Raw genomic sequence first — 42,092 nt, 5'->3', positions numbered from 1 at the left:
GCCCCCACCCGGCGCTGACCCTCAAGTCCTTCCGTCCCGGGCTCCCCCGGGCCCGCACCGGGCACCGCTGTCCTTCCCGAGAATGAGAAAACGGCGCTCGTCACTGGCCGCGTTGGCAACGGCGGCAGCAGAACGGATGCCATCAGCGAGATTCAGATGCAGCAACCGTCGTGCAACGACGTGCCGACCCTGCCGTCCGATGCCGGAAGGTGTGCTGACTCTCCGGCCCTCCCTCAGTCTCCGTCAACAGCAACCGACCTTGAATTGGAGTTTCCGAATGCATGCTTCACCGTCCGCGCAGGGCACAGAACGCACCATCGACGACACCACCTGCCCGAATCTGCTGGGCGCGCTGGAGCTTGTCGGGCGACGTTGGACGGGAGGAATTCTGGCGGCCGCCGCACATGGTGCCCGCCGCCACGGAGAGTTCCGGACGATGGTCGGTGGTATCTCCGACCGCCTGCTGACCCAGCGTCTGAAGGAGTTGGCCGCCGAGGGGCTGATCGAGCGCACGGTGATGCCGACCACGCCCGTGCAGATCCGCTACAGCCTGACCCCGGATGGCCAAGCACTGCTGAACGCGCTCCAACCCCTGGTCCAGTGGATGGCCCGCCGCTCCGTCCCGGCGGGCACGGCGCAAACGCCCGCCCACCACCCCGGCTGACCGCAGGGCGGTAGCGGCACGTGCGCATTGCCGCCATGGAGCCGGGTGAGAACCCGGCGCCCCGTCCTGTCATCCGGATGTACGGGCCTTGACCCCGGATCCTGAACACGGGTTATGCGGCTTTGGCCAGCGTAGTTGATGCTGTTCGGAATGCTCGCTCGTAGGCGATCGGGCTGCGATGTCCGAGGCTGGCCGCTTCACGCCGTAGCGGCGCTGGTGGTCGGCAACGAACTGGAAGCGGTTCACCAGCGCGTCTCCCCGGCGAAATACTTGGCCGCCTTCCGCAGGATCTCACGCTCTTCTTCCAGCTCGCGGACCTTCTTGCGCAAAGCGGCTACACCTGGGCGTTCGCCACCCTCGCACTTGCCGCTCTCGCCGCCTCCGCGGTCTCCCTCCTGATTCCCCGCATCGGGCAGACCGACGACCATGCGTCCGGCGAGAGCCCCGCAGGGAGCGTCACCACCGGCGACGCGACCCCCGCATAGGCGCGCGAAGGCCGACCAGGGCGTCGGATCCAATCGGTCGCCAGCCGGCGAGGTGAACGTCGGGACTCACTGCGTGAGCGGCCCCCATGGGCGACGAGCGAGACAGGTTCGTCGTTCGTCGCCGTCGATCTTCGCCACGAACGATCGCTACAAATATTCCTCACATTTAAGGCAGAAAATTCGCTTATTTTTTTGACGCATCGTTCCACATAGGGTTCACTGGCTGACGTGGCCGGGTCGCGACCGACCGGTAGTGCGGCGCTTCCTCGGTGAGCGCCAAGTCGCTAACTCCCAGGCCCAGGACTCAACGAACGCCGCCCACGCACGGATGCGGCACCGAAAGGACACAACATGAGCAAGCAGGAATCCCGCACGCCTTCCGCATGGCGTTCACGTGTGGTCGGCGCCGCGGCCGTGGCCGCACTGCTGGCCGGCGGGGGCGCGGGCGCGGCGGCCTGGGCATCCCAGCCCGCGTCCGCCGCGCACCATCCGGCGCAGTCCGCTGCGGCGCACAACGCGGCCACGGTGCAGCGGCTCGCCGACATCGAGGACATCCGGCAGGTGAAGGCGCACTACTTCCGCTACCTCGACAGCAAGCAGTGGTCCAAGCTGGCCGCGCTCTTCACCGCCCACCCCACCATCGACGTGGGCGCGAAGTACAGCAGCGGCAAGGAGCTCGCCGAGAAGACAGCGGCGCTCCTGGGGGACGCCCCCACCGCCCACCAGGGCTTTCTGCCGGAGATCCAGGTTCACGGGGACCGCGCCACGGCAATCTGGGCGATGGAGGACTACGTGAGCTTCCCGGCCGGATCCAGCTACAAGAACGGCTTCCACGGCTACGGCGAGTACCGCGACACCTATCGGCGGATCCACGGCCACTGGTACATCTCCAGCACCGTGCTGTCCCGGTTCCGGGTGGATACCGTCCCCAACTGGACGCCGTCCACCGCGCCGAAGAAGTAACACTCACCACCCCCTCGGCCCGCACAGGGCCCGTCACCTCAGGAGTAACAACATGAGCACCATCGGCGTCGGCATCATCGGCGGCAGCCCGGGCGGCTGGGCCTCCATCAGCCACATCCCCGCCCTCAAGGCCCTGCCGGACTTCACACTGCGCGCCGTCAGCACCTCCCGCCGCGAGTCCGCAGAGGCGGCCGTGCGGGAATTCGGGGTGGAGGCGGCGTTCGACAACCACGCCACCCTGCTGGCCCACCCCGGGATCGACATCGTCGTGGTGGCGGTCAAGGTCCCCCACCACAGGGAGCTCATCACGGCCGCGATCGACGCCGGCAAGACCGTCTACAGCGAATGGCCGCTGGCCCTGAACCTGGCGGATGCCACCGAGCTCACCCAGCGTGCCGACGCCGCCGGGGTGCGCACCGCCATCGGCCTGCAGGGCCGCTACCACCCCGAACTGCGCTACGCGCGCGACCTGATCCAGAACGGCAGGATCGGCCGGGTCATCGGCACCTCCCTCGTCGCCTCCGGCATGGTCTGGAACGGGCAGACCACCAGGGCCCACACCTACTGGTACGACGAGACACAGGGCGCCACCCCCCTGTCCGGCGCCGCCTTGCACGCCATCGACGCACTCAATGTCACTCTCGGAGAATTCGACCACCTGTCGGCCAACCTCGTCCGCGGCCGCACGGAAGTGACCGTCACCGACGACGGCAACACCATCGTCCCGGTGACCGCCCCGGACCAGATCTCGGTCATCGGCACCCTCGAGAACGGCGCCGCGGCCTCGGTCTTCTACCGCGGCGGCGTCTCACGTGGAGACAACTTCCGCTGGGAGATCAACGGCACCGACGGCGACATCGTCCTGACCGCCCCCTGGGGCAACATCCAGGTCACCGACCTCACCCTCCAGGCCGGCTTCGGCGACGATGCCACCGTCTCCAAGCTCGAAGTCCCCGCCGAGTACTCCGCCGACATCCCCGAGGGCCTCGTCGGCCCCGCCCGGAACGTCGCCGCGCTCTACACCCACCTGGGACGCGACCTCCGCGAAGGCACCCACACAGCGCCCGACTTCACCTATGCCCACACACGCCACCAATTGATGAACACCATCAAGAACTCGTCCCGCCAGTAGAACGCGCAGACCCTCGGCTGACGTCGCGCGGGAGACCGTTTCCCTCCCCGCTCCGCGAGGCACCATGGCGCAAATCTTTAACGAACGCTCGATATAAGGTCGCTTCCGCCTCTCACCCCCATGAAACGGCGCGCGCGCCAAGCGTTCGGGCCGGGTTCGCCCGTGCTGGCGCCCATGCCTCTCGCCGGGCTGACGCACCCGGGCAGCAGTTCAACACGGGCTGCCAGGGCATGCGACAACCGGACGTCACCACGGAGGGGGCACTTGCCATCCACGGACGAAGAAGGTGTCGGCAGCGTTGCCGGCAATGCCGGCTTGACATCCCGCCCCGCCCGGTTGGGCCGCCCTTCGGGTCAAGGCGTCGGCGGGTCTCGTGCCGGCGCCGGGGCGGCGAAGCGGCACACCTGCTGTCTCCGCCGGCGGCGCCGCGTCTCGAGCAGCACACTCAATGACCACGACGGAGAAGACACGTATGCACAGCTCCACGTTCCACGGCGTGCCCGACGGGCCGGTCGAGGCCGGTCCCAGGTCCGAGTCGGTCGCAGCGGCGGCCGCGTTGCAGCCGCTGCTGCGGAAGCACGCCGGTCGCGGTGACCGGGACCGCGTCGTACCAGCCGAGATCGTCCATGCGCTGTCCGACGCCGGCGTCTTCCGGCTGCTGATACCGAGGCGATACGGCGGTCAGGAGGCGGACCTGCGCACCCTGACCGATGTCTCGGAGGCGCTCGGCGAAGCCGACGGCTCGGCGGCCTGGGTCGGGATGATCATCTCCGTGACGAACTGGCTGGCCTGCTTGTTTCCGGATGAGGCCCAGGAGGAGATCTTCGGAGCCGACCCTGATGCACGGGTGACCGGTGTGGCTGCGCCGACAGGCATCGGGGAGCGGGTGGCGGGCGGCTGGCGGGTCAGCGGCCGCTGGTCGTACAACTCTGGCGCGCCGTACGCAACCTGGGCGGCGGTCGGCGCACTCCTGCAGGACGAGGATGGTGCGGTCGCAGATCAGGCTCTGGTGCTGATTCCCGCCTCGGAACTGGTCATCGAGGACACCTGGCACACCGCCGGGATGCGGGGTACCGCCAGCAACACCCTCGTCGCGCAAGATGTGTTCGTTCCCGCGCACCGAATCCTTTCGGTCACGGAGGCGGCGGAGGGGGTCTACCCGCGCTCGTCCCGCGAGGAGGAGCTGTACGGCGCTTCGTTCGGCCCGATGCTGCTGCTGTGCCTGCTTGGTCCGTTGCTCGGGCTGGGCAAGTCGGCTCTGGACGTGGTGGTACGTGCTGCGGTGTCCAAACCGCTGTCGTTCACCGTTCACAACCGGCAGGCGGACTCGGTGGGGATCCAGATGCAGGTGGCCGAGGCCGCGCTGAAGATCGAGACAGCCAGGCTTCTGACCCACCGCGCGACCTCGCAGGTCGACCAGGCGGCCGCCGCCGGCCCACTGGACTATGCCGCGCGCGCCCACATCAGGGCCCGGGCGGGCTACGCGGCCCGCCAGATCCTCGAGGCCATCGGCATCCTGCTGGACGCGCACGGTGCCTCTGCCTTCGCCGAGACGAACACCCTGCAGCGCATCTGGCGTGATGCGAACACCGCAGCCCGCCACGCCGGCCTGATCCCTGTCGTCGGCCTGGAGGTCTATGGCAAGACACTGCTGAATGTGAACGAACGAGTGAGCCTCATGGTCTGACTCGGCAGCCGGATGGGGTCTGCGCCCTGTGGGGCGGGCGCCGCCCTATCCGCCTGCGGCAGGCCCTGCCCGGAAACGGGCCGTCCGACCCGTTCACACCTAAATCGCCGCAGATACGCGCGGCAAGGGGGGTGGTCCCCAAGTCGACGGAGTCCACCGTCCCAGACCCAACACATCGCAAACCAATGGAGAGCGCCATGACCGCATACGAGAGGCTGGCGGACGTCGAAGAGATCAAGAAGCTCAAGGCGCGGTACTGCCGTTTCGTCGACAAGCGAGGCCCCTCGGTGCTTGAGCGAGATGTCTGGCGTCTCAACCCTGCCGCCGGCGAGCCTCGTTGGTTACATATCCTTCCGCACTGGACCTGCCTCACGCACTGCTTGAGTGAGTCGCCATGCTGATCGTCACCCGGGAGGGTGACCGCCGCAGCAAGCTGCGGCCCTCCCAGCGAGCGCTCGTCGCGCTGGTGTATCTGCGCAGGCACGACTCCCTCGCCCAGATCGCGGCCGGCTTCCGGATCAACGTCGGTCGGCAGCGCCCACGCCTACGTCCGATCCATCATCGATCTCCTCTCCCGCCGATGCAAAGTACGTGCTGGTCGACGGCACACTCGCCGAGTGCGACCGCATCGGCGACGGTCGCGCCGACCACTCCGGCGAACTCCGCCAACTCATCACCGATCCCCAGGGCGAGATCCTGTGGATCTCTCCGGCCCTCCCCGGCCGGACTCACGACCTGACCGCGGCCCGCACTCACCGCATCGTGACCACCTGCGTCCGGCTCGGCACTCCGCCGTGGCCGATCTCGCCTGCATCGGCGCCGGCGGCACCTTCGCCACGCCTACCAGACGTCCGCCCCGCAAGGAGCTCACCGCCTCAGGATGCACACGACTTGGGTCCCAGCCCGGCCTTGCAGGAGGCCCTCACACAGCTGCGGGAACAAAGCCGCATCGAGGTAAGGAAAAATTCAACCCGCACGCAGCGTCCTCGGACCGTGTATCAACTGTGGCCGCACCCTTATCCGCACCGGCCCAGCAAGACCACGATCCACAGCTGGAGTGCTACGCCAATGCGCGTAATTCGACACTCGACTTGAGCGGAATGCCCAAGCTCAGACGTATGCGGGTTGACCGTCCGGGAACCCGGCCGCGTCTCGGCGGGAACGGGAACACCAGAAGTGTTGATGGTGCGCGGCCTGGACGCGCCGCTTCGCGCCAGGTACGCCGCGAGTCGCCTCTCATGACGCCGGCTGGCGACCTACGTCCGTCCGGTAACGGCTCTCCGGGGTGCCGGCGCCATCTGCATACGGCGCGGTGACTCCACGGCGAACCGTCGAAGACCTCGCTGAGTGAGCCCGCGTCCAGGCTCCGGCCGTCTGTCGTGCCGCCGCGCATGCCCGCCACTGCCCCGCACAAGCGCGGCGGGTGCCATGGAGCGAACCCTGGCACCCGCCGCGATCAGCCGGATTGGCACGTGCCGCCGGCCTCGGCGATCATGCGGTGCCGTGGTGCAGATACGCGCGGTCCACCGTCTGGCGGACGCTGTTGCCCGCCGCGTCGGTCGCGGTCACGCGCAGGGTGACATAGGCGTCGCCGCGCACCCGAAGGGGCCGCTCGACCGTGGCGCTGAACACACTGCCCTTGCGGGTGGTGACGGCCTTGGTCCAGGTCCGCCCGTCGTCATAGGAGGCCTCGGCCTTCAGTGACACCCCGCGCGGTGCTGCCATGCCGTCCTGCATCCGGACGGTCAGCTCGATGGTGTGCCTGCGCTGGGGCCCCAGCGCGTTGAAGGCGTCGGCCCGGACGTCGTAGTCGACCTGGAGCAGTGGCAGCAGGGCGTCGGCGTCGGCCGCCGCCGAGCGGAACGACCACGACGTGCGGGTGCCGGTGCCGAAGCGCCAGTTGTCCGCCGTACGGGTGGTGGCCAGGTCCAGCCGGTACGCGGCGTCACCCGCGGGCACCTCGAAGTTGCCCCACGCGCCGCGTTCGGAGGAGGCGATCCGCTGCCCGTTCCGGTACAGCTCCGCGACGGCCGTGTCGCCGATGGTGTCGAAGCCCCCGGTCTGCGCGAAGGACCAGTGGACGGTGTCGGAGGAGTCGTTGAACTCCGGCACGTACACCGCGAGGGTGTTGCCGGTGCGCACCGACGGCAGGTGCCCGCCGCGCGGGATCGAGGGGCGGACCACCGCGCCGTACCAGCGCTCGGTGGCCTGCTGACCGGGCCGGTAAGTGTGCGCGTCGTCGCGCATGCCGCCCTGCAGTGGGGAGCCCAGGTCGTCGACGGGGCCGTACGCCACGGCGTGCTGCCACTGGGTGTCCCCGGCCGTCACGTACTCCACGCGGTCCCGGCCCACCGGGACGAAGCGGCTCCACTGGTTCCAGGCGGTGTCCTGGTACGGACGCCATCCAAAGCGCTGCTCGGTCGCCCAGGCCGAGGCCCCGGTACGGGTGTACGTGGCGCGGACCCGCGCACTGTCATGCTCCGACACCTCGAACACCGGGTGCTCGGGGACGGCGCTCTTGGCGATCACGAGGTCGTACATGTAAGGGCTGACCACCGTGCCGGACAGCGTCACCGTCGTGGTGTCCTTCGCCATGCGCTTCAGCAGCGCCGTCCCCTCCGTCCAGGAGGCCCGCACGTACGGCAGGGCCAGCCGGTCGCCGATGGGCCGCCAGTCCGCCGTAGGGTTCAGGCTCTCGGCCCACACCACCAGCAACGCCTTGGCTCCCGCGTCCGCCGCAGCTCGCGCCAGGAGGTACGTGTCATAGCCGCCGGAGTTGTCGTCCTGCACGACGGCCAGCTTGCCGCGCACGCCGCGGAAGGCGGGGGCCTGCGCCGTGCCGGCGTACACGGCGGTCAGCCGCGCGCCCTGGTCACCGAGGGGCGGGGAGTACGGCTCGTAGACGGGGGTGAGCCCCAGCGACCGGCCGGAAACCTCCGCTTCCACCTGCGGGGCGGCCAGTTGCGCCCGCAGGGTGAACTCGAAGGCGCCGTCGGTGACCGGGGCGGTGGGCGAGGTGAGGTACCGGTCGCCGGGCCAGACGATGAGGCCCGCCGTCCGGCTGTGGCCGTCGATCTCTCGGTAGTACGTGGGGCTGATGATGCCGTACCGCTTGGCCGGGCGCGGTGTGCGGAAGCTGACCTCGGTGGCCTTGACGGCGCTCAGCGTCACCGTCGTGTCCTTGCCGACCTTCACCTCCGGGACGACGACGTCGCCGTACTCGGCGACACCGTTCTCTGCGGCGTCGTAGAAGTCGTAGCTGAGCTGGTAGGTGCCCTCCTCGACAAGGGCGACGCCGGTCTCGCGGTCGGTGTAGTCCACGACCCCGTCGGCACCCCAGATGGTCGGGGCCGCGCCGGGCACGATACGGCCGGTCCGGTCGCGATAGACCACGGTCAGCAGGTGCCGCGGGGCGTGCACCACCAGGGAGACGGTGGTGTGGCCGACCACGGTGCCGTCGGCGGCCCGCGCCGTGAGGTATCCGTAGTACTTGCCGCGGACGGCGCGCGCCGCGTCGGTGCGCAGCGGGACCTCGGCCGTGGCGCCGGGGGCCACCTGCACGGTGCCGGAGCCGACGGCGACCACGCCGTCGGGGAGCGCACGTCCGGAGGTCGTGGCCAGGCTGACGCCCAGCGTCAACGAGATCGGGCGGTCACCGGTGTTGGAGTAGCGGACGGTGGCCGCCTGCCGCGACCGCCCTGTGTCGTCGGCCTGCAGCGACGGCAGGGTGACGGTGCCGGTGGCGGTGACCGGGCCGGTCGCCGCGGCGAGGTCGATCCGGCCGCCGCCCTGCTCGGTCACACCGGTACCGGGCACTGTATGCGAGGTGCTGATCAGAGCGTCCTTGAGCTGTTGTGCGGACCAGCCCGGGTGCTGCTGGGCCAGCAGCGCTGCGGCACCGGCCACATGCGGCGTGGCCATCGAGGTGCCGTCCAGTGCCACGTAGTAAGCGTCGACCGGCGTGCCCAGGGTGGTGCCGGCCGCGCGGGCGGCGACGATGCCGACTCCCGGGGCGGTCACGTCGGGCTTGGCCGCGCCGTCGCCGTCGCGGGGGCCGCGGCTGGAAAAGGAGGCGAGGGAGTCGTCGCGGTCGACGGCGCCGACGGTCAGCGCGGCATCGGCGGCGCCGGGCGAGCCGACGCTGGACGGGGACGGGCCCGCGTTGCCGGCGGCGACGACGAAGAGCGTGTCGGTGGACGCGGTCAGCGCGTTGAGCGCCAGGCTCATCGGGTCGGTGCCGTCGGTTTCCATGTCCGCACCGAGGCTCATGTTGACGACCTTGACGTCCTCGCCGGCCGCCCACTCCATGCCGTCGATGACGCCCGACTCGGAGCCGTAGCCGTTGTCGTCGAGGACCTTGCCGATCAGCAGGTCGGCCTTGGGCGCCACGCCGCGGCGGGTGCCGGAGGACGCGGCACCGGTACCGGCGACGGTGGAGGCGACGTGGGTCCCGTGACCGAAGTGGTCCTCGGTGTTGGCGCTCCCGGAGAAGTCCTTCGCCCCCGCGATGCGGTCGGCGAGGTCGGGGTGCTCGGAGTCGACGCCGGTGTCCAGTACGGCGACCTTGACGCCCTGGCCCTCGTAGCCGGCCTTCCAGGCCGCGGGCGCGTTGATCTGCGCGGTGCTGCGGTCCAGTACCGCCTTGACCTTGCCGTCCAGCGCGATCCGCGGGGTGACCGCGGCACGGGCGGCGTCCGAGGTCCCGCCGGAGTTCAGCGTCTTCCAGAACGTGCCCAGGTCGCGGTCGGCGATCCGTACCGATCGGGCGCCGATGCTCTCCAGGCTGCGGGAGGGCGCCTTGTCCGAGTTGAGCGACACCAGGCGGTCGGCGGTGGCCGCCGCGGCCTTCGACGCCTGCGCGGTGGCCCTCGCCCCGGCGCGGGACGGCTCCGGCAGGGAGGAGACGATCAGCGGCAGTGCGGAGGTGTGGGTGACGTCGTAGCCGTCGGCGATCAGGGCCGTCACGTCGAACAGCCGGCGGTCCAGGGTGCCGGCGGCGACCAGTGTCTCGGCGTCGAACGGCATGACCGTCAGCGCCGCCTTGTCGTCCCCCTCCAGTGTCTTGAACGGCATGTGCTCGCGCCCGGGGGCGGGCTGTACGGAAGCAGTGCGCCGTCCTCCGGGCAGCGTCGTCACGGTCACCCGGTCACCGGTCACCAGACGCACGGTCGCGGAGTGGGGCTTCGGCACGGCGGCGGGGCGGGCAGCGGTCCCGGAGGCATCCGTCCCTGACGCGGCGGCGGCCTGCACACCTCCGGTGGCCACCATCAATCCCGCCGATATTGCCGCCGTTAGGCGGGTCCAAACCATCAGAGAAACACCTTTCGTCGGTGGTCCCTCGAGCGGATGTGCTGGTCGAGGGGAATGCGGATACAGCGACGTCGCCGGTTGAGGACGGCGGCGTTCGGTGTGGATGCTGATGTTCAGTCGGGGCACGTCGTGCTCCGCCTGTTGTCGGGACCATGTGTCGCTTGTGGCCGGCGGCGACGGCAGGCAGACGTGGGCCAGCACTGCGAGGGTGATGTGCCGATGCCGGCCGACGTGGCAACCGACCCGCTTGCCGCGGTTGTGTTGTCAGTTGTCGTGCCGGTCGGGCCGGACTTCGATGTGGTCGGGCTCGAGGTCGAGCAGGACTCGGTGGCTGATGTCGAGGGCGGTGGTGAAGTCCCGTGGGAGCTGGAGACGGCCGGCCCGGTCGACGGTGGCGTACTCGCGGGCGTGGGTGACGGTGTTGCCCTGGTCGTCGACGGTGGTGTGGCGCAGGACCTCGGAGGCGGTGCGACCGTCGCGGACGGCGACGGTGCGGTCGACGGCCTGGGCGACGGCCTGGTCGTGGGTGACGATGACCACGGTGGTGCCGAGTTCCTGGTTGGCGGTGCGGAAGGCGGCGAAGACCTGTTCGGCGTTGGCGGAGTCGAGTTGGCCGGTGGGTTCGTCGGCCAGGACCAGGGCGGGGTGGTTGGCCAGGGCGACGGCGATGGCCGTGCGTTGTTGTTCCCCACCGGACATCTGCTGGGGCCGGCGGTCGGCGCAGTGGGCGATACCGACCAGATCGAGCAGTTCGGCGGCGCGGGCCGCACGTTGTCTGCGGCCCTTGACGCCGCCGGCCAGGCGCATGGGCAGCACGACGTTCTGCAGGGCGGTGAGGTAGGGCAAGAGGTTGCGGGAGGTCTGCTGCCACACGAAGCCGACGACTTCGCGCTGGTAACGCAGGCGGCTGCCGCCATCCAGGTCGAGGAGGTCGAAGCCGGCGACGGAGGCGGCGCCGGCGGTGGGGGTGTCCAGTCCGGCCAGGATGTTCAACAAAGTTGACTTGCCGGAGCCAGACGCACCTACCAGGGCCATGAGCTCGCCGCGCGCGACGAGCAGGTCCAGGCCTTGCAGGGCTTGAACCTCGACGCCCTGGGCGGTGAAGATGCGAACCAGGCGGTCGCAGGCGATGAGAGCTTCCTGGCCGTAGGCGGGGCGTTCGCGGCGCTGGGTGGCGCGTCGTTCGAGCTCGGCCAGGGTCACCCCACCTTCCGCGGGAACGGGGGTGCCGGTGGTGGTCTCAATGGTGTCGTCGGTCACGCTCGGTCCCCGATCCGCAGTTCCGTTCCTTCGCCGCGTCGTCCGGTGGCCCAGGCCTGTACTGCCAGGACCGCGCAGGCCAGCGCGATGAGCGCGGCTGACGGCAGGAGCAGGGAGGCGAGGTCGGTGCGCAGTACCGCTGCCGAGACGTCGGTGGCGGGTGTGGTGGTGCTGAATGCCAGCGCCGTCAGGTCGACGCCCGGCCGTAGCAGCGGCACGGTCACGGCGCTGACCAGGACGCCGCCGACCGCTGCGAGCAGAACCTGCGGCAGCATCTCCAGGACCGCCAGACCCTGCCGCTGACGGCTGGTCATGCCCATGGTGCGCAGTCGGGCCAGCAGTGCCCGCCGCTGCGGCGCGTTGTGCAGCAACGACAACATCAACGCCAGCGCACTGAACCCGGCACCGGCCGCAACCGCCGCCAGATACACACTCCGTGCGCCGGACTGCAACGCCGTCGTCCGCCCGTACGCGGCCCGCTCCTGCGAACGCAAGGAGACCTGCATACCGGGCAGCGCCGCCTCGCGCGCCACGGTGCGCAGCGCCGTGCCGTCGAGGTCCGCACCGGACACGAAGAGCGCGTTGGGCTCCAGCAGTTGGGGCTGCGCGTCGGGGTGGGCCCGGCGCATGGCTGCCGCCGAGACGATCACGAAGTCCCCGCTCGTCGCGGCCGGCGAGACTTCCCTCGTCGCGACGAACCGCACCCGGGTCAGGCCGGCGGACGCCGGCACCTCGCCCGTCGACCCGCCGAATGCGCGAGCGAGACGGGGGGAGACGACCGCGGGCAGCGGTTCACGCCCGTCGTCGGCGGCCAGCGCCCCGGCCGGAAGGGTGGCGCCGAGGCCGGTTTCCGCGGCGAGGTGGGCGTACCGCTGCGGGTCGGCGACGATCAGGGCGTACGGCAGGCCGCTCGACGTGGCCGACAGTCCCCTCTCGATCCGCACGTCCAGGGTGTCGCGTACTCCGGGGACCCGGCGGATGCGAGCCTCCAGCCCCTTCGGGAGGGCGGCCGAAGATTCCAGCCGGGCGTCGGCGCCTACCGCTGTGACCGCGGCGTGGTCGCGCCCCTCCTCGACGCCGGCGAGGACAGCGCCCCCGAAGGAGGTCACGGTCAGAGCGGTGATCACCGCCAGCAGTGGCAGCGCCGCGGTCGCGGGAGTACGGCCGGCGCGTGCCACACCGATCAGCAGCACGGCGCCCTCGAGGCGTGCGGCGGGTCGGCCCAGGAGTCGTACGGGCAGCGGATACACGCGCAGCAGCACCAGCGCGGCCACCACTGCCACCAGTACCGGGGCCGCGGCCATGAGCACATCCGCCCCGCCGTCGGCGGTCCCCCTGCGGCGCAGCGCGATCACCGCGCCGGCCACGATGACGGCGATCGTCACTTCGCCCACGGTCCGGCGCCGCGAGGGACGCACCGCCACCAGGTCCTCCCGCTGCTCCGGACGGGGCCTGCCGGCCACGACCAGAGCGCGCAGGGGAAGGGCGAGAGACCCCACGACGGCGACAGTCGCGGCAAAGACCACGGACGGCGTGAAGCGCTCGACCGGGAACAGCGCCAGCGCGAGTCCCAGGCCGAGGGCCGCCGACGGCGCCGCTACCACCGTGCTCTCGCCGAACAGTCGGGCGGCCAGGCCCGGCAGGGCGATGCCCCGGGCGCGCAGCAGCGTCAGCTCCGCCCGGCGCCGGGCCACCTGGAGTCCGGCGGCGATCATGAGCACGACGGCGGCGACCGTGCCGATGCCCACCGCAGCGACCGTGATCAGCGGCTGGGCCGCGGCACGCTCGCGGAGGAAGGGCGTCAGCACGTCGGCGAGCCCGTCCTCCTCGACGGTCAGGCCGTGCTGCCGGGCGAGCAGTTGCAGTCGGGTGGCGTCCGGGCCGGCGTTGAGCGCGGCGATCCGGTCGCGGACGGCAGGAGCGTCGCGCGCGGTGAGGGTGTCGATGTCGGCCGGATGATGCCAGTACGCCTGCGCGCCGTCACGGAGACCGAGCAGCGCAGCCGCGGCATTCGGGTCGATGAGCGCGGTGAAATGCCAGTGGAACGTCGGATCGGGCTGACTGGGGAGCGCGATCACGCTCGGCGCGCGCAGGTCCGGCTGGGATCTCCAGTAGGTTGCCGAGGGCGACCGCGGTGTGAGGATTCCGGTGATGCGTACCGTGGCCTCCCCGCTCGGGCCGGGTATGTGCAGGAGCCTGCCCGCGGCCAGATTCATGACCTTGGCGGTGCGGTCTGTGACGGCTGCCTCGATGACGCCGTTGTCGTTGCCGCCGGGGCGGGGCAGCCGCCCGCTCACGACCCGGATGCGGGCGGCGAGGTCCTGCTGGGCGACCAGCGTGATCTCCGGGGCGAGGCTCTTGGTGATGCGGGGCAGCCCGGGGTCGGTGACCGGGTTGGCGCGCGCGCTGCGCACACCGTAGATGGTCTGGCCCTTGTCCAGCGCCAGCGGTGGCCGGACGACCTGCTGGAACGCTTCCTCGGCCGCGGCCAGCGCGTCGGGGGTCAACAGCGCCTCGGCGTTGTACGGATAGGCCATCCGCGACACGTCCAGCGACATGCTGACGCTGCGGCCGACCACCGGTGCCCGTCGCAGCATGTCGCGCAGCGTGTCGTTCTCGTACCCGTCCACGACTCGGGGCAGCGCGGCTGCCAGGAACGCCGTCACCAGCACCAGCACGGCCAGAGCGACCGTCGCAACGGGGGCGGCCCGGAACCGGGCACGGATCCAGGACACATCGCCGTGACCGCGAGAAGTCCGCGACTGGGTCATGTCACTCACCTCCTTGACGGCGCAGCGCCTTAACGGGGTCCACCGACCGCAGCGCTGTCAACGCGACGACCAGCAGCGGCACCACGGCCACGATGACCAGCAGTCCGACGAACGAACCGGGCGGCAGCTCCACCCGCACCGCGGGCACTGGACTGTCCGCACCGGTGGTCAGCACGATCAGCGGCACGACCAGCCGGGTCAGCAAGCCACCCAGCACCGCCCCCACCGCCACCGCGACCAGCACCAACAGACCTTGCTCGGCGGCGACCACCCGGGACAGCGAACGCCGCGGGGCACCCAAAGCGGCCAGGATCGCCACTTCCTGCGCCCGCTCCCGCATCGCGCCGACTGCCGTGGCCGCGAACCCGAGCGCGGCCAGCAGCGACGCCGCCACCACTGCGGCGGGCAGAGCCGACAGGGGACCGGCGCCGAGCGGATCGCTCCGCAACTCGTCCCGCTGCTCGGCACGGACCAGGACGGAGGTGATGTCACCACGGGCCCGCAGGACGGACGCCACCTGCGGACCGGCATGCGGATCGGTGGCGATCCACCACTCACCGGGCTGCAACCCGCCCCGGTCCAGCCCCGCCAGCGCGCGGTTGACCGTCTGCAGGTCCAGCAGGACCGCACCGCCGTCGCTGTCGGGCGCCACGGCGCGGGTGGTGGGCAAGGCACGCAGCGTTCCCGCGACGCGGACGGTCAGTTTCACACCCCGCACGTCGACGTTCACTTTGTCGCCCACTCGGGCATCGACCGCACGCAGGAACGCGTCGGTGACCAGGGCGGGCACCTCGCTCCTGAACGGAGTACCGGCTCGCACGCTCACCATGGCACCGTGCGAGCCGCCCTGGACGTAGTTCTGGAAGGGCTCCGCCCCTGTGTCGTAACGGACGGTCAAGGGAGTACCGCTGTCGGAGCGTGGCGTTTCCACCCCCGAGTTGCGGTAGCCGTGCGCAGGGTCCTCCTCGAAATCCGGGGCTTCGATCCGGGTGCGGGCACTCCAGGCCGTGCCGTTCGGCACGGACACGGCCTCCGGCACTCCGCCTGCGGTCACCGCGGTCAGCGTGGTGAGCGAGAGACGGCGGTGCTCGGCCCGGCGAGGCACCAGGTAATCGGCCTTGAGACCACTGAGCCGCAAAGGACCGGCCGGTCGGGCACCAGCTGCCCGGCCCGCCTCGGCCGCGAAGTCCGCCTCGAGCACATGTCGCCGACCGTCCGCGGGAACCTGTCCCAGAGCGAAGGTGTACGGCGCGCCGTAACGGTCGACGAAGGTCGCCGATATGCGGTCGGTGACGGTGCCGGCGACCGACCGGCCGTCGGCTCCCACGGCCTCAAGGCTCACGACGAACCGCAGCCGCGCCGCGCCCTGCGGCAGCACGAACCCGGCGTCGGGTCCGGAGGCCCCGTCGGGCCGCAGCGGCCGCACCAGGTCCGCGACCGGCCGGTCGGCGAGGTCGTCGCGCAGCTTCATCACCTCCGCTGCGGCCGTGCTGTCCATCACCAGCACGGTTGCCTCGCGGTCCCTGGGCAGCGGCGCCTCGCTGCGGTTGACCGGCATCACCGCGGTGATGCCGGGTACCTCGTCGTACACGCCGCCCTGCCCGAAGGGCGTGGTGGATGTTCCGGTCACACGGAGATCCGAGCCCACGGCGAAGTCTGCCTGGTCACTTTGAGAGCGCGTCCAGCTCGCGCTCTCCCCGACGGCGAAGATGCTGATCGACATGGCGAAGACCAGCAGCAGTGCGGGCGTGGTCCCGCGTCCGGGCCGCCGGGAGAGCTGCCAGCCCGTCAGCGCCGCCGCCAGCCCCCGGCCTCGTGCCGCGCGCCGCTCCCCCAGCCGGGCGACCAGCGGCAGCAGACGCAGGGTGAGCACTGCGCCCGCCAGCAGACACAGCGCCGGTGCGACCACGAGGACCGGATCGAGCCCGAGGGCTCCACCACTGTCGGCCGTGAGCACGCCCGATCCGCCGCCGCGGAGGGAGAGCTGCCAGAACGCCAGGCCCGCCACGACCACCAGGCCGATGTCCGCGCCTGCCCTCGCGGCGGCGGGGAGGGAATGCCGGCCGGTGGCCGCCGCCTGCTCCCCCGCGTACGTCCCCGGGCGTCGCAGCGACGGGGCCAGCACGATGAAGGCGCAGGCCAGCCCGGCGACCGTGGCCACCCGCCAGGCAGTCGAAGCGGAGGCCTCCAGCGACACCCCGGCGCGGGCGAGAGCCCCGTGTGCGGCCAGCAGGTGCGCCAACGGCTCAGCCAGCAGCGGCGCAAGCACGACTGCGGGCAGGGCCAGCAGTAGGGCCTCGGTCGCGGCGAGCCCGGTGACGCGGGCGCGGGAGCCGCCGCGGGCGCGCAGCCACGCAAGCTCCCCGGAGCGTTCGGCGGCCAGCAGCCCGGCGACCAGGAACAGCGCGAGGGCGGCCAGCAGTCCCAGCTGCAGGGCGCTGATCAGCAGGGTTGAGCGGTTGACCAACAGGGTGCCGTTCAGGTCCTCGAGCAGGTCGGGGAGGTCGCTCTCGGCGACGACGGTCCCGTCGGGTGACAGGCGGTCCAGGCTCCGCAGGGTCTGCTCGGCGGCCAGCCGCACGTCGTCCATGCGGCCGACGGTCATGGCCGAGAAGTCCCCGCCGGTCTGCCACTGCATTTCGGCCGCGGGAACGGCACCGGAAGAGAACGACCGCGGGTCGGTCAGCAGTGGCCCATAGGTGGTGAACGCCAGCGTCCGCACGCCGCGTCCGGCAAGCGGGTCCAGCCGCCAGTACAGGGCGGTGGCGTCGGTGGCTCGGTACGCGCCGGTCAGGCGCACGCGCAGCGACGGCCCGCCCAGCCGGTCGGCCAGCGTGATCATGTCTCCGGGCCGCAGCCGCAGAGCCGTAGCGACGGTCTCCGGCACCGCCACCGGAACCGCTTCTCCGGCGGGCGCCGGCCCGGGCAGGTCCCCCCGGGTGAGCGTCACCCGGGACGGGTCGAAGGTGGCCAGCAGCGTCAGGTCAGGGTCGTCCGTACGGGGCGAGCCCGCAGGACGCAGGCTCAGCGGGAGACCGTACGGGCCGGAGCGCGTCGTGGAGGCGACGCTCACCGGCAGTCCGTCGTAGGCGCCCGCCACGGCCTGGCGCACCGCGGCGTCCATCCGTGCCGGGTCCTGGCTCCCGACGCCGGACTTCACATCGATCAGCGTCCGGCCCGCCGACTGTTCCTGCAGTGCCCGACGCAGGCCCGCGTCGCCGATCGCGGCGCTGAACGTCGCGAGCGCCGCCACCGCGCAGGTCGTCAGCACAATGGACAACAGCGCCGCGCCCAGCAGCAGCCGATGGGCGCGCAGACGCAGCAACACCAAGCCCGTCACCGTGCCCCCGATCGGCAGAGGTGGTGCCGCGCAAGAACAGCTGACGCCGTGCGCGGGCACGAGATGCGCGAATCGCCGGGGCGCTGTTCGCTCAGGATGTGAATCCGAAACAAGCCCGGGCACCCGCCTGCGGCAGAGGTTGTCGACGCCACCCGGCGCAGGCCTGGTATCCCGGAGGGGGTGGCCGGCTCAGTGGCTCGCCCGGCCGTTGTGCGCCGCTCCCATCCCCGACCAGTCCTGTCGAGGCCGGGGCGACCGACAGCGGTCCAGCCTCCCCTACGGCGGGACCCCCTGGGACGCGGACACAGGGTTGGGTCGGGTAGGGCGCTGTGCAATGGGTCTTCTCCGCGACGTCGGGCTCCCGATCGGGGCCATCACCCCGTCACGCGTCCATGATGCGCGTAGCGGCCCACCTCACAAAGTGGCAGGTAAGTAGCTAATCTTTTATAAGTAGAATCGGGGAAGGCGGAGTTGACGACTGGGCGCGGGCGCTCCGGACATCTGACGACGGAGCGCGCGGAGCCGACTATGCGCCCGCCTCAGACGGAGTCGACGAGGGTGCCGTCGTTTAGTTCGATAACGCGGTCGGCGAGAGCGAGGAGTTCGGGGTCGTGAGTGGCAACGAGGGCGGTGACGCCCTCGCTGTGGACGACGGCGCGCAGAAGTTCCATGACGGTGCGGCCGGTGTCGGCGTCGAGCTGGCCGGTGGGTTCGTCGGCGACGATCAGGGCCGGGGTGCCCCGGCCCCGCGGTCCGTGCGGACCGCTGTAGGCGACGGTGTAGGTACCGTGGGCCAGTGTTGTGGGCAGGCCGACGGCGTAGGCGGTGCCGCCCTGTGGGGTGGGGTGGGCGTCGTCGACGCGCTTGCCGGTGGGGTCCAGGACGCGGATGGCGTCGCTGTTCAGGGCGATCATCTCGGAGAAGACCAGGACGACCCGGGTGGGTGGCCGGGCGGTCACCGCTCCGTGCACGGGCGTGCTGTGTGTCAGCGCGGCGTGCGCGCCGGCCGGAGCGGTGGTGCCCAACAGCAGGCCGATGGCAGCCAGGAGCACGAAGGCCCAGCTGCGCAGGCATGGAGCGGTGACCGTCATCGGTACTCCCCCAGCCTGGTCAGGCGCGGCTGCCGCACCGGCGCGTCGTACGCGGCGGTCAGCTGGCGCGGCAGACCTTCCGGCCAGCCGGCCGAGGCATACAAGGCGGCCGAGAAGTACTCCACGGCCGCCTCGGGGTCCCCGTCGCGAACGGCGCCGGCCAGCTGCGTGATACCGGCGTTGTGGCCGCGGATCTCCGCCAGCTGACCGGCCGCCCACTGGTCGTACTGCTGCCGGCATGTCCCCAACTGCTGCTGACGCTGGCTTCGTCCACCATGAGGGCGGCGTCCTACACGACCCGCTTGCGGGGTCTGGAGGGCGAGCTTCGGGCCGAGGTCTTCGCTATCGCGGTCGGCCGCCGACTTCGACACCCCGAACAGCGGAGCGAGTTGGCGCATGGTGAGGTTCGTTCGCCCGTGCGCAGCCACCAGCAGCACCCGGTCTTCCAACGCCAGCTGCCACGGCCGGCCCGTACCCGGGGCGTCGATGCCATCCCGCCGCAGCTGCGCCACCAACTTGCCGAAGACACCCGGGCTCAGCCCGCTGAACGTGCCTATCCAAGAAGGCTCCGACGCCGTGATCAACCCAGACACGACCAAGATCATCACATGCGACTGAATACCGAAGTGTGGGTGGCACTATGAGTTGCGGTGACCACGGCCTTCACCCTGCCTCGGCCCTCTGAACCCGGTGGACGGCTATCTGAGCCACGAACCGACCCCATCCCACGCGGCCTCCAGTTCGCGTGCGCACAGCGGGCCAAGTCGGGCCCGCACCACGCTGTGCGCGTCGAGCATCTCTTGCTTCCCGCCCATCTCGTCCAACTCGGCACCGATCTCCCGGGTCCGCCGGTCTTTCCCCCGCAGGGTCAGAAACCCCTGACCGCGGCCGATCGCACACAGCTCGTCCAGGAGCTGGCCGGTGCGGTCATCCTCGTCACCGACCGACGCCGCCTGCCGCAGCCGCGGTGTTGGCTCCGCACCCGGGCCGACTGCATCGACCACATGGCCCCCCGCCTTGCGCGCCTGAAGACGACGCCGGACGTGATCAGGGTAGGACTGTTCCCGAAGCGCACGCCGTCGACTCTCGCGTGCCACAACGAAGATGCACGCAAAGACCACCAACGCGACGGCCAGGACGAGAACCAGAACCGGGATCATGTCGCCTCCCCTCTTGGCGTTGCTTGGCTGATGCGACCGTCCGATGTCGTACCCCACAGCTCGTCGGCGACCCCTCCCGCCGCTGATCTGCGCTCAACTGGCCAAGTCGAGACATGGGCCGCCCACGGCGACCTCTGCCCGCAAGGATTCGCGGGCCAACCACCCGTCGGTCCGGGGCGACGACCACTTCGCCACGATGCGCAACGAACTCGGGCGGCACCGCACGGCCGTCCGTGCGAAATCTGGCCGGTCGGGCGCAGGAAGTCGCAGCGCTCAAGGCCGCCTGAGCACACCGTCCCCGACACCTTCTCGGTTGGCCCCATGGCGCGGGAAGCAGCCGTCGGATGCGGCGTTGCCGACGATCACGGCTTCGTCCCTAAGGGCACAGGAGCAGATCTAGGTCTGCAACGATGAGCCTATGGTCGCGGGAGCGTGAGCGGGACACGAGCAGGATCTGGGATCGGAGTACCGGCTGCGCTATCGCTACACGGGACTGCGACTGCTGCTCGAGCGAGGCGGCTGGTACTACGTCGTACCCATCGGTTGGGAACCCCGGACCGACCCGGTCTACGTACTCCGCGAGAGCGACAGCATATGGATCGGACTGATGCCAAGTGCCCTGCGGGCAAAGTGAAACCTAGTGTGAGGCGCCGTGCTGCCTTGGCGCACAGCATCACTGCGAGCCCAAGGCCCCGCACTCGCCGCGTGCATGCTCCGCTGAGGAGCGGTGCGCTGTTCTGGGACTGGGCAACGACGAGTAGCACCGCGGCTGACGCCGGCAACCGGCCCGCGGCACGGTGAGGATAGGCCCCTCCTGGGCCACCAGTCCTAGGAGCCTGTTGCGGCTGGTGACCACCCGCCGTGGCGCGGGAGATGCCCCATTTGGCGGCCACATGCGCGACTGGGCGTCCCACGCAGACACGCGCGACCAGCAGCCGCCTGCTGAACGGTCAGCCGGGCCATACGGTGAGACACGAAGACCTCCGTGTGCAGTCCTAGACAGCTCCACCACACCGGAGGTCTTCGACCCTGCATGGGGGTGGGACACCTGCGCCTCTGGGGGTTTGGATTCTAGAGAGCAAGGCCGCGAACGGGACGATCTGCCAAACATCCCGTTCGCGGCGCGCGATCTCTATTGATTCGAAGGGCGGCATCGCCCGATGCTGAAGTGCGGGGCCGCCTCCTTCGGTGCTGGATTGGGCGGCTGTGCCGGGCACCGACCGGTGCGCTGATCAGGACTGGAGGGACGGCAGCAAGATGCCCTGGCACCACTGGCGGAAATCGGTGGCGGTGGCGGAGGCGGGGTCGCAGGGTTCGGCATCGTAGATTCCGTTGTTCTGCGCGTTGACCATGTCGGCCATGTCCTGGGCCAGCGCCGGGCTCGCGCCGCGCTGCACCATGCGGGCCTGGAAGTCCGCGAGCGGGACCTGCTGATAGCGCACCGTGCGGCCCAAGGTCTCGGAGATGATCTCGGCCATGGCGGCGGGGGTCAGGCTGTCGGGGCTGACCAGTGGAACGCGGGCCTGTCCGCTCCAGGCGGTGTCCAGCAGGAGCGCTGCCGCCGTGGCAGCCACGTCCCGGGTGGCGACGGTCAACAGCGGCTGGTCCGCGGCGTTCGCCATGGAGAACACCCCCTGCTCTGTGATCGTCTGGGCCTGACGGAGCAGGTTCTCCATGAAGAACGGCAGTGCCAGGGCCCGGTACTGCACGCCGGTGCTCGCGATCAGCTCGTCCATGTCGAGCGCGGCCGACAGGAGTCCGGCTTCGTCCTGGTAGCCGTGGCCCAGGGAGGTGACGTGCACCATCCGTACGCCCCGGCTCGCGGCCTCCTGGGCTACTGCCCGAGCGAAGTCCAGGTAGTAGCGCCTGGCGGGGCCGGCGTCACGGAATCCGGCCGGGGGCACGAGCCAGAACAGCCGCTCAGCGCCTTCCAGTGCCTTCGCGATCGTGTCCGCGTCGGCGTGGGAGCCCGCCACCACCTCAACCTGCGTGCGCACGTGCTCCGGGAGGCGGGAGGGGTCGCGGACGATCACCCGGACCGGCTCACCGCTGTCCACAACGCGGTCCAGGACTTGCCGGCCGATGTCACCGGTCGGCGTAGTAATGGTGATCATGAATTGCCTCCATGCGTGGTGGTCGACGGCGCACCCAAGGGCGTCGGGCAGGTGCTCTCGAGTGAACCCGGAGCAACGCTGCAGGTGAAGGACCAACCTGGTCGCGATTGATACCCTGGGGATATGAATGATCTGGAGGTACGGCAGCTCCGGTACTTCGTCGCGGTCGCGGAGGAACTGCACTTCGGGCGCGCCGCCGCCCGGCTGGGCATGGCGCAGCCCCCGCTGTCCCGCACGATCCGGGACCTGGAACAGCAGCTCGGTGTGACGCTGTTCGAGCGGACCACCCGGCATGTGAAGCTCACTGTCGCCGGGGAGGTTCTGCTGCGCGACGCCAGAACCGCCCTGGAGGCGATCACCGCCGCCGCCCACCGTGCTCGGCACGCAGGCAGCACCTCGCCCCGGCTGCGCATCGCACTCAAGGCCGACATCGACGGTGGCCTGCTGCCACAGATCCTGGACGCCTACAGCACCGACCCCGCCGCCCTGCCCCCCGAACTGATCCTCGGAGGGTTCGGCGATCAGCCCAAGGCACTGCGCGATGGCCTGGCCGACGTGGCACTCGTGCTCTGCCCCATGGACGACCGCGGGCTGGACAGCGAGCCGCTGATCACCGAGCCAGTCCTGGTCGCCATGGCCGCCACCGACCCGCTGGCCGCCAGGACCCAGCTGTGCCTGGCGGACCTGGCCGGCCGGAAACTCCCCAGCGGTGCGCCAGCCGAGGCCGGCCGCGCCGAGCCGCGCCAGCCCGGGGCGACAAGGCCGGCCTCCAACTTGTCGGAGATCTTCAACCTCGTCGAAACGGGCAGCATCGTGTTCTTCGCACCTGCCTCGGTCGCCCAACGCAACCCGCGACCTGGGGTCGCCTACCGGCCGGTCAGCGACCTACCGAACTGCACACTGGCCATCGCGTGGCCCCAGGACGCCCGCTCCCCGGCCGTTGCCGCCCTCGTACGCGTCGCATGCACGATCGCAGCCACCCACCGCACACAAGCAGAGCCCCAGATGCAGAGCACGACCGCCTGAGGTCCACCGCCACTAAGAGGTCGTTTTGTCCCGTTGTTTTATCCCGTGATGCGGGCTTGGTGTGGTGATGTCGGGTCGCGCCAGGAGATGGTGCTCTCGCCGGTGAGGCGGCGGGCCATCAGGTCGGTCATGGCGAGGTGGATCATGGCTTCGGACCTGCCAGGGAGGGATTCGTAGTCGCGGGCCAGGCGGCGGTGGAGCATGAGCCAGCCGTACGTTCGCTCGACCGTCCAGCGTTTCGGGATGGGAGTGAATCCCCTGGCTCCGGGAGCACGTTGGACGATTTCGAGGTCGATTCCGAGGGTGGCGGCATGCTCGACGAAGTGCTTGCGGTAGCCGCCGTCGACCCAGACCTTGCGGATGGTGGGATGGGCCGCGGCCACCCGGTCGAGGAGAGTCTGACCTGCGGTGGAGTCCTGGACGCTGGCTGCGGTGACCAGGACCGCCAGCAGGAGACCGGGGGTGTCCGTGATGACGCTCCGCTTGCGGCCCAGCCCTTGCCTGCCGGCGACGCCATAGGGGCCGAGGCCCCGCGCCCCACCGCCATCTTCGCCTGCGCGGACGTCGTGCCATGGGTGTCCTCCACGCCGTCTGCGAAGCCGGACTCGAAGTCCCCGACGACATCTCCATCGCCGACTACGACAACACCACCTTCGCCACCCTCGGCCCCACCGCTTCCCCACCCAACTGACCCATCCCCCCGTCACCGTCATCTGCACCGGCCAGCGCGACGTGCTGGCTGCGCCATCCCATGATGGGGGTAACTCGCCCTCCGTCAGACTCGTCGGGCGTGGGAAGCGAGGCGATCGGCGAACGCGATGACGAGGTCGCGCAGTTCATGGGGGCGCTCGATGACGAACGGCCGGTCGAGGGTTGCGAGCACCCGAGGCAACCAGTCGAGCCGCTCCGCCCGTAGTTCGACGCGCAGCCAGCGCTCGGTCTCCGTGTCCTGGGCCGCCGCGGGCTCGGGGTGCTCCTCCAGGCTCGCGATGCCGGCGGGAAGGTGAGCACGGATCTGATCAACTGTCCCGTGGATCCGCAAGGTCACCTCATGCTGGTACTCGGCCGTGGCGAAGCCTGCCAACACGCGCTGCGCCGGATCGGGACCCACGGGCGCTTCGAAAGAGCCGGGCAGGGTGCGCACGTCTGCGATGCGGTCGAGCCGGAAGGTCCTGTCCTCGCCGATCCGGGCATCCACGCCCGTGACGTACCACCGGCCCGAATGGGCGACGATCCCGTGCGCGTGCAGCGTGCGTTCCCTGCGCCGTCCGTCGCGGTCGGCGTAGCGGATCGACAGCGGTCGGCGGTGGCGCACCGCGTCGGCGATGGCGAGCAGCACCGCAGCGTCCGGAGTCGCGAACTCGCCCGGCTGATCCGTGAAGGCGAGAGCCTCCAGGAGGGCGTCGAGCCGACGGGCGACGTGCCTGGGCAGCACCCGCCGGATCTTCGCCGATGCCGTCTCGTTCGCCGTGCGCTCCGTCGTGGTCAGCCCTGCGCGGCGCCCGGCGACCAGGCCGAGCAGTACGGCCAGCGCCTCGTCGTCGCTGAGCATGAGCGGAGGCAGGCGGTACCCGGGGGCGAGCCGGTACCCGCCGTAGCGGCCGCGCACCGATTCCACGGGCACGTTCAGGTCGATCAGCTGGTCCACGTATCGCCGCACAGTGCGCCCTTCGACGCCGAGCCGGTCGGCCAGTTCCGCCACCGTCCGGGTGCCGCCCGACTGCAGCAGCTCCAGGAGTGTCAGCACGCGGCCGGTAGGGCGAGACATGGTCACAGTCTATGGTCTATACAGGACCGATTCTGTCCACTATTTCTCCTAGCCTGCCGAGTGCACGCCCTTCAGCACAGCCAAGGAGATCCCGTGGATTTCGTCTCCATCCGCATCATCACCAGCGACGTGGCCCGCCTCGTCGAGTTCTACGAGCGAGCCACAGGGGCGCGGGCGACGTGGGCCACCGCGGACTTCGCCGAGCTCGAGACCGCGGGCGCCACTCTCGCGATCGCCGGCACCCGCACCGTCCCGATGTTCGCCCCCGGCTCTGCCCGACCGGCGGACAACCACAGCGTGATCACCGAGTTCCTCGTCGACGACGTGGACCGCGTTCACCAGAACCTGACCGACTTCGTCACCGACTTCGTCAGCGGGCCCACCACGATGCCCTGGGGCAACCGGTCACTGCTGTTCCGCGACCCCGACGGCAACCTCGTCAACTTCTTCACCCCCGTCACCCCAGCGGCCATCGAGAAGTTCGCACGTTGATGCCAGGCACAGCCGCTCACGCGCCGCTGAGCCCCGAAGGATGACTGCGCTCGTGCCTGCGGATTGACGCCGGACGTCCGATCGCACACCCACCCCGAGGCCTTCGCTGAGCCGGACCACAGCGGACCGTGGCATCAGGAGCCGGGCTGACCAGGGCTCGCGGCGATCTCAGCGGTCCATGCTTTTGTCCAGTTCTTCAAGGTGTTCGGGCCTCATGGTGATCGTCGCGGCCGCCGCCGAATTCCGCACGGTTTCCGGCCGGGTCGCCCCGGAGACCGCAATGAGGGACGGGGACCGGGCGAGCAGCCAGCGAGGGCGATCTGTGCGGTGGTGGCGTCATAGTGCGCCGCCAGCTCTTCGAGTACGCGAGCGCGCCGTGGACTTGAGGTGGCCATGCCTCGCAGTGGGGAGTAGGCGAGGAAAGCGAGCCTGGGCCCACGTCTCGCCCGAGGTAATGATCACGGTCGCCTAGCCAGTACGCAAGCCCCTGTCGGCACCGGCGTCAGACCGACGTCCAGCACGTACACCCGCATGTTGTCCATCGGGCCGGTGACCGGGCCGGCACGAGGAGTGCAGCGACCGCCCGTCCTCCGCCGCTTGTGTGTTCCGGGTCGGTGCCCGGCTCAGTCCCTGTCGGCGTTGCCCGGAAGCCGAGCACGGCTTCCGGGCATCGCGTTCGTGCCGTCATCAGTTGCTACGGGTCAGCCTGAGAGTCACCATCTGGAAGGGTCGCAGCAGGAGTTCTACGGCGCCGTCGACCAACTCCGGGCTAGCCACGCTGGGCAGCGGCCGCTCCAGCAGGTCGGTCGCGGTGACTTCGGCCGCCGTGAAGTCCGGCCGCAGCCGCGTGGTCGCCCTCCCGCCCCGCGACTCGTACACCCGCACAATCACATCGCCGCTCTCGTCGTCCGCGAGCTTGACCGCGCTCACGACCACCGCGTCGTTGTCCAGGACGACCAGAGGCTCGACCGCTGCTGTGCCCGGCACGCGGCGCTCGGGGAGGTTGATGCCGTAGCCCTCGGCGACCGCGTCGCCGATCGAGGCCCCGGGCACCAGGGCGTGCCGGAAGCGGTGCACCCCCTGGTCGGTCTCCGGGTCGGGGAAGCGCGGCGCGCGCAGCAGCGAGACCCGCACAGTGGTGGTGGTCCCGCCGTCCTCGTTACGCACGGTGCGCGTCACGTCGTGCCCGTAGGTGGAGTCGTTGACCAGGGCGACCCCCCAGCCCGGCTCCTCGACGTGGACGAAACGGTGGTTGCACGCCTCGAATTTGGCCGCGTCCCAGCTGGTGTTGGTGTGGGTGGACCGGAAGACGTGTCCGAACTGAGTCTCGGAGGCGTATCGCTCGGCGTGCACGTCCAGCGGGAAGGCGGCCTTGAGGAACTTCTCCGTCTCCTGCCAGTCCACCTCCGTGTCGATGTCGAGGCGCTTGGCGCCCGGAGCCAAGGACAGCAGCTGGGTGACCGAGGAGGAGCCGAAGCGGCGCACCACGCGTACCGACGCGGTGCCGTCGCCGGCCGGGGCCATCTCCTCCAGGTCGGTCAGGTCGGTGACGGTGTTGCGGTAGAACTCGTCGACGTCCCAGGCATCCCACTGGTTGGGGAAGTCGGGGTGGAGCTGCAGCAGGTTGGCCGCCGTTCCTGGGGCCACGGCCTCGCGACGTGCGCTGAGGTCGAACGCGGAGACGACCAGGCCGCGCCCGTCGATCTCCACCCGGAGCAGGCCGTTGTCGAGGACGAATCCGCCGCCGTCGCGGGGAAGCGGTGCCGTGGCCGCAGCCGGGGCCACGGGGGCGGCGGCGCCGGCGGGCACGCCGGCACGGGTGTGCGGCGCAGCGTTGAAGACCAGTTCGCCGCCCGTGGCCGGGCCCGCGAGGGCACGCTGCGCGGCGTCGATGATGCCGAGCAGTTCCTCGGCGACGGCGGCGTACGTGGCGCGGGCCTCGCGGTGTACCCAGGCGATCGACGAGCCGGGCAGGATGTCGTGGAACTGGTGCAGCAGCACCGTCTTCCAGAGCCGGTCCAGCTGCTCGTAGGGGTAGCTGAAGCCGGTCCGCACGGCGGCGGTGGCCGCCCACAGTTCGGCCTCGCGCAGCAGGTGTTCGCTGCGCCGGTTGCCCTGCTTGGTCTGGGCCTGGCTGGTCAGCGTGGCACGGTGCAGTTCGAGGTAGAGCTCGCCCACCCACACCGGCGGGTCGGGGTACTCGGTCTCGGCCTTGGTGAAGAACTCGCGGGGCGTCTCCCAGTGGACCGTCGCAGAGCCGTCGAGGTCGCGCATCCGGGCGGCCTTGGCGATCATCTCGCGGGTGGTGCCGCCGCCCCCGTCTCCCCAGCCGGTCGGCGCGAGGGAGTGCCGGGCCCTGCCCTTCTCCTTGAAGTTCCGCGCGGCGTGCGCGATCTCGCTGCCCTTCATCGAGCAGTTGTAGGTGTCGACGGGCGGGAAGTGGGTGAAGATCCGCGTGCCGTCGATTCCTTCCCAGGTGAAGGTGTGGTGCGGGAACTTGTTGATGGTGCTCCAGGAGATCTTCTGGGTGAGCAGCCACTTCGACCCGGCGGCCTTGATGATCTGAGGGAGGCCGGCGGCGAAGCCGAAGGTGTCGGGCAGCCACGCCTCCTCGTTCTCGATGCCGAATTCCTCGAGGAAGAAGCGCTTGCCGTGAACGAACTGGCGGGCCATCGCCTCGGAGCCGGGCATGTTGGTGTCGGACTCCACCCACATGCCACCCGCCGGCACGAAGCGTCCCTCCGCGACGGCCTTCTTGACCTTCGCGTACACCTCGGGGCGGTGCTCCTTGATCCACGCGTACTGCTGGGCCTGGGACATGGTGTAGATGAAGTCGCCCTCGTCCTCGAGCAGGGCGGTCATGTTGGACGTGGTACGGGCGACCTTCCGCACGGTCTCGCGCAGCGGCCACAGCCAGGCGGAGTCGATGTGCGCGTGCCCGACCGCGCTGATGCGGTGCGCGGTGGGCCGGGCGGGTACGGCGAGGACGCCGGCCAGCCGCTCGCGGGCGGCGGCCGCGGTGCTGTTGACGTCCTGCAGGTCGATGGCGTCCAGGGCGCGGCTGATGGCGCGCAGGATGTCGTGGCGGCGGTCGGAGTCCTCGGGGAGCTCTGCCATGAGCTCGCCGAGCACCTCCAGGTCCTGCACCAGCTCCCAGACGGTCTCGTCGAGAACGGCCAGGTCCATGCGGGTCAGGGTGTACTGGGGGTCGTTGCCCGCGGTGTCCTTGTCGCCGAGCTGGGTCGGCAGGAAGGGGTGGTAGTCGAGCAGGACCGGGTTGGAGGCAGCCTCGATGTGGAGCAGCACCTGCTCACCGCCGCTGGCGGGGGAGGCGATCCGGACCCACTGGTTGCGGGGGTTGAGACCCTTCACCGGGGTGCCGTCGGGCCGGTAGACCAGGCCCTCGCACTGGAACCCGGGCATGTTCTCGTCGAAGCCGAGGTCCAGGACCACCTCGACGGTCCGCCCGGCCCACGCCTCTGGCACGGTGCCTGAGACACGGAACCAGCTGGTGCCCCAGGGGGCGCCCCAGCGATCGCCGACGGCGATCGGCTCTGCGGGGGCGGTCAGGCCCTCGGCAACGGGTACCGGCTCTCCCGGGGCGGTCCACACGGCGACCTCGAGCGGTGTCGAGTCCGGGTAGAGGGCGGGACGGATGCGTTCGTCGAGGACGCGCTTGAGGCGGGCTTCGACCAGCTTGCGGTCGTCGTGCATTGGGATGGCTCCTGTGCGGGTGGTGCGGAAGGAGTGACGTCAGGTAGGAGTGCCGCGGGTCAGTGCACCTGGTCGGGCCGGACGACTTCGGTGATGCCGCGTGCGGCAAGGTGGGCGGCGTCGTCTGCGCGGGAGGCGAGCACGGCGGCGGGGCGGACACCGTCGGCGGTGAGTCGGACGAACGCCTCGTAGAACGCGCCTCCGGGCGCGCACACGGAGCGGTCGGGGGCCGCATCGTCGTCGCCGACGTTGACGGCGAGCGCGGTGGTCCGGGGGGCGGGCCGGCGCGGTTCGGCGCGGCGCTCCCCCACGATCCTCCGGATGGCCTCGCCGGCCGGCTTGACCTTGCCCTCGTTGGTCAGCAGGCCGAGGGAGTACTCGAGTTCGGGGAAGTCGGCGAGGTCTCGGGAGACATCGTGCGAGCACCACCAGGTGATGCCCCATACGTCTTCGCAGTCCAGGGCGTTCGCGACGGTGGCCTCGGTGAAGTCGGCGGCGTGTTCGGCGGGTATCAGGGGTGCGGGCGCGCCAACCTCCTGGAGCCAGACCGGGCGGTGCGGGTCGCCGGCCCATGCCTTGGACAGCTCGATGAGGTAGGCGGCGTGGTGTTCGGTGGCCGTTCCGGTGCGGCCGTGCCGCTGGGCCGTGCCGTTGAAGACCCATGAGTGCACTGCGGTCATCGCCCCCAGGTTCGCCGCGTGCGCGGGGGTGAAGGGGTGCCCGTCCAGGTACCAGGCGGCGTCGTAGGCGGCGTGCAGGTGCTGCCTGCCGGGGGCGGCGTCCTCGCACGCGGCGAGCACGGTCCGCAGCCAGGCGGCGGCCTGGGCCGGGGTGATCGGGTCGGGGTCCGGATGGGGCGGCCCGGAGAATTGGTTGATCTCGTTGCCGATGGTCATGCCGATGAAGTTGGGCAGGCTGTCCAGGGCGGCGGCCAGCGTGCTCAGGTAGGCGGTCTGGCCGGCGACGACGTCGGGGTCGGTGAAAATGTTGCGCCGGTGCCAGGTCTGGGTCCAGGAGGGCAGGAAGTCGAAGCTGGACAGGTGCCCCTGCAGTCCGTCCACGTTGACGTCGAGGCCCCGTTCGCCGGCGGCCTGTGCGAGCGCGACGAGCTGCTCGACGGCCCGGGGCCGGATCAGGGAGCGGTTGGGCTGGAAGACCGGCCACAGCGGGAAGACCCGGACGTGGTCCAGGCCGAGGTCCGCGATCGCGTCGAGGTCCCTGCGCACGGCATCGAGGTCGAAGTCGAGCCAGTGGTGGAACCAGCCCTGGCTGGGCGTGTAGTTGGCGCCGAAGCGCGGTCCTTGGGCGGGCATCGGGTGTCCTGACTCTCGTGGGGCCCTGTTCCGCCGGGGGCGGAGCAGTGGGATGGGGCGGTGCCGGTGTGCTGGGCGGGGTCGTACGGTCAGCCCTTGACGGCTCCCTCCCCGACGCCGCGGAAGAAGTACCGCTGCAGGGCGCCGAAGAGCACGATCAGGGGGGCCACCGCGATGATGGTCCCGGCGGCCACCAGGCGTTCGTCGTTGGCGAAGGTGCCGTGCAGGTAGTTCAGGCCGACCGTCAGGGTGTACTTCGAGGGGTCGCTCAGCACCACCAGGGGCCACAGGAAGTCGTCCCAGGCGCCCATGAAGGCGAAGATCGCCACGACGGCCAGGGTGCCCCGCGCGGATGGCAGGGCGATGCTCCAGAAGCGTTGCCAGACGTTGGCGCCGTCCATGTATGCGGCTTCCTCCACCTCGTTGGGCAGGTTGCGGAAGGCGTTGCGCATCAGCAACACGTTCAGCGCGCCGACGGAGCCGGGGAGCAATACGCCGATCAAGGTGTTGTTCAGGCCGAGGTCGCGTACGAAGGTGAACTGGGCGATGATCAGGCCCTCCACGGGCACCAGCATCGCCAGCACGAACGCCAGGAGGACCGCGCGCCGTCCGCGGTGCTGAAGCCGGGCCAGGGCGTAACCCGCGAGCGCCGCGCCGACGCAGTTGGTGACGACGCTGGACACCGCCACGGTCAGTGAGTTGAGCGCGTAGTCCCACACCGGGATGGTCTCGGAGACGCGCCCGAAGTTGTGCAGGGTGGGCTGCTGCGGCAGGAACGAAGGGGGCGTACTGAAGATGTCCTCGTGCGGGCCCTTCAGCGATGTCGACAGCTGCCACAGGAACGGTCCCACGCTGATGGCGAGGACGGCGAGCAGCAGCAGGTAGCGCAGTACGAGCTCGGGGACCCGCACGCGGCGGCCGTCGGCGTCCAGCACTCCGCGTCGCGGCCGGCGACCGGCGGCCGGCGTGGTGGCGGGAGCGTTGGGGGTGTCGGTGGCGCTGGTCACGCGTCCTCCTTCCGGTCGGCGCGCAGGGTCAGCAGCATCAGCGCGACCACCACCACGAAGATGACGACGGAGATGGCCGAGGAGTACCCGACCCGCCCGGTCAGTCCGGTGCCGGTGCGCTGGACGAGCATCACCAGCGTGGTGTCCTCGCCTGCGGGGCCGCCGTTCGGCCCGGCGAGGACGTACACCTCGGTGAAGACCTTGAAGGCGGAGACCGCGGAGAGTGCCGCGACCAGCACCATCGTGGAGCGGACGGCCGGAACGGTGACGGTGAGGAAGCGGCGCAGGGCTCCCGCGCCGTCGACCGCGGCCGCCTCGTGCAGCTCGCGCGGGACGTCGGCGAGCGCCGCCAAGTAGATGATCATGTAGTAGCCCAGACCCTTCCAGATCGTCAGGGCCATGGCGCTCAGCAGCAGGGTCCACTGCTCGCCCAGGAAGTTGACCGGGCTCCCGCCCACCGCCGTGACGATGGAGTTGAGCAGGCCGCGGTCGTCGAGCAACCACACCCAGATCAGGCCGACCACGACCACCGAGGCGACGACAGGCGTGTAGAAGGCGGCGCGAAAGAAGGCGATACCGGGGATGCGGCGCTGTACGAGCAGGGCCAGCAGCAGCGGCAGGACCACCAGCGCCGGGACCACGCCCGCCACGTACAGGGAGCTGTTGCGCAGCCCGATCCAGAACGCGTCGTCGTGGACCAGGGCCCGGTAGTTCTCGAACCCGACGAAGCTGCCGCCGACGAGCGTCCGGCGGTCGGTCAGCGAGTTGTACAAGGTGCTGCAGAACGGCCAGAGGCTGAACGCGCACACCACGATCAGGCCCGGCGCGGCGAACAGCCACGGACTCCACCAGCGGTGGCGGCGGATCCCGCGGGGGCGCGGCCGGCCGGAGCCGGAGCTCCGGACGGCCGTTGCCCGCGGACCGCCGGCGATCGTGCCAGGGGCGGTCGAGGACGTCATGGCGTATCCCGGTCAGCTCTGGGCGAGGAGCTGGTTGGCTTCCTTGACAGCGTTGTCAAGCGCTTCCTTGGGGCTCTCCTTGCCCTGCAGCGCCTTGGCCACCTGGTTGCCGAGGGCGGTCTTCATCTGGTCGCTGAACTGCACCGGGGTGTAGTTCACGGCGTTGGCGAGGGAGCTGGCCGCCGCGATCCGCACCCGGGTCTCGTCCGTGCCGTCCTCCTTCGTGAAGTACGGGTCCTTCAGAGCTCCGGCCGTGCTCGGGAAGATCGCGACCTGCTTGGCGAAGGCCATCTGCCGTGTGTTGTCGGTGACGAAGTGGGCGAAGGCGATGGCGGCAGCCTTCTGCTTGGCCTTGGAGTTCACCATCATGCTCTGCACGTAGACGTTGACCTTGCCGGTGTTGGTTATCTGGTCGGTGATCCCGATGTTCTTGTAGAGCGTCGGCGCCTGTGTCTTGAAGTTCTTGAGGTCCAGCGCGCTACCGGGGTTCATGGCGACCGCGCCGGTGAGGAACTTGTGGCCGGCCGACTCGGGGGTGGCGGTCAGAGCCTGCGGGTCCAGTGCGTGCGCGTCGTACAGCTTCTTGTAGTGCGTGAGCAGTTCAACGCCCTTGGCGTCGTTGAAGGTGAACGCGGTGCCGTCCTTGTTGACCAGCTGGGCCCCGTAACGGCCGAAGTCCTCGATGGTGGGCACGTTGGACAGGGTGGCCACCTTGCCCTTGCTGTTCTCGGAGATGGCAAGGGCGTCGGCGAACAGGTCGTCGTAGGTCTTCGGCGGCTTCTCCGGATCCAGCCCGGCCTCCTTGAACAGCGCCTTGTTGTAGAACAGCGGACCGGTGTTGAGATACCACGGGAAGGCGTAGGTGCCCTCCAGGCCCGGGACTACGTCGGCGGACCAGGCACCGGGAAGGTACTCGGACTTGTACTCCGCCGCGTCCTTGTCGAGGTCCAGGGCCAGACCGGCCTTGGCGAGCGGCGCCAGCAAGTCGGGGGTGACGTTGACGACGTCGGGGAGGGTCCCACCGGACGCGTCGGCACTGAGCTTCTCCGCATAGCCGTCGGCCGGCTGGTCGACCCACTTGACGTGAGTGCCCGGGTACTTCTTCTCGAAGTCGGCGATGACGCCGTCGAAGTAGCCCGCGAAGTTGGCCTTCAGGTTCCAGGTCTGGAAGGTGATCGTGCCCGTCACCTTGCCTGACGAGTCGGTGGACGCATCTCCCCCGCCGCTCCCGCAGGCGGCGAGGGAGAACGTCGCGGCGGCGACGACGGCGGTGGCTACCGCCTTGTAGGAGGAACGCACGGTGGACGGCTCCTTTGCTCGGACCTTGCGCGTGGATGACGCCCCGGGGCTGGGCCGGCCGGGTGCGCACGTGGAGGAGACCATTCCAGCCGTCGCGGGGAAAGTCAACGAATTCCCTGAAGGTTTCTTCCTGGTCGATGCATATGAGCAGGTCAGAGCGAGTGTGAGAGGCGTCTTGCGCTCGCAACTAATGCGCTTTAGGGCAAGTTCGCTGAAGCGCTTTAGTTCCGTCCGTCCACCCTGGTCGGAGAAACATGCGCGGGGCCGTACGATGTGTGCTCACATGCACGGAAGGGGACCACTCGCGGTGGCAGACGAGCAGCAGGCCAGAGGCGGGGCCGATGCGCCGGGGCACGGCCGTCCGGCCGGGCGCCGCCGTCCCACGATCAAGAACATCGCCCAGCGGGCGGGGGTGTCCGAGAGCGCTGCTTCGTTCGCGCTCAACGGCCGTCCCGGCGTCTCCGAGGCAACGCGCGACCGTGTGCGCCGCGTCGCCGAGCAGCTCGGCTGGCGACCCAGCGCCGCGGCACGGGCCCTGTCCGGCGAAGGGGCGGCGACGGTGGGCCTCGTACTGGCCCGGCCCGCCGAGACCCTGGGCGTCGACTCGTTCTTCCTGCAACTGGTCTCGGGCATCCAGGAGGTGCTGGCCCCGCGTCATCTGGGCCTGCTGCTCCAGGTAGTGGAGGACACCGAAGCCGAGTGCGGTGTCTACCGTCGCTGGTGGGCCGAGCACCGCGTCGACGGGGTACTGGTCGTCGACCCGCGCACTGACGATCCGCGCCCAGCCCTGCTCGATGAACTCGGCCTCCCCGGCGTGGTGATCGGCGCCCTTCCCGAGTCCGACCCCGGTGCGCACCGCCGTCTGTCACAGGTGCGGGTCGAGGACGCGCAGGCCATGGCCGCCGTGGTCGGCCGTCTGCACGCCCTTGGCCACCGGCGCATCGCCCACGTCGCGGGTCTTCCGACCCTGGCTCACACCGCTCGCCGCATCGAGTCGCTCACGAAGGAGGCGGCCCGGCAAGGGCTGGATGCGGCACGGTCCGTGGTGACGGACTACTCTGACGCAGAGGGCGCCGCCGCCACACGCCGGATGCTACAGGAGCCCGATCCGCCTACGGCGATCATCTATGACAACGACGTGATGGCGGCAGCGGGCTGGGGGGCGGCTGTCGGCCTGGGCCGTGACGTGCCCGACGACGTCTCCATCGTCTCCTGGGAGGACTCGGCTGTGTGCCGCCTGGTCCAGCCATGGCTGACCGCACTGTCCCGCGACGCGGTGGCCTTCGGCCGGACCGCGGCCGAGGAACTGACCGCCCTCCTCGACGGCGGCGTGGCCCGCGATGTGACTCTGCCGCTCCCCCAGCTCATCGAACGCGGCAGCACCGCCGCACCGTCCGGCACCTAAGCAAGGGGGCGTCCGCAACTTGACTCCCTTGCGCAGCCGGCCCGGGACGCGGGCGGGTGCCCCTACGGCGCAGTGGCTTTTTGACCGGAGAACAGCCAGGTCAACGTGACCGGGCGGACCAGTTCGAAGGGGGGCCCAGAATGCAGTCTCGCACGTGTCAAGGACTCATCGGGGGTCCCGCACGGCTCACCCGGATGAAGGTGAGGCCCAGTGCTTTGCGCTCCATGCTGGCTGCGTACAGCGGGGTCTCGAGCTGGTTGTGGGCGACGACTGCGATCTGGCGTTGGGCGGCCACATCTGAAAGTTCAGGTCCTGCTGGGTGAGCATGCCAGGTCTGGCCGGTGCTGCCGCAGGTGGCGAGGGTGAGCTGGGTGCCGTTGGTGGCGCTGGCCGACGGGTCGGCCAGGCACCTGGTGTTCTCGGCGTTGCTGACCAGGGTGCCGTTGGTGGTGACCTTCCACTTCTGGGTCGCATCGGTGTTGCAGGTGTCGATAACGATCAGCGCGCCGGCGGCGGTGGAGTTGGCGTTGGTGTCCAGGCGCAGGCCGAGGACCTTGACGGTGCTGTCGGTTCCGATGGTCCATTTCTGGGCCGTGGAGGTGCTGCTGCAGGTGTCGATCTGGACCGTTCCGGGAGTGGTGGCGCCGCCGGTGTCGTCGATGCATTTGGTGCCGCCGCCGGTGAGGGTGAAGCCGGTGACGAGGGGACCGGTGACGCTGGCCTTCCGGCTCATGGTGTTGCCCGCGTTCCTGTTGGGTGTGTACCCGGTGTCGAGGTAGCTGGGGGTCTGGGTGGCGGTACCGGTGGCGGGATTGCTGGTCGGGGTGACGCCAGCATGCTTGGGCAGCGTCGCGGCGACGGTTCCGTCCGTACCGGGGTGTGCCGTGGTCTGGGTGGTGTCGGCGAGGGCGTTGCCGGTGGTGTCGTGGTTGACGGCACCGGTGCGGTCGCCGAGGAGGTCGTAGGTGTAGGTCTGCCAATAGGGAGCAGGACCACCGACGGTGGTGGTCTTGACGGGTGGTCTGGACTGCTGCGGTGGTCAGCCTCCGACGCTGCCGACGGCCGCGTGCTGGGGTTGGTGATGCCTGCGGTGTCGGTCCAGGCGGCGGTCGGCCGCTGGAAGGAGTCGTAGGTGAAGCACTGGGCACTGAGCGACACAGGCCGCGCAGGTACAGACTCCACCGTTCAAGGGCGGTCCCATCGATGCAGCCCGTTTTCGGCAACGGATGTACCGAAAGTAAGGGTATGCCTGCCTTATGGTGATCTGAGGGGTCGCGCACACAAGCCGTGACGCACACCGGAAGCTCTGGAGGTGCAAGCGGTGAGGCGATGGCGGGCTCTGATCATCCTCGGTACCGCCCAGTTCCTGATGGTGCTCGACACCTCGGTCATGAACGTCTCGATCAGCCAGTTGGTAGAGGACTTCAACACCGAAGTCACCTCGATTCAGGCCGTCATCACCCTCTACACCCTGGTCATGGCAGCCCTCATGATCACAGGTGGGAAAGTCGGGGACATGCTCGGACGCCGCAAGGTGTTCGGCATCGGACTGATCGTGTACGCCACGGGCTCCGCCCTCACCGCTGTGGCCCCGGTCCTATGGGTGCTCACCGTCGGCTGGTCCGTGATCGAAGGACTCGGCGCGGCGCTGGTCCTCCCGGCGCTTGCCGCCCTCGTGGCCGGAACCTACCAGGGCCGGGACCGGGCCGTCGCCTACGGGGTCGTCGGCGGCCTGGCCGGAGCCGGCATCGCAGTCGGGCCTTTGGTCGGTGGTTGGGTCACCACCTACCTGACCTGGCGTCTGGTCTTCGCTGCCGAGGTCGTGCTGGTGGTGGCCATCCTCTTGGGCATGCGCTGGATCGAGGATCAACCCCACCGCGGCTCCAGACCGCATCTCGACAAGGTCGGGGCCGTGCTGTCCGCCGTCGGCCTGGCCCTGGTGGTACTGGGTGTCCTGCAAAGCAGAAACTGGGGCTGGCTGCGGCCCCGCAACTCCCCCGTGACCGTCTTCGGCTTCTCCCTCACCTTCTTCGTCATCGCTGCAGGCGCCGTCGTGCTGTGGTTCTTCCGGTTGTGGGAGCGACGGCAGGAGGCTCAAGAGCATGAGCCCCTCGTACGCTTCTCGCTGTTCGGCGTGCCCACTCTGCGGGCCGGCCTTGCTGCGTTGCTCAGTCAGAACCTCATCCTGCTGGGCCTGTTCTTCGTCATCCCTTTGTACCTCCAGATCGTGCAGGGCCTCAGTGCCTTCGAGACCGGGCTGCGGCTACTACCTGTGTCGATCAGCATGCTCGTGGTCTCCATGAGCGGCCCCCTGCTCGGCCGTTTCGCCTCGCCCCGCACAGTGGTCCGTACGGCCCTGCTGATTCTCATCGCAGCGATTCTCGGGCTGCTGGCCGTCATCACTCCGTCCCTCAACGATCTTTCGTTCGCCTGGGCGATGGCCTTGCTGGGCACGGGTATGGGCCTGCTCGCCTCCCAGCTCGGCAACGTCGTCCAATCCAGCGTCGGCGAGTCGGAACGCAGCGAGGTCGGCGGTCTCCAGTACACCGCTCAAAACCTGGGATCCTCCCTGGGAACCGCCCTCATCGGCTCGCTTCTCATCGGAGCACTCGTGCACGTGTTCACAACCCGGATCGAAGACAACCCGCAGATCTCCAGCGCAGCACGTCAACAGGTCGGCATCACCATCGAGGCGGGCGTCAGCTTCGTCGGCACCAACCAGGTACGAGCCGCGGCAGAGCGCACAGGCCTGCCCAAGCCCGAGACCGACGCCCTCGTGGCCGAGTACGCCGAGGCACAGCTCGGCAGCCTCAAAGCCGCCGTCCTCGCCACCGCCGGCATCGCGCTCGCCAGTTTCCCGTCCACCCGGCACCTGCCGACAGACCGGCTCCGCAAGCCCTCGCCCAGCTGAGGGCTTCGATCCAGGACGGATCACAACAAGAGCCCCGGCCTGGCCACGCCCGCTCGATCCTTGCTGATGGCCTCATGTCGCGGGACGATCCCGCACGGCTGGCCCTGCTTCACCCTGCTGCGGCACCGGCCCCAGCCGTCGGCGCAGGGCGATGACACAGCACATGATGCCTCACGGGGAGAAGAGGGGATGGTTCTGCCGCGGGGAGGCGGTTCAGCGGGCAAGGGCGAGGACGCCGAGAGCGCCGCCTTGTTCGTCGACGACAGGCAGGGCATCGAGCCGGCGGTAGCGCATGGCGTGCTCGGCTTCGGCCATCGTGGTCACGGGCGAGGTGAACGGCCCGCGGTCGCCGAGGATGTCGCGCAGCTGGACCCGGTCGGTGTAGGCGGAGCTGTCACGAACGGCGGTGAGCTGGGCCTGGGTGACCAGTCCGGTGCACAGGCCGTCGTTGTCGCAGATGAGCAGGTGCCCGACGCGGGCACTGGCCATGACGGACAGGGCCACCTCGACGGTCATGTCGTCACAGACCTGCGGTCCGGCGGTGTCCATGGCGTCGGCCACCGTCTTGTGCACGGGGGTGGCACTCGCCGAGCCGGGCTGCATCTGGACCAGCGTCAAAAGGTGCCTCCTGCAGAGATGGGTCAGTTTCCTGATCACGTGGTGCTCAGGCCGCCGCGTCAAAGGCGGACTGCCGCACGCTCACGCGGCGGGCACCCGAAGCGGGACTGCGTCGACCGCGGGAGGCCGCACTGCGCTTGCGCCGCTCGGGCGCCGGCGCGGTGATGGTGACGGGGATGCCGGAGGGGGTCTGGGCGCCGGTGATCCGGTTGAGGGCTTCATCGCCGGAGCGGACCTGGGTGGTCTGGGGCACGATGCCGGCGGCGGCCATGAGGCGGGTCATGTCGCGGCGCTGGTTGGGGGTGACCAGGGTGACGACGCTGCCGGACTCGCCCGCGCGGGCCGTACGGCCGCCGCGGTGGAGGTAGTCCTTGTGGTCGGTGGGCGGGTCCACGTTGACGACGAGGTCGAGGTTGTCGACGTGGATGCCGCGGGCCGCGACGTTCGTGGCGACCAGCACGGTGACGTGCCCGGTCTTGAACTGGGCGAGGGTGCGGGTGCGCTGCGGCTGTGACTTCCCGCCGTGCAGGGCGGCCGCCCGTACTCCGCTGTTGAGTAGGTCCTGGGTGAGTCGGTCCACGGCGTGCTTGGTGTCCAGGAACATGATCACCCGGCCCTCGCGCGCCGCGATCTCCGTCGTCATCCGGTGCTTGTCGGTGCCGTGCACGTGCAGGACGTGGTGTTCCATCGTGGTGACCGCGCCGGCGGACGGGTCGACGGAGTGGACGACGGGGTCGGTGAGGTAGCGGCGGACCAGGAGGTCGACGTTGCGGTCCAAGGTCGCGGAGAACAGCATGCGCTGGCCCTCGGGGCGTACCTGGTCCAGGAGTGCGGTGACCTGCGGCATGAAGCCCATGTCGGCCATCTGATCGGCCTCGTCGAGGACGGTGATCGCGACCTGGTTCAGCCGGCAGTCGCCGCGGTCGATGAGGTCCTTGAGCCGTCCGGGGGTGGCCACGACGACTTCGGTGCCACCCCGCAGCGCGCCCGCCTGCTTGCCGATCGGCATCCCGCCGACGACGGTGGCCAGGCTCAGCTTCACCGCTCTGGCGTAGGGGGTGAGGGCATCGGTCACCTGCTGAGCGAGTTCCCGGGTGGGGACCAGGATCAGGGCCAGCGGCTGGCGGGGTTCGGCGCGCTGTCCGGCCGTTCGGGCCAGTAGGGCCAGGCCGAAGGCGAGGGTCTTGCCGGAGCCGGTCCGGCCGCGGCCCAGGACGTCGCGGCCCGCGAGGGTGTTCGGCAGGGTCGCGCCCTGGATCGGGAACGGCACCGCCACACCCTGCGCGGTGAGCGCGGCCAGCAGCTCCCGGGGCATGTCGAGGTCGGCGAACGCCTCGACGGCGAGCAGTGCGGGGGTGATCGTTTTCGGCAGGGCGAACTCGCCCTGGACGGCTGCGGGCCGGCGGCCGTAGCCGCCCGAGCGGCTCGGACCCCCGGAACGGCTCGGGGCGGACGGACCGAAGCGGCTGCCCCGAACCGAACCGGCGGCGGAACCGAAAGCGGGGCCGCCGGTGCGGCGGCGGGTGCGGGAGGAGCGGTCGTTCGTACGCGTGGGGTTCATTCAGAACCTTCCTTGATACGGCACGTATCAAGGAATTCCCGCAGCGGGAGAGCAGCGCGGGGAATCACAAGAACGGGCCTAAATGGAATGCGAAAGCGCATCTGGCCTGCGGTAGCTCCAGTGCGGGGTGCAGGCGATGAAATGGTGACTTCCACGTGGGCGTGAACCCAGTACGTCGACGGGTGCAGCTCCGAAGAGGTCCGCATCGGCGGGCGGGGGTTGTCCCACAGGTGACACCACTGTGGGACATGCCCGCGACTGGTGCCCGCACCCCGAGGGGTTCGGGCATCAGCTACAAAACGGGCGCCGGCGTCAGGCGGGAACGATGTTCTCGGCCGTCGGGCCCTTTGGGCTCTGCGCGATGTCGTAGGTGACCTTCTGGCCTTCGCGCAGCTCGCCAATGCCCTGAGCGGCGATGTTCGAGAAGTGGGCGAACACGTCAGCGCCGCCACTGTCCTGCTCGATGAAGCCGAAACCCTTTGCCGCGTTGAACCACTTCACGGTGCCAGACGCCATGCCAAATCTCCTTTGGGGCAGTACACCAGCATCCGCACTGTACGGACACCGTGTCGCCGCGACGACGCCCCGCCCGGAAAATAACCGGTATATAAAAACGCCTCCAGTGGCTGAAAATACTCACGGAGGTGCTTGAAGTTTTGGGAACCGCGACTGCAACTGAGGTCGACAGTAGCATGCCGTATCGGCCCGCGTACGCTGAATAACTTCACTCTGTTCATTGCGGGTAAAACTCTCCCCGCGCTACGCGCTAAATCCTCGCTTCGCGGTCATAGATACTGGCCTGCCGGGAGCGCGAAGTTAAGGAAGATGGTTGCCCTTCGCCACTCGAGGTCTTGCCTGCCGTGCCCCCGATCACGCCCCGACCTCGGGTGGCTGAGCACGGGAGGAGGGGCTGGGCCTCGCCGAGGCAGTCATGTGACTGCCAGGACGATGGCCGTGTAGTGCGCGGTGAAGGCGGCGATGGTAAGGGCGTGGAAGACCTCGTGGAAGCCGAACCAGGCCGGTGAAGGGTCAGGGCGCTTGAGTCCGTACACGACGGCGCCCGCGGTGTAGAGCAGGCCACCGGCGATGACGAGTACGACCACCGCGGTGCCGCCGGTGCGCGCGAAGTCGGGCAGGTAGAAGACGGCCACCCAGCCCAGCACGAGGTAGCACGGGGTGTACAGCCACCGGGGAGCCCCGATCCACAGCATGCGGAAGGCGATGCCGGCCAAGGCGCCTGCCCACACCACGGCCAGCAGCACCAGTTGCTGGGCTGCGGGCAGCAGCAGTACCGCCAACGGGGTGTACGTGCCGGCGATGATCAGGAAGATGTTCGCGTGGTCCAGCCGGCGCAGGACCGCCTCCCCACGGGGCCCCCAGGTTCCGCGGTGGTAGACCGCGCTGGTAGCGAACAGCAAGCAGGCCGACAGCGCGTACACCGAGCAGGCCGCAACTGCCGCGGCCGAGCGCGAAACGGCGATCAGGACGATGCCGCCGACCAGAGCGAGGGGGAACACGCCGGCGTGCAGCCAGCCGCGCATCCTCGGCTTCAGCGCAGCCGCCGCGCGCTCCACCCCGCCTTCAAGGCCGGCGGCGCTCTGCCCGGCAGTCAGCCGGCCGGTTGCGCCAACAGGCGCATCAACCACCGGGATGTGGAGGACTTCTGGCGTGGCGCCGGGGCGAGGCTGGGACTCCCGCCCGTGTGCCGGCGGCTGAGTATCTTCGGCGATCATGCACTCACATTCTGAAGTCGGCGGAAGAATGCGCGGCCCGGCACGTCGCCCCGGACTGCGGGGTCAGCGGCCCAGGGCGGCTTCGCCAGGCACCCTGGGGCGGGCACATCGAAGGCATCAAGGCCTTGATGACCTGGAACGAATCTATTTGCGGGTCAGGTGTCGGGCCGGGATGCGGCGCGGCGGTATTCGGCGTTGATGCGCTGCGCCTCTGCGAGCTGGTCTTCGAGAATGACGATGCGGCAGGCGGCCTCGATGGGCATCCCCTGGTCGACAAGTTCCCGGGCGCGGGCGGCGATGCGCAACTGG

Annotated in this window: 28 protein-coding genes and 7 pseudogenes; 11 read left to right on the top strand and 24 right to left on the bottom strand. The window is 70.0% G+C overall.

Translation table 11 applies throughout. The annotated features are described in order from the left end of the window. Nucleotides 1-277 precede the first annotated feature (277 nt). Entirely contained in the window at nt 278-664 is a 387-nt protein-coding gene (locus PV341_RS15155; protein ID WP_500331049.1) for a winged helix-turn-helix transcriptional regulator, read from the top strand. 242 nt (nt 665-906) lie between these two features. On the opposite strand, the gene PV341_RS15150 is transcribed toward PV341_RS15155, so the two are convergent. Beyond that, nucleotides 907-1,092, bottom strand: a complete 186-nt coding sequence (locus PV341_RS15150; protein ID WP_500331051.1) for a hypothetical protein — start codon at nt 1,090-1,092, stop codon at nt 907-909. A 408-nt stretch (nt 1,093-1,500) separates the two neighbouring features. Here PV341_RS15150 and PV341_RS15145 point away from each other — a divergent pair, with 408 nt between their 5' ends. The 5 genes and pseudogenes from PV341_RS15145 to PV341_RS15125 all read left to right on the top strand — a co-directional run. Further along, nucleotides 1,501-2,112: a nuclear transport factor 2 family protein gene (locus PV341_RS15145; RefSeq protein ID WP_500331052.1), complete on the top strand. Its 612-nt coding sequence runs from the start codon at nt 1,501-1,503 to the stop codon at nt 2,110-2,112. 52 nt (nt 2,113-2,164) lie between these two features. Further along, nucleotides 2,165-3,244, top strand: coding sequence for a Gfo/Idh/MocA family protein (locus tag PV341_RS15140; protein WP_500358056.1), 1,080 nt, complete (start codon nt 2,165-2,167; stop codon nt 3,242-3,244). Between the two features lie 448 nt (nt 3,245-3,692). Further along, complete coding sequence (locus PV341_RS15135; protein ID WP_500331056.1) at nt 3,693-4,931, top strand: acyl-CoA dehydrogenase family protein; 1,239 nt, start codon at nt 3,693-3,695, stop codon at nt 4,929-4,931. A gap of 197 nt (nt 4,932-5,128) precedes the next feature. After that, complete coding sequence (locus tag PV341_RS15130) at nt 5,129-5,332, top strand: hypothetical protein (RefSeq protein WP_500331058.1); 204 nt, start codon at nt 5,129-5,131, stop codon at nt 5,330-5,332. Then, nucleotides 5,326-5,803: pseudogene (locus PV341_RS15125) on the top strand (transposase); the annotation flags it as partial. The gene PV341_RS15130 and the pseudogene PV341_RS15125, both read left to right, overlap by 7 nt. 619 nt (nt 5,804-6,422) lie before the next feature. Here PV341_RS15125 and PV341_RS15120 read toward each other — a convergent pair. The 10 genes and pseudogenes from PV341_RS15120 to PV341_RS15075 all read right to left on the bottom strand — a co-directional run bounded on the left by PV341_RS15120 (nt 6,423) and on the right by PV341_RS15075 (nt 21,977). Further along, the gene (locus PV341_RS15120) at nt 6,423-10,088 is read right to left on the bottom strand and encodes a S8 family serine peptidase (RefSeq protein WP_500358054.1); all 3,666 of its coding nucleotides are present in this window, start codon (nt 10,086-10,088) and stop codon (nt 6,423-6,425) included. Nucleotides 10,089-10,505: 417 nt separating this feature from the next. After that, complete coding sequence (locus tag PV341_RS15115; RefSeq protein ID WP_500358053.1) at nt 10,506-11,501, bottom strand: ABC transporter ATP-binding protein; 996 nt, start codon at nt 11,499-11,501, stop codon at nt 10,506-10,508. Further along, a complete protein-coding gene (locus PV341_RS15110; RefSeq protein WP_500358052.1) occupies nt 11,498-14,272 on the bottom strand; it encodes a hypothetical protein in 2,775 nt (924 codons plus the stop codon). The genes PV341_RS15115 and PV341_RS15110 overlap by 4 nt, the downstream gene beginning before the upstream one ends. Before the next feature lies 1 nt (nt 14,273). Beyond that, complete coding sequence (locus PV341_RS15105; RefSeq protein ID WP_500358060.1) at nt 14,274-17,600, bottom strand: FtsX-like permease family protein; 3,327 nt, start codon at nt 17,598-17,600, stop codon at nt 14,274-14,276. 551 nt (nt 17,601-18,151) lie between these two features. Further along, a pseudogene (locus tag PV341_RS15100) lies at nt 18,152-18,346 on the bottom strand (ABC transporter ATP-binding protein); the annotation flags it as partial. Nucleotides 18,347-18,388: 42 nt separating this feature from the next. Further along, nucleotides 18,389-18,703 (bottom strand): annotated as a pseudogene (locus tag PV341_RS15095) (copper resistance CopC family protein); the annotation flags it as partial. A 311-nt stretch (nt 18,704-19,014) separates the two neighbouring features. Further along, nucleotides 19,015-19,296: pseudogene (locus tag PV341_RS15090) on the bottom strand (helix-turn-helix domain-containing protein); the annotation flags it as partial. Between the two features lie 105 nt (nt 19,297-19,401). Then, complete coding sequence (locus PV341_RS15085; protein WP_500358050.1) at nt 19,402-19,863, bottom strand: hypothetical protein; 462 nt, start codon at nt 19,861-19,863, stop codon at nt 19,402-19,404. Nucleotides 19,864-20,636: 773 nt separating this feature from the next. After that, nucleotides 20,637-20,838, bottom strand: a pseudogene (locus PV341_RS15080) (IS481 family transposase); the annotation flags it as partial. Between the two features lie 257 nt (nt 20,839-21,095). After that, a complete protein-coding gene (locus PV341_RS15075) occupies nt 21,096-21,977 on the bottom strand; it encodes an NmrA family NAD(P)-binding protein (RefSeq protein WP_500331067.1) in 882 nt (293 codons plus the stop codon). 123 nt (nt 21,978-22,100) lie between these two features. Here PV341_RS15075 and PV341_RS15070 point away from each other — a divergent pair, with 123 nt between their 5' ends. Next, nucleotides 22,101-23,003, top strand: coding sequence for a LysR family transcriptional regulator (locus PV341_RS15070; protein WP_500331068.1), 903 nt, complete (start codon nt 22,101-22,103; stop codon nt 23,001-23,003). 38 nt (nt 23,004-23,041) lie between these two features. Here PV341_RS15070 and PV341_RS15065 read toward each other — a convergent pair. Continuing rightward, a pseudogene (locus tag PV341_RS15065) lies at nt 23,042-23,512 on the bottom strand (transposase); the annotation flags it as partial. Between the two features lie 62 nt (nt 23,513-23,574). Between PV341_RS15065 and PV341_RS15060 the strand changes: the two are divergent. Continuing rightward, the gene (locus PV341_RS15060) at nt 23,575-23,694 is read left to right on the top strand and encodes a substrate-binding domain-containing protein (RefSeq protein ID WP_500331070.1); all 120 of its coding nucleotides are present in this window, start codon (nt 23,575-23,577) and stop codon (nt 23,692-23,694) included. An 84-nt stretch (nt 23,695-23,778) separates the two neighbouring features. Here PV341_RS15060 and PV341_RS15055 read toward each other — a convergent pair whose 3' ends face one another. Continuing rightward, entirely contained in the window at nt 23,779-24,771 is a 993-nt protein-coding gene (locus PV341_RS15055) for a helix-turn-helix transcriptional regulator (protein ID WP_500331072.1), read from the bottom strand. 93 nt (nt 24,772-24,864) lie between these two features. Here PV341_RS15055 and PV341_RS15050 point away from each other — a divergent pair, with 93 nt between their 5' ends. Continuing rightward, a complete protein-coding gene (locus PV341_RS15050; RefSeq protein ID WP_500331074.1) occupies nt 24,865-25,263 on the top strand; it encodes a VOC family protein in 399 nt (132 codons plus the stop codon). A gap of 687 nt (nt 25,264-25,950) precedes the next feature. On the opposite strand, the gene PV341_RS15045 is transcribed toward PV341_RS15050, so the two are convergent. From PV341_RS15045 to PV341_RS15025, 5 genes are all read right to left on the bottom strand, one after another. Beyond that, a complete protein-coding gene (locus PV341_RS15045) occupies nt 25,951-28,977 on the bottom strand; it encodes an alpha-mannosidase (protein WP_500331075.1) in 3,027 nt (1,008 codons plus the stop codon). Nucleotides 28,978-29,036: 59 nt separating this feature from the next. Then, nucleotides 29,037-30,290, bottom strand: a complete 1,254-nt coding sequence (locus PV341_RS15040; protein ID WP_500358048.1) for a glycoside hydrolase 5 family protein — start codon at nt 30,288-30,290, stop codon at nt 29,037-29,039. Nucleotides 30,291-30,379: 89 nt separating this feature from the next. Next, nucleotides 30,380-31,297 carry a carbohydrate ABC transporter permease gene (locus PV341_RS15035; RefSeq protein ID WP_500331079.1) on the bottom strand — a complete coding sequence of 306 codons (918 nt, stop codon included), beginning with the start codon at nt 31,295-31,297 and terminating at the stop codon, nt 30,380-30,382. Further along, on the bottom strand, nt 31,294-32,256 hold the full coding sequence (locus PV341_RS15030; protein WP_500331080.1) for a carbohydrate ABC transporter permease: 963 nt from the start codon (nt 32,254-32,256) through the stop codon (nt 31,294-31,296). The genes PV341_RS15035 and PV341_RS15030 overlap by 4 nt, the downstream gene beginning before the upstream one ends. A 12-nt stretch (nt 32,257-32,268) precedes the next feature. After that, entirely contained in the window at nt 32,269-33,555 is a 1,287-nt protein-coding gene (locus PV341_RS15025) for an ABC transporter substrate-binding protein (protein ID WP_500331082.1), read from the bottom strand. A gap of 385 nt (nt 33,556-33,940) precedes the next feature. Here PV341_RS15025 and PV341_RS15020 point away from each other — a divergent pair, with 385 nt between their 5' ends. Then, nucleotides 33,941-34,960 carry a LacI family DNA-binding transcriptional regulator gene (locus PV341_RS15020; RefSeq protein ID WP_500331099.1) on the top strand — a complete coding sequence of 340 codons (1,020 nt, stop codon included), beginning with the start codon at nt 33,941-33,943 and terminating at the stop codon, nt 34,958-34,960. Between the two features lie 157 nt (nt 34,961-35,117). Here the strand turns inward: PV341_RS15020 and PV341_RS15015 are convergent, their stop codons facing one another. Beyond that, entirely contained in the window at nt 35,118-35,693 is a 576-nt protein-coding gene (locus PV341_RS15015) for a ricin-type beta-trefoil lectin domain protein (RefSeq protein WP_500358046.1), read from the bottom strand. A 588-nt stretch (nt 35,694-36,281) separates the two neighbouring features. Here PV341_RS15015 and PV341_RS15010 point away from each other — a divergent pair. Beyond that, nucleotides 36,282-37,871 (top strand): MFS transporter, encoded by a 1,590-nt coding sequence (locus tag PV341_RS15010; RefSeq protein WP_500358058.1) that lies wholly within the window; start codon nt 36,282-36,284, stop codon nt 37,869-37,871. A gap of 213 nt (nt 37,872-38,084) precedes the next feature. Here the strand turns inward: PV341_RS15010 and PV341_RS15005 are convergent, their stop codons facing one another. The 5 genes and pseudogenes from PV341_RS15005 to PV341_RS14985 all read right to left on the bottom strand — a co-directional run. Then, a complete protein-coding gene (locus PV341_RS15005; RefSeq protein ID WP_500331086.1) occupies nt 38,085-38,489 on the bottom strand; it encodes a CBS domain-containing protein in 405 nt (134 codons plus the stop codon). 46 nt (nt 38,490-38,535) lie between these two features. Next, nucleotides 38,536-40,050, bottom strand: a complete 1,515-nt coding sequence (locus tag PV341_RS15000) for a DEAD/DEAH box helicase (protein ID WP_500331088.1) — start codon at nt 40,048-40,050, stop codon at nt 38,536-38,538. 312 nt (nt 40,051-40,362) lie between these two features. Next, nucleotides 40,363-40,566, bottom strand: a complete 204-nt coding sequence (locus PV341_RS14995; RefSeq protein WP_326569993.1) for a cold-shock protein — start codon at nt 40,564-40,566, stop codon at nt 40,363-40,365. 413 nt (nt 40,567-40,979) lie between these two features. Continuing rightward, entirely contained in the window at nt 40,980-41,783 is an 804-nt protein-coding gene (gene trhA / locus PV341_RS14990) for a PAQR family membrane homeostasis protein TrhA (RefSeq protein ID WP_500358044.1), read from the bottom strand. Between the two features lie 155 nt (nt 41,784-41,938). Further along, a pseudogene (locus PV341_RS14985) lies at nt 41,939-42,092 on the bottom strand (MerR family transcriptional regulator); the annotation flags it as partial.

The organism is Streptomyces sp. PA03-1a (genome assembly GCF_033792805.1).
In the GTDB taxonomy this organism is placed as follows: Bacteria; Actinomycetota; Actinomycetes; order Streptomycetales; family Streptomycetaceae; genus Actinacidiphila.
The sequence above is the reverse complement of the archived record's forward strand: the minus strand, read 5'-3'. Positions and strand labels throughout refer to the sequence as shown.

Bases quoted from the DNA above. Each gene is read 5' to 3' on its own strand.
- PV341_RS15155 (WP_500331049.1), top strand. From the start codon at position 278: ATGCATGCTTCACCGTCCGCGCAGGGCACAGAACGCACCATCGACGAC.
- PV341_RS15150 (WP_500331051.1), bottom strand. From the start codon at position 1,092: ATGGTCGTCGGTCTGCCCGATGCGGGGAATCAGGAGGGAGACCGCGGA.
- PV341_RS15145 (WP_500331052.1), top strand. From the start codon at position 1,501: ATGAGCAAGCAGGAATCCCGCACGCCTTCCGCATGGCGTTCACGTGTG.
- PV341_RS15140 (WP_500358056.1), top strand. From the start codon at position 2,165: ATGAGCACCATCGGCGTCGGCATCATCGGCGGCAGCCCGGGCGGCTGG.
- PV341_RS15135 (WP_500331056.1), top strand. From the start codon at position 3,693: ATGACCACGACGGAGAAGACACGTATGCACAGCTCCACGTTCCACGGC.
- PV341_RS15130 (WP_500331058.1), top strand. From the start codon at position 5,129: ATGACCGCATACGAGAGGCTGGCGGACGTCGAAGAGATCAAGAAGCTC.
- PV341_RS15110 (WP_500358052.1), bottom strand. From the start codon at position 14,272: ATGACCCAGTCGCGGACTTCTCGCGGTCACGGCGATGTGTCCTGGATC.
- PV341_RS15085 (WP_500358050.1), bottom strand. From the start codon at position 19,863: ATGATCCCGGTTCTGGTTCTCGTCCTGGCCGTCGCGTTGGTGGTCTTT.
- PV341_RS15075 (WP_500331067.1), bottom strand. From the start codon at position 21,977: ATGATCACCATTACTACGCCGACCGGTGACATCGGCCGGCAAGTCCTG.
- PV341_RS15070 (WP_500331068.1), top strand. From the start codon at position 22,101: ATGAATGATCTGGAGGTACGGCAGCTCCGGTACTTCGTCGCGGTCGCG.
- PV341_RS15060 (WP_500331070.1), top strand. From the start codon at position 23,575: ATGGGTGTCCTCCACGCCGTCTGCGAAGCCGGACTCGAAGTCCCCGAC.
- PV341_RS15055 (WP_500331072.1), bottom strand. From the start codon at position 24,771: ATGTCTCGCCCTACCGGCCGCGTGCTGACACTCCTGGAGCTGCTGCAG.
- PV341_RS15045 (WP_500331075.1), bottom strand. From the start codon at position 28,977: ATGCACGACGACCGCAAGCTGGTCGAAGCCCGCCTCAAGCGCGTCCTC.
- PV341_RS15040 (WP_500358048.1), bottom strand. From the start codon at position 30,290: ATGCCCGCCCAAGGACCGCGCTTCGGCGCCAACTACACGCCCAGCCAG.
- PV341_RS15030 (WP_500331080.1), bottom strand. From the start codon at position 32,256: ATGACGTCCTCGACCGCCCCTGGCACGATCGCCGGCGGTCCGCGGGCA.
- PV341_RS15015 (WP_500358046.1), bottom strand. From the start codon at position 35,693: ATGAGCCGGAAGGCCAGCGTCACCGGTCCCCTCGTCACCGGCTTCACC.
- PV341_RS15000 (WP_500331088.1), bottom strand. From the start codon at position 40,050: ATGAACCCCACGCGTACGAACGACCGCTCCTCCCGCACCCGCCGCCGC.
- PV341_RS14995 (WP_326569993.1), bottom strand. From the start codon at position 40,566: ATGGCGTCTGGCACCGTGAAGTGGTTCAACGCGGCAAAGGGTTTCGGC.
- trhA (WP_500358044.1), bottom strand. From the start codon at position 41,783: ATGATCGCCGAAGATACTCAGCCGCCGGCACACGGGCGGGAGTCCCAG.